The following is a 52,488-nucleotide window of genomic DNA, read 5'->3' as shown; positions in this document are numbered from 1 at the left end:
AGGAAGAAAAGGTTTTTTAACAGAAATAAAGTAGAAGTAATGGGCAGTCTAGTCGCTAATGAGACGAGGTTTAATGACTACAGATTTGAAGCTATTGTACTTGTAATGAATTACGGAGGAAAGCAATCTATTGTATCGGAGATACCTGTTGTTAATTCAGATATATTCGAAAAATTAATTAACAATGAGAACAAGTTGGCTGAAGTTTACGAGACTTGCAGATCGTTAAGCTGGCTTCCTAAAGAAGGGGAAGACTTTGAGTATCAAACGGAATCTTTTGAAGTTGGGGGGGAAACGATTCGTTCACCAGCTTTCACAATGAACATAAATGCAGATGAATATGCGTCAAGACTGCGTCAACCAACTGTCAACCGCGTTGACGCTTAGAGACGGGCATTGACGGTTTCGGTTCTCATAACTGGCTGTTTTTACGGATAAAGACGGCCAGTGATAGGTTTTTTACAGCTCTCATAATCCCTTGGTCGTAGGTTCAAGTCCTACTGGGCCCACCACCCTCAAAGTCTTCTCCGTAATAACGAGTCCTTTGACCAAGAACTGCCAGATTGGTGTTAGCCGCTCGACATGATCCCGAACCTGTTGAGCGCCTAGGTTATGACCTCAACAATGAGATGAAGGTGCATACCCACCATCAGTCCGCATCCAATTGCGCCTCCAAGCCTGCAACGGCAGTGCGTGCCACACCGAGTAACCGGGATTCGTCCATCCCTTCCCGTGCACTGGCTGAAAGCCCGGACATCGTGCTGGCCACTAAGTCGGTAACCGCCGATGCGCGCTCCGAATGGGTGCGGGCGATAAATTTGCGAATTCGATAACGGCGCTGATTTGCCACTCGGCGTGCGTGGATGACGCTGTCATCTCCGTCATTGCCTCGGGCTGCTTCGAGTACAAGGCACCCCCGCTGTTTCGGATCTCGCGCATAGGTTCGCGCGGCGCTCTCCAGCAATTCCGCCAGTGCATCCGCCGGCGCCCGCCCGGACAGCAGGATCTCGTCCAGCGCGAGGGCCGATTGCGCGTAGCGCTCGATGACCTGTGCGAAAAACTCGGACTTGCTACCAAACGCTTTGTAAAACTGGGCAGCTTCACACCGAGTGCGTCGGTCAGTGCCGCCAACCCCACAGTTTCGTAACTGCCAGCATGAAACAGACGCTGGCCCGTATCCAGTGCGGTTTCCATGTCGAAGCCTCGGGGCGGCCTCGAGCCCTCGGCGCTGATTGGGTATTTTCTTGCCAATCCCTCGTGGCCGTGACGATAGGCGGATTCTGTTATTGGCTTTTCAAGGCTACCTACTAGTCGGAGGGCAATCACGCCATCTATTTCCTGATCACGGCAATAGGGTTGTCCGTCAGCGAGCTGCGTCGCTCGGGCCCCTGATCGATCTCAGTGCGACGAGACGTAATCCGATTTGGCAAAGGCCGGCGGTATCGCGAAATTCTCCCGCATGCGCTTCGTTTCGGCGGCTGGCGTCAATCCGAAAAGCCGTTTGAACTCACGATTGAACTGCGAAGGGCTCGCATAACCCACGGCATGGCAGGCGGCCTCGGCGGTCATTCCCTGACGCACCATCAGCAAGCGCGCCTGGTGCAGCCGCGTGGATTTCACGTACTGCATCGGCGAGGTGTGGGTAATGGTCTTGAAGTGGTTGTGGAACGTGGGAACGCTCATGCCGGCTTCACTGGCGAGTTGCGCCAGATCGAGCGGCTGGGCGTAAGTCGCGTGAATGCAGCGTAGCGCCTTGCCGATCTTTCCGAATTGCCCGCGCATGGCCAGCGCCGCTCGCATCGCATCGCCCTGTGCTCCGGTGAGCACGCGAAAATAGAGCTCCCGAACCAGCGCCGGGCCGAGAATCGACGCCTCGAGCGGCTGGTTCATCGCTTCGAGAAAGCGCACCAGAGACGCCCGTAGCGCCGGGTCCATGGGGCTGGACATCAAACTCTGCGGCGCACTTGGCCGGGCTGTCACAGCATCGCGCTCGATCTGGATCATCAGCTCGGCGGCGAGCTGGAAATCCAGGTGCATGTAGATGGCCAGCAGCGGACGCTCCGGCGTCGCCTCGGTTTCCATTGTGAAGGGCACTGGCACCGAGACCGCCAGGTAGTGCTGCTCGTCGTACAGATACACCTGATCACCGAAGAACCCCTGTTTTTGCCCCTGACATACGAGCACGATGCCAGGATCGTACAGAACCGGAGTACGCGACAAGGGGCGATCCGAGCGCAGGATGCGCACGTCGTTCAGCGCGGTCAGATTGTAGCCCTCGTCCGGCGCCAGCGCCCGAAGCAGCTCCACCATGTGCTGCTGTTCAGCCGACGGTGGGGCAGGAATGGTCTTGTTCATGTCGTATCGCGTGAGATGATAAGAATAGGCAATAAAACAAGAACAATAAGCCTGAGAGGGAGAAATTCAAAGGCGTAATGTGCAGCTCTCACTGATTCATTGGAGCTATTGCCATGTCGTCCAGCAAACCGTCTTCCAACAAGCAGTCGTCTAACAAACTCATCCTCATCACCGGCGTCAGCAGCGGCTTCGGCCGGGCGCTGGCTCAGGAAGCGCTGGCTAACGGTCACCGCGTCGTCGGCACGGTGCGCAACGAACAGGCCAGGCAAGCGTTCGAGCAGCTCGACCCGGCGAACGCGGTGGGCCGGGTGCTCGACGTGACCGACTTCGATGCCATCGACGGTATCGTGGCCGACATCGAGGCGAGCGTCGGGCCGATCGACGTTCTCGTCAACAACGCCGGCTACGGCCACGAAGGGATTATGGAGGAGTCCACGCTGGCCGAGATGCGTCGCCAGTTCGATGTGAACGTATTCGGTGCGGTTGCCGTGACGAAGGCCGTGTTGCCCTACATGCGTGCCCGCCGTTGCGGACATATCCTCAACATCACCTCGATGGGCGGCTTCATCACCATGCCGGGCATTGCCTATTACTGCGGCAGCAAGTTTGCGCTGGAAGGGATTTCCGAGGTGCTCGGCAAGGAAGTGAAGCCGTTCAATATCCACGTCACCGCCGTGGCCCCCGGCTCGTTTCGCACCGACTGGGCCGGCCGTTCGATGTCCCGCACACCGCGCTCGATTCCCGATTACGACGCGCTGTTCGATCCGATCCGGCGTGCCCGCGAGGAGAAGAGCGGCCAGCAACTCGGCGATCCGGCAAAGGCTGCCCGCGCCATGCTGGCCATCATCGCCAGCGAGACGCCGCCGGCGCATCTGCTGCTGGGCAGCGACGCGCTCGGACTGGTTCGCGATAAACTGTCAGCGATGAGCGACGAGATCCAAGCATGGGAAACGCTCACGCGTTCGACCGACGGCTGATGGCGAAGGGCTGAAGATAAGGGCCGAAGATGAGGGCCGAAGATGAGGGGCTAGCCTAGCCTAGGCTGGGCTGGGCTGGGCTGGGCTGGGCAGAAGCCCGGGGCATCTTCGCCTTGAGTCATTGCCGAGACGTTGAATGCTCTCTGAGCAAGTAGATCACCAGGATGGAAAGAGCTGCGAGCAGGGCGGCAGCGGTCATCAACAGGATCGAATGGCTGGAGGAGAATGCGGTTTTGCCTGCCGCGATCAGTGCTGTTGCCTGCGGCTCGGCGAGGTCCCGGGCGACCACATAGCTGTCACCGATGGAGCGCGCCGCGCGCTCGGCCTGAGAGGGGATGATGTCGGATGCCAGCACGATGGTGCGACTGTACACGCTGGACAGGAACACACCGAACAGCGTGATTCCCAGTCCGCTGCCGAGTTCGTATGCCGTGGCTTCCAACGAACCCGCCGCTCCGCCCTGGCTGGACGCTACCGAACTCATGATGGCGATGGACGAGGCGGTCAGACCGATGCTGAGGGCCAGGCCTAGGAGCGCTAGCATCAGGGGTACCGTCGGCCCCGGATGCCCAAAGTCGGAACGGGCCAGGCATGCCAAAGCCGCTGCGGCAATCGCCAGTGACAGGCTGGCGACCAGGCGCAGGCCGAACAGGTTGGAAAGGTAGCCGGCGACCGGGCCACCGAGAGCGGCCGCGGCCATGATCGGGATCATGAAGATGCCGGCTTGCAGCGGCGTTCTATCCAAGACGTACTGCAGTTCCTGTGCCAGCGTCAGCTCGACGCCGGCCAGTGCGCCACTCGCGACCACGGCCATGATGATGCCGGCCAGGATCGGCGGGCGCGAGAATAGCGACAGGTCGAGCAAGGGCTCCGGTGCGTGCAACTGCAAACGTACGAAGACCAGCAGCAGGCCAAGGCCGGACAGCGCCACGGAGAGTGCCAAATACAACGGCTGTGTCGCACCGAAGGCCGCCTTGATGCCGTAGACCAGCGAGAGCATGCCGGCGATCAGCAATACCGCCTGCCAGGGCGCCCATTGACCCGATGTCGTTTCCTCGGTGCGTGGCAGCAAAAGATAGACCAGCGGCATGACGGCCAGCATGATCGGGACGTTGATCAGAAAGGCCGAGCCCCACCAGAAATGCTCCAGCAGGGCACCACCGATCAGTGGCCCCAGCGCCGCGCCGGCTGCGCCCACCGTACCCCAGAGCCCTAGCGCCATGGCGCGTTCTTTGTCATCCTCAAAGGTGCGGCGGATGATACCCAGCACGCACGGCATGATCATCGAACCGCCCAGGGCGAGCAGTGCCCGTGTCCCGATCAGCATGGCCGGCGTCGGGGCGAAGGCGGCCAGTAGCGAAGCCGTGCCGAAGATCCCCAGACCCGTCAGCAGGACGCGGCGATTGCCGATACGGTCGGCCAGCGTTCCCATGGGCACCAGCAGGCCTGCCATCAGCAGCGGGTAGATGTCGATGACCCATAATACCTCGGTGACTGAGGCATCCAGCGCCAGGGTCAGCGAGGGCACGGCGATATGCAGGATCGTCATGTCGATGACCACCGGCAGGAAGGCCAGCATGACGGCGAGCAGGATCAACCAGCGGCGTGGAATAGCGGGAAACAGGAACATCGGCTCTCGTCCGGTATCGGGATGAAGACTATGTCAGGGTCTACGGCTGCGACGTTCGCCGCGATGCGCACACCAAGTGGCGAGGCGTTCCTGCGTGCCGATGACAAAAACGAAAAAGGCCGGCACGAAGAACACCGCCAGCAAGGTGCCGCTGAGCATGCCGCCGAACACCCCGGTGCCGATGGCGTGCTGGGTTTCGGCACTGGCGCCGGAGGCCAACATCAGCGGCACCACACCGAGGGTGAAGGCCAGCGAGGTCATCAGGATCGGGCGCAGGCGCAGGCGCGCAGCAGTCACTGCGGCATCGACCAGCGAGCGCCCCTCTGCGTGCAACTGGCGGGCGAACTCGACGATGAGGATGGCGTTCTTCGCCGACAGGCCGATGATGGTGATCATCCCCACCTTGAAGAACAGGTCGTTGGGCATGCCGCGCAGCATCACCGCCGCCACCGCACCGAGCAGGCCCAGGGGCACCACCAGCATCACCGACAGCGGAATCGACCAGCTCTCGTACAATGCCGCCAGCACCAGAAACACCACCAGCGCCGAAAGCAGCATGAGTATCGGTGCCTGAGCTGCCGACTGGCGCTCCTGCAGCGACTGCCCGGTCCAGGCCACGGCGAAGCCTTGCGGCAACTGCGCTGCCAGGCGCTCCATCTCGGCCATCGCCGCGCCACTGGAAACACCCGGCGCAGCGCCCCCGGCAATGCGCACGGCGGGGAAGCCCTGGAAGCGCATCATCTGCTGCGGCGACTCGCTCCATACCGGCGTCACCACTTCACGCAGCGCCACCATGCCGCCACTGGCATTGCGCACGCGCAGGCCGAGCACGTCGTCCAGTTGCATGCGCGCCGGGGCGTCGGCCTGCAGAATGACCTGCTGCATGCGCCCGGCATTGGGGAAGTCGTTGACGTACAGCGAGCCCATGGCCGCCGACAGCGTGCTGCTAACCGCGGCGAAGGACAGGCCCATGGCCTCGGCCTTCTGCCGGTCGATGTGCAGACGGATGCTCTCACCGGGCGGCAGGCCATCGGGGTAGACGTCGCTGACCACCTCGCTCTGCGCCGCCAGCTCCAGCAATTGCGCCTGCGCGGCCAGCAGCGCGGCCTCGCCACGGTTGGCGCGATCCTGCAGGAACAGGGTGAAACCGGAGGACGTACCCAGCTCGTCGATGGCCGGCGGCATCAGGCTCATCACCGTGCCTTTGACATTGTCCGCCATGGCCTGCTGCGCCAGCGCAGCTTCCTCGGCGGCCGTGGCGCCCTGGCGCTGATCCCAGTCCTTGAGCATGGTGAAGGCCATGGCCGCGTTGGGGCCGGAGCCGGCGAAGCTGAAGCCCAGCACCACCATGTTCGCATCCAGCCCCGGGCGCGTGGCCACGTGCTGCTCATAGGCCTTGACCACCTCCAGCGTGCGTTCGCTGGTGGCGCCGGTGGGCAACTGGATGGAGGTCGTGAAGTAGCCCTGATCCTCTTCGGGGAGGAAGGACGAGGGCAACTGCGCGGCCGCGACGACCAGCACCGCGCAGAGCACGGCGAAGGCCGCCATCATCCGCCCGCTACGCCCGACCAGGCGCGCCACCCGCGCGCCATAGCTCGCCGTGAGGCGCTCGAAGGCGCGGTTGAAGGCGCCGAAGAAGCCCCGTTTGGCATGATGATCGGCGCTGACCGGGCGCAGCAGCGTGGCGCACAGGGCCGGCGTCAGGGTCAGGGCGAGGAAGGCCGAGAACAGGATCGACACTGCCATCGACAGGGTGAACTGCTGATAGATCACCCCCACCGAGCCGCTGCCGAAGGCCATGGGTATGAACACGGCAGTGAGCACCAGGGTGATGCCGATGATCGCCCCGGTGATTTCCTGCATCGCCCGCAGGGTCGCCTGCTTCGGCGACAAGCCTTCGGTGGCCATCAGCCGCTCGACGTTCTCCACCACCACGATGGCGTCGTCGACGATGATGCCGATGGCCAGCACCATGCCGAACATGGTCAGTGAGTTGATCGAAAAGCCCGCCAGCAGCATCACCGCGAAGGTGCCGAGCAGCGCGATGGGCGCGACGATGGCCGGGATCAGCGTGTAGCGCAGGTTCTGCAGGAACAGCAGCATCACCAGGAACACCAGCGCCATGGCCTCGAACAGGGTGTAGATCACCTTCTCGATGGACACCTTGACGAAGGGCGCGGTATCGAACGGCACCGAATAGGCCATGCCCGCCGGCATGCTCGGCGCCAGCTCGGCCAGGCGCTCGCGCACGGCCGATGCGGTGCGCACGGCGTTGGCGCCAGGTGACAACTGGATGGCGGCACTGGTCGCGGCCACGCCATTCTCGCGGTTGGAAAAACCATAGGACTGCGCGCCCAACTCGACCCGCGCCACGTCGCCGAGCACCACCCTGGCGCCATCGACCCCAGCGCGCAGCACCACGGCTGCGAACTGCTCCGGCGTGGTCAGTTGCCCTTGCACGGTCAGCGGCACGGTCAGGCGCTGCCCGGGCACGGTGGGCTCGTCACCGACCCGGCCCGGTGCGATCTGCGCGTTCTGTTGTTCGATGGCCTGAGCCAGCTCGCTCATGGTCAGACCATAGGCGGTGAGCTTTTGCGGGTCGACCCAGACGCGCATGGCCTGCTCGGCGCCGAACAATTGCACACGCCCTACCCCGTCGATGCGGCGCAGTTCCTGGACGATATTGCGCGCCAGGTAATCGTTCAGCGCCACTTCGTCGTACTGGCCGTTGGGCGAGGTCATGCCGACCATCATCAGAAAGCCCGAGGCGGCGGATTCCACCTGCAGGCCGTTCTGCCGCACGGCCTGGGGCAGGCGCGGTTCCACTGCCTTGATGCGGTTCTGCACGTCCACCTGGGCCAACTCGGCATCGGTGCCCGGCTTGAAGGTGGCAGTAATCTGCGCGGTACCCGAGGTGTCGACCGAGGACTCGAAGTACAGAAGGTTCTTCACCCCCGATAACTCACGCTCGATCAGGCTCACCACCGAGTCGTTGAGGGTCTGCGGGGTGGCGCCCGGATAGGTGGCGTAGAGGCTCACCGAGGGCGGCGCCACCGAGGGGTAGCGGGCGATGGGCAACTGCGGGATGGCGATGACGCCGACCAGCACGATGAACAGGGCGATGACCCAGGCAAATACCGGGCGGTTGATGAAGAACTGCGGCATGACGATCTCTCCGAACTCAGCGCGCGACGGCGCTGAGGCGTTCGCCGTTGGCGGCGGGCGGCCAGGGGCGCGTAGCGACCTGGGCGTCAGGGCTCAGGCGCTCGATGCCCTCGATCACCACCTGCTGCCCGGCGCTGAGCCCGGACACCACGCGGTAACGGCGCTCGACCAGCTCACCGAGTTCGATGGGCACCGCCTGTACCTGGCCCTGGGCATCCACCACCCACACGCTGGCCTGGCCTGCTGTGCGGGTAACCGCCTGTTGCGGCACGCTCAACGCGGCGGAGTAATGCGCACGGGGAATCCGCGCCTGCACGTAGAGACCGGGCAGCAGACGACGCTGCGGGTTGTCCACCAGCACGCGCAGCAGCACGTCGCCGGTGCCGGCATCCACCTCGATGCCGGAAAACAGGATGCGCCCGCGTATGCCCAGCGGCTTGCCGTCGCTGCCGAGGATTTCCACGCTCAGTTCCGGCGTCGCCGAGCCGGCCTGCTGGCGCAGCGCGTCCAGTATCGAGGCGGATTGGCGCACGTCGACGTACACCTGATCGATCTGCTGGATGCGCGCCATGGGCGTGGCATCGGTGGGCGACACCAGCGCCCCTTCGCTGACCAGGGTCTGGTCGATGCGACCGTCAATCGGCGCCTCGACACTGGCGAACTGCAGATCCAGCTTGCGTCGCGCCAGAGTCGCCCTGGCCTGGGCCACGTCGGCGGTGGCCTGATCGCGGAGGGAAGCTGCATCGTCGTAAGTTTGGCGGCTGACGGCTTCGCTGCGTCTCAACGACCCCAGACGATCGGCCTTGATGCGAGCCTGGGCCAGCATCGCCTCGGCCCGTTGCAACGCCGCTGAGGCAATATCGACCTCGGCCTTGAAGGGGGCCGGATCGATCTGGAACAGCGTCTTGCCGGCCTCGACATCGCGGCCTTCCTCGAACAGGCGGCGTTTCACGATGCCGGTGACCTGCGCGCGCACTTCGGCAGTACGCACGGCCGACACGCGCCCGGGAAGGTCCTCGGTTACCGAAAGGTCGGCGGCTTCCAGCGTCATCACCGAGACCGGAATCGATGACGGCGCCTCGCTCGTGGCATCGGGGGGCGAGGGATCGCAGCCTGCCAGCCCCAACACGGCAAACCCTGCGAGCAGAATGCTCCACTGCCGCTGTCTGATGCGCATACCACACTAACCTCGTTCAAGGGGTTGTCGCGCCAGGCGGCAACCGAAAAGGATCGAGGGTCAGTTTGGCTCGCTGCTATTGCGAATGATTCGAGGCTTTATGGAGAAAGCATGGAGGGCGCGATAAAATTCAGGACCATACTCATCGAGTCCGCTCATGTTCGATCGCCACGCGCGTGTCAGCCCTGCTTCTCCTGCGTCGGCACTAGTACTGATCGCCGAGGATGAAGCCGAGATTGCCGACATTCTCGGCGCCTATTTGCAGCGCAGCGGGTTACGCACCCAGCACGCCGCCGATGGCCTCGCGGCGCTGTCCATGCACCAGTCGCTCAAGCCGGATCTGCTGCTGCTCGACGTGCAGATGCCTCGCGTCGACGGCTGGAAGGTGCTCAGTGAAATCCGCGCCCGTGGAGATACCCCCGTGATCATGCTCACCGCGCTCGATCAGGATCTCGACAAGCTGATGGGACTGCGTCTGGGCGCGGACGATTACGTGGTCAAGCCCTTCAATCCGGCCGAAGTGGTGGCGCGAGTTCAAGCGGTACTGCGGCGCGCCCGGATGAGCGAGCCCGCCCCCACGCAGATGCTGCGCGTCGGCCCGTTCCAGATCGACTTGGAGAACCACGAGGCCAGCATCTGCACTGGTGATCAGCAACAGTTGCTGGATCTGACCCTGACGGAGTTCAAGCTGCTCGCCTGTCTGATGCGGGCGCCCAGGCGGGTGTTCAGCAGGGCGGAGCTACTGGTCCATTGTCTGCCCGAGGGCGATACCCAGGAGCGCACGGTGGACAGCCACGTCAGCAAGCTGCGCAAGAAGCTTGAAGCGCTGGACATCCAGGGCGTGCCAGCCAGCGTCTGGGGCGTGGGCTATCGTTTCGGCAGCGAGCCATGAAACGCATGCCGGGTCTGCGTCGCCAGATTATCCAGTCCCTGGCGGTGATGGCGCTGGGCATCATCTTCATCGCGGTGTTCGGCTCCTACGTGTTCTACGCCATCGCCACGGCCTATTTGCCGGAGAGCATCTCCAACAGCTGGATGCCGTCACGGGTCGAACTGGCGTGGATCGTCTGCACTACGATTGCCGCGCTGGGCATGGCGGTATTCGTTGCTATCCGTTTATCGCGACGTCTGCTCACCCCATTGAATTCGGTGGCACACAGTCTGCGCGAAGTGGCCCAGGGCAAGCTGACCGCGCGGGCGCGGACGGACGAAAGGGCCATGGGCGAGACGGCACAGCTGGTGCGCGATTTCAACGCCATGGCCGAGCGGCTGCAAAGCGTGACCCGGGAACGCGAGTTCTGGAACGCCGCCATCGCGCATGAGCTGCGCACGCCGGTGACCATTTTGCGCGGACGTCTACAGGGCCTTTCGGAAGGCGTGTTCACGCCCAGCAGCGAGCTGTTCGACGGCTTGCTGCGCCAGGTGGAAGGTCTGAACCGGCTGATCGAGGATCTGCGGGTATTGAGTCTCAATGACAGCGGCCATCTGGAGTTGCACCGGGTCGAGGTGGATCTCGCCCAGGAGCTCGGCAGCGTTTTGCAGGCCTTCGCCGCGCCGCTGGCGGCAAAAGGGTTCCATCTGCATAGTGAACTCGCGGCGAATCTGAAGGTGAAGTGCGATCCGGTGCGTATGCGTCAGGCGCTGATGGCGTTACTGGAAAACGCCCAGCAGCATGCCGAGCCGGGCAGTCTGCGGATTCGCCTCTATCAAGCGGACGATTACTGCCATCTCGTCGTCGAGGACGACGGTCCTGGCATCGATAGGGCGCTTGCCTCTGACCTGTTCGAGGCTTTTCACCGTGGCGATCCCTCGCGTTCACGCAAGAGCGGCGGCAGCGGCCTGGGGCTGACTGTGGTCAAGGCCATTGCGGAGGCACACGGCGGCCAGGCGATTTGCCAGCCCACGGGGCGGGGAGGCAGTGCGTTCGTCATCACCTGGCCGCTTTGAGCGGCCGTGATGTCGTCATGCTTGCCGAGTAAAGCGCTACCGCGATGGGCCGCTCCGGCACGACTCAACTCTCCCGCAGCATCTCTTCGAGCATGGCGGCGTTGGGATCGTCCGGCTGGCTGACGACGGCATAGTTGTAATTGCCTTTCGACCAGTACTGCGCCATGAGCTTGCCGTCGATTCGCTTGCCCGGCTCCAGCATGTGATTGCCGGCACCCGGCGGGCGTATGTACATCATCATCTGACGCCCGGTCCGGTCACGATAGACCACCATCGCGGCAGGCCCTTGATCAGTGGCCAGCAGCCGCGCACTCGTCATCTCCAGGCCGGCGGCGCTAAGATCGGGCGGCATGATCCCGTCGCTGAAATGGGCCTGAAACAGTTTGACGATTCCCTCGCGGCTGTTGGCGTCCGGTTCGGAGACGGCGGTATCGCTGGCGTCGACAATACCGTTCCCATCGATAGCAGTGTTGCCGTCGATGGCAGTGTTTCTATCGATAGTCGTGTTCCCGTCGAGCGAGACGTTATCGGTGAACAGGCGATAGGCCTGAACGGCGTCGGCCATCGGCTGCGCCGAAATCGAGGGCGGGGTCATCATGTCGTGCACTTTCCAACCGCCGGTCATGCCGATACCCAGGGCCATGACCAGCATGGCCGCCGTCGCCAGCCAGCGTTGGCTGTTGGCTCGTTGGCGACGCCGAATCGCGGCGGGATCGAGTGCCGGGTTGTCTGGCCACTGTTCGGGGTTGGCGTAACGCGCGCGCAAGCGCCTTGCATCCACGCGCCACTGTTCGAGTTCCGCCGCCTGTTCGGGATTGGCCTGGAGCCAGGATTCGATCCACTGCCGGCGCTCGGCATCCAGCTGATCATCGAGATAGGCGTGCAGGTCCTGCTCGGTGGGGTGACGTGGATTCATTTGAGTCTCCAGAGTGACGGTGACGACGGTTTTTCCCCCGATGTTCCTTCGTCCAGGTCGCGCAGCGATCGGCGTGCCCGGGACAGTCGTGACATTACCGTACCGATCGGAATGTCCAGGGTTTCGCTGACTTCGCGGTAGCTCAGCCCCTCCACCGAAACGAGCACCAGCAGCGCCCGATGTTCCGGAGAAAGTCGGTCGAACGCCTCCCAGGTGGCGTTGGCCACGACGATATCTTCCGTCGAGGCGCTGGTCTGGGGGTCGCTGGTGAACAGCTGCATGAGCCTTGCGTAGCGCCCGGCGCGACGGCGACCGTCGATGAACTGACGATACAGAATCGAAAACAGCCAGGCGCGAAGATCACCATCGGGGCGGCGGCGCTGCCAGTGGCCGATCGCTTTCTCCATCGTCGCCTGTACCAGGTCATCGGCATCGCTGGGATTCTGGCTCAGCGACAGGGCAAAGCGCCGCAGACGCGGCAGTATTTCACGCAGTTGATCGTCATCGGGTGGGCTCATGGGGATTCCAGCGTGTCGAAGGAGGTCGCTGTAGGACGAATCGGTTGAAATTCTATTCCCTTCTGGCGTCGATGAAATTGCCAATATTTCTGCGACGCGATCCAGCGGGCGGGAATAAAGCGTCGACAGCGTCGTCCTACTGCCTCCATTCGGACAACGTTCCCCGGAGCGAACATGACCCTGAAAACTCCACCACCGTTGAATACGATATTTCGGTTCACGGTCATCGGACTCGTTATCGCCATCCTGGCGACGGCCTTCGCCTACGTGGGCGGTTGGCTGGACCCCGGCCGGCTGACCCCGGATCGGATGATCAATACGCTGGAAGACAACGCCGGTGTTCACGAAGGCTATCGCCGCAATCACGCCAAGGGGTACTGCGTGGTGGGCCGCTTCGAGAGCAATGGCAATGCGGCCAGCCTGTCCCGCGCCAGCGTTTTCGAAGCGGGACAGCAGAGTCCGCTCATCGGCCGGTTCGCGATTCCCGGGGGTAATCCGAATGCCAATGATGGCATGCCACCGATACGCAGTTTCGCGCTGCAATTCCAGTTGTCGAACGACGAGCAGTGGCGGACCGCAATGAACGCGATGCCTGTATTTCCGGTATCGACGCCGCAGGCATTCTGGGAACTGTTGAAAGCCTCCCGGCCGGATTCGAAGAGCGGCAAGCCGGATGCCGCGAAAATGTCGGCCTTCTTTGCCGACCATCCGGAAACCAAGCCATTCCTGGCATGGGCGAAAACCGCCCAGCGCTCCTCGAGCTTCGTCAACGTCGATTACAACAGCCTCGATGCCTTCCGCTTCATCGATGCCGCCGGGACTACCCACTTCGTACGCTGGGGGCTGGTACCGGAAGCGCCGTTCACGGCGATGACCGACGCCCAGAAGCAGGATCCCGATTTCCTGTCCAAAGACCTGCGTGAACGCCTGGAGCAAGGGCCGCAGCGTTGGCATCTGATCGTGACCGTGGCGAATCCGGGTGACCCGACCAATGATGCCACCCTGGTCTGGCCCGAGGATCGTCGCCAGATCGATGCCGGCGTCGTCACCATCGAGAGCGCCCAGGCTCAGGCCGACGGCCCCTGTCGGGATATCAACTACGACCCGCTGGTGCTGCCCGATGGCATCGCCGGCTCCGATGATCCGCTGCTGAGCGCGCGCTCCGCGGCCTATTCGGAATCCTATAACCGACGTACCCGCGAGGAGGCCGAATCGGCCACACCCTCCACCCAGGAGCCGCAATCATGAACTCACGGACCGCTACCTTTTCCGTTCCCGCTCGGCTGTTGCACTGGTCGATGGCTATCATGGTCATGTCGATGCTGTTCATCGGTATCGGCATGGTGGCCACGGTTTCCGAGCGTCACGTGTGGCTCGTTCAGCTCCACAAACCCCTGGGGATCGCGATTCTCGCCCTGGTCATCGTGCGTCTTCTGGTGCGCTGGCGTCACGGTACTCCGGCATTGCCTGCGGATTTACCCCCATGGCAGCGCGCCGCTGCGCATCTGTCTCATTGGGTGCTATACGCGCTGATGCTGGCGATGCCGCTGATCGGCTGGACCATGCTCTCGGCCGGCGGTTATCCGGTGACCCTGTATTCCGGTATCACGCTGCCGGATCTGGTGTCGCCTTCTGCCACGCTGTATAGCGCGTTGCGGTTTGCCCATACGTGGCTGGCGCTGAGTCTTTTCGCCGTCATTCTCATTCACCTAACGGCGGCCTTGTACCACGGCTTGATTCGTCGGGATGGCGTACTGGCAAGCATGACGAAAGGTCAAAAGCATCCGTGAACCGCATACCCTTTTCCTGAAAAGGCGAACGGGTTACCTATGAAAAAAGCGATCGGATCGGCGGCTTGTTGATCCTGATCGCTTTAACGTTTCTGCATCAAACTCATGGCGGTAAGTGACCGGTTTTGCACCGGTCGGATCTCATCGGAAAACAATCGCGCCAACGATCGAGCGCGGGACAAACGGATAAAAGCCGAGGTGATCAGCCTCGGCTTCGGGAGTTTTCTACCGCTTTCGATCAGTCGACTTTCAGGCGGGGTCGGTGTTGTAGAGCCGTTTCACGACGCCCATTTGCGCAGCACTCTGACCCTCCGCTATCAAGCTCTGCTGCTCCCTGCCCAGCGCTTTCATGGTTTCCATTCCGGTGCGGTTCTGTTCGGCGCGAAGTGCATTGGCACTGGCTTCACTGTGACCCGCGCCGATATCCAGGCGCCAGGCGCCGAACTGGTTGGCCGTCATCATGGCCGGCTGCAGATTCAGTGGCTGGTGCAGTCTCTGCATGGCTTCCTGCTGGGCGATACTATCGTTGGCCTGCGCCAGTACCGGCATGATGCCGGCGAGGGCCACGGCGGCAGCGATCTGGGCCAGGCGGGGCATTATCTTGGTTTTCATCATCGACTCCTGTCATGGAAATAGCTACGACCTACGGTGTCGGTCGCTGTCGACAGAGAAATCATGTCACTGTCGGCTAAAGGTAAGACGCTCAATGACTGAATTTATTCCACTGCTTTTGTGACAATATCGCCTCACCTGAGACCATCCGAAGTTCTGCTGCTGCATATCTAGAATATAGAGCTGTGGCCAGAATTTCTGCGTTCTCTCGAGGTGGGATATCATGACACGGAGATGGGGGAATTGAGAAAATCATTAACCAATCTGTGACAGAGACAATTTCTTAAGTTTATGCAGGCCCGCTGGCCGCTCTTGGTTCACTGGACTCGGTGGCAACGGTCCCGACGTCGCGTCAGCTAGCAATGGGTTGCTTCAGTTCTGATACCTATTTTGGAGTTGCCCTGACGGTAGCTCTACGAGCGCCTGCTCAAGTGGGGCTTGGTTGCAGTTTGGTTGCTGATTCAGCGCTCTCGGGGCTCTAAGTGTGATGTGTGGAAAATCTTAAGTGACTGAGTTTTCCTGGAAACCGCATGGCAGGCGCGGTCTGGATTTATCCATTCGCTGCATTCATAATCCCTTGGTCGTAGGTTCAAGTCCTACTGGGCCCACCACTTTTAGACTTTACGTCTGCCTTCAACCCCTGCGCGCTCCAGAGACATGGGATCTGATTTCGTGTTGCGCCTGAAGGATCGCCTGTCCCTAGTTTTTACGCTTCAACCGAAAACCCTCCCGACAGAAGTTTTGCCGCTCGCTCCCGTCGAGTTCGGGGAGGAGTCTGGCCGAGGGTAGGGCAATCGGGCTGGAGCGTCGGCGACCACCCAGATCGCGATAGATCTGGAATGAAGAGCAAAAAAATGGCCCACCTGGCGTCATCGGGGATGATGTAGCGCCTGGGGGCCAGAAAGATCGCTTTCAAAGGCGACCATGAACACGTTGGCAAACATGTGCGACGCTCACCGCACATGTAATGCATAGGCTGCATTGTCGCCGTTTTGCGTCAGGACGGGAAAGTAAAATGTGCAAAAATGCGGGCAATTTTATTGCTCTTTGGAAACATAGGCGGCTTCACGTCATTTTATGGTAATTATTCATTGGGTTTTGTAAAAAAAAGAATGCTTCATGTTGTGTAAACGTAGCGTTGTATAAAAAAACCCGCGGCTGTCGGATGGAACAATATCCGATGGCACCGCGGGTTTGGCTGCTTCGGATAACCGAAGCGGGGCGCTGTTATTCAATTGCTGGGTTCATGGCCGCTCTATGTGATTGCTGCCCTGGGTCATTTGTCGAGAGACAATTGACACCGGTAGCAGAGCCTGTAGCTGAGCTTTTTCGGGAGCGCCCCGTTTCGAAAGTATGGCTAAAGTAGGGGGCTGTCAACCAGGGAATGCATTGAGGCAGTGGGCGGCGCATGGGTGAATTTGACGATGTCGGCCGCCAGGCGACGGCCTGTCCAGGAAGACGAAGGGTTCGGCGGCGCTGGGGCTGATCTGTCGTGACAAGTGGACTCCCAAGATTATCGACACATTTTGAAACAAATTTGATCGGCATACTTGATGCGGATCAAATCATCTAATGCAGGTTGGGTCCACAGTGAGTCATGAAGCACGGAAGGCTTCTTGAAAAGGACAGGCGTCGCAGGACGCGGCGACACAGGGATGCACGGCAGGATGCCGTGGTGAATCAGCAGGGATACGCAGCGCTTGGGGGAGTCGGCCAACCGACTCCCTTTCTTCGTTATGCATTTTTTTCTTCGCCGTGCGCTTTTTGGCAGCTTCATGGTGGGTAGTGATCGCAGTCGCTGCTAGGCTTTCCTTCACGGTGGAACCGATGTGGATGCCTTGGCGGTGTTAGCCGCTTGACCGTCACGGGATATTGTCGGTCATTGTGTATGTCGCCAAGATGTCACCCGAGATTACCCTTCGTTTGCGGTTCCTGTCAGGAACTGCCCTGATTTGTCGGCAGTGAGCATTACGATGATGGATTGGCTTTCTCAAAACAGCGCCGCCATTTCAGCCCTGACGGGTTTGTGCACGTTGCTGGTCTGGCTCTTCTATGCCCAGTTGCTGTATCTCAACTTCAGACGCCAACGCCAGCCCAAGATCATCATCAACCGCGGCTTCGGTCGTACGCTGCAGGCCCGTTGTGTCATCAGTAACATGAGCCCAGAGCCGATCTTCATCGAGCACATCGTGGCGATTCTTCACACGGACCAAGGGACAATTTCCCAGGATCTGATCGACTTCGAGGAATCGACCGCCAAGGACGATGGAGCAGATCGTCTCATCGAAACCACCCGGCAGGGGCCGATGCTCTCCGGCAGCTATAACCATATTGGTACCTTCCACGACATCATCGGTCGGGTGCTTCGTTTTCACGGGCTTCCCTCTGAAGACTTTCAGGCGACCGACGGTCGCACGCTGCAGGCGATAGAACTACGGGTCATCGCCATTTATGGTAGTGAAGACTCGCCAATAGGCGCTGCCAGAACTTTCGATCTGACCATGACCTCGTCAGGGGAAACCCTCGTACCGACCCGTCTTACCACCAAGCGCTATGCATCGCACCTGAGACGCCGCGTGGTTCGCCGATGGATTCGCGCGCTGGACGGTTAGGCGAGATGGCGGCAAGTCGACGCGGGCGGACAAACGTCATGTAGAGATTTCAGGCTGCACGGCGACATCTTCATTTGGGGGGCGGCGATGGCGGGGCATTTCTGTTTCCGCCATATCCCCCACTGCGCTGATCAGCATGATTCTCTTGAAAGACTTGCTCTCGACGAGCATTTGCAGTGGCATCTCTGCGGGTTCTGCGCCACATTGAGCGGTGCGCCAAGGAGGGCGCGGGGTCCACATATTTCAACATGCGCTCAGGGACGCTTGGCAGGGAGCCTTGGAGGGTCTGGTGTGGATGCGGCCGGCTGGTGACAGCCGGATCTTGTTGGTCAGCCTCGGTTTTATTTTGCCTTAAGTAATCTGTATCAAATTATTCGGTGACCAACGGGTCCACTGTGGTCGCCTGCGCCAAGGAGGTGCTGGAAGGAGCGAGACCGCAGGATGCGGCTATCACATGGATGCACGGCAGGATGCCGTGGTGCAATGTGGCATGGAATAGCAGCGTATTGGAGACTTAGAAATGCCGAGTCTCTTATCCGCTGTGCCTTTGATGTTATCGCTTTTTCAAGATGTTCTGTCCCCTTTTTTCCATTCACGGTCGTGCGTCGGCTGTCTCAACTCCAGTTTGCTTCCGCCCCGTCAAACCTTATGTTGCAGGAATCATCGAATCCAATCGTGTAGCGTGAAAACGCATCGGCTGTCTTTCGGCTAAGCATTGGCCAAAGCTCAGGGATGGCGGCACGTGGATTGCCTTTGTGCTTCCAGCAATTTCAGCAGTTCGCCCGCCGGCAGATCGACTGCTCGAGCTGCACCGGAACCCGCCCACTGTGCGCCGAACCCCGTTTCGCCTTTGGCCTTCGCCGCAGCGTTCAAAGCCTTGCCCAGATCGTAGGCGCATGGATAGGCCGGAATCTCGCTGATCGCAACACCCTCTGCCCATGCCGTGTAACGATTGATCAAGCAGCGCGCCGGTCGACCGGAAATAGAGCGCACCATCACGGTTTCCACGCCGGAAACGACGCGAGCGCGGTAAGCCTCGTCGGCCAGGCTCTCCGGGCAACGAAGGAATGCCGTGCCCAGTTGTGCCGCCACCGCGCCTCCGTCGATGGCGCGCTGAATATCGGCGCCATCCATCAGTCCGCCGGCGGCAATGATAGGAAGTGGAACCTCGCTGACGAACTGGCGGACCAGCGTCTGCGTCGATCGTCGTTCATCCGGCGCCGCAGGATCGAACATGCCGCGGTGACCGCCCGCCGCCCAGCCCTGGGCGATAATGGCATCGAGCCCGCCGTCCGCGATCCGGCGCGCTTCCGCCAGTGAAGTTGCGGTGGCTATCAGGCGACATCCGGCCAGACGCAAGGCCTCGATCTGATCCGGCCTTGGCAGGCCGAAATGAAAGCTGACGACGGCGGGACGAGTCTCGAGCAGCACTCCGAGCATGGCGTCATTGGTCTGAAAGGGCGTGTAAATCTCTCTCAGACTCTCCGGTGGTGTGGCGTCGAACGCCTCGAACAGCGGGCGGGTGCGCTTGATCCACTGCCGTTCTCGAATGCTGTCGCGTACCGCGGATGCATGGCAGAAGACATTGACGTTGAACGGCCGAGAGGTCAGTGCCCGAGTTTCCTGAATGGCCTGCAGCGCGGCATCCGGCGTCGAGGCCCCCAACCCCAGCCCGCCCAAGCCGCCCGCGTTGGAGACCGCCGCTGCCATGGCAGGGGTCGAAACGCCCGCCATGGGCGCCTGAAAAATGGGAGCCTCCAGGCCGAGATCATCAATGAATTTGCCAGGCATGGCCGCTACCTCCGGCGTGGGTTGAGGCTCGAAAGTCCAGGACTCGATGGATAGAGACCCGACAGGCTAAGTCCAGATCGGGTCGAAACTCTCTCGACGGGATTCAGGCGCACTATTAGCAGTAGATCAGGCCGCCAATGGCTGCAAGGGGCCGAAACATTCATAGCGGCGGTCATCGGCCGCCACGCCATTGGTGTCCAGCATCTTATCGATCCTTTGCATCATGGGCAGCGGGCCGCAGAAATAGTAGGTCGCGTCCCAGCCGCCGACCCAACGTTCCAGATCGTTTGCTTCCAGCTCGCCGTCTTTTACCTGATGATCGCCGTTGCGATCCGTTTGTCGGGGTTCGCTGAAGCAAGTGTATAGCGCGAAGTTGGGGTGATCCTGGGCCAGCGTCTCCAGCTCGCTCGTGAAGGCGCGCACTCCACCGTGGCGTGCGGCTTGAATGAAGATTACCTGCCTCGATGCGGAAGCCTTCAACGCGGCATGGGCCATGGAGATCAGCGGTGTGATACCGACACCTCCGGCGATGAAGACCAGCTTCTTGTCCGCCGATGCCGACAGATCGAGCGTGAAGGCGCCGCATGGCGGGGAAAGCTCGATCCGGTCGCCCTGGGCCAGCCTGTCGTGAATGCGGTTCGAGACATCGCCGCCCGGGACGTCGCGATTTCCAACCTCACGTTTGACGCTGATTCGATAGGCTGCCGCCCCCGGCGCATTGGAGAGACTGTAGTTGCGCATGGCGGTGTTGCCGTCGGCGTCCTGCAAGCGAACCGAGACATACTGCCCCGGCAGATGGGCGGGCGGTGTGCTGCCGTCTGTCGGCACGAGTGTGAGCGAGACGATATTGTCGCTCTCGACCTGGCGTCGTTCGACCGTGAACGACTTGAAGCCCGCCCAACCCTGCCGTTCACGCTGCCCGGCGTAGATCGCCTGCTCGCGGTCGATGAAAACCTGAGCCAGTTCCCCGTAGGCGGCGGCCCAGGCATCGAGAATATCGTCGGTGGCTGCGTCGCCCAGCACTTCCTGGATCGAAGCCAGCAGGTTCTCGCCGACGATCGGGTAGTGCTCCGGCTGGATCGTCAACGACGCGTGCTTCTGGGCGATCACCTCGATGGCGCCGGCCAGCGCCGAGGGGTCTTCGATGTGCCGGGCATAGGCCAGTATGGCGCCAGCCAGGGCGCGCTGTTGGCCTCCGGAGCGCTGATGTGCGGGGTTGAAGTAACGCCTGACCTCCGGATTGTGCTCGAACATCCGGGCATAGAAGTGGCGAGTCAGTGCCTCGCCATGCTGCTGGAGCACCGGAACGGTCCGTTTGATGGCATCGATCTGCGCGGCGGTTGGCATAGTGTCTCCTCAGATGATTTTAATGAGTATTTTATATACCTATTTAAATAAGAGTATTATTTACCAAATTATGGCTGTCAAGCGCTAATGAAACTGACGACACATACCGACTACGCCTTGAGATTATTGATCTATCTGGCGGTGAGAAACGAAGAGATGCCGGCCACAGTGCAGTCGGCGGCGAGTCATTATGGTATTTCCGCGCACCATCTGGCCAAGGTCGCCCAGACGCTGGTGCAACTGGGCTACGTGATCAGCCTGCGCGGCCGGGGAGGCGGTTTGCGGCTCCAGCGACCCGCCGAGGAGATCAGCATCGGGGCGCTGGTAAGACAGACCGAGAACCTGGAGTTGCTGGAGTGCTTCGGGCCGGAGTCTACCTGCCCGATCGAGCCGGGCTGCCGGTTGAAGGGCGTGCTATGGAAAGCCCAGCAGGCGTTCCTGGCGGTGCTGGACGGCTACGTGCTGGCCGATCTCGCCGAGAATCGCCAGGAGCTGCGCATGCTGCTGGGCAGCCCCGGCTGAGCCGCGCATCCATGCGGCAAGGGCGATAGCGTCCGCCTACCGATTGACATCCACCACCAGCCGGCCGCGAACCTGGCCGGAGAGCAGATCGCCCGCCGCGGCGATCGCTCCCGAGAGGCCGATATCGGTAGTCGTCTGTTCGAGCCTATCCAGATCGAGCTCCGCCGCCAGTCGGGACCAGGCCTCCGTCCGTTCCGCATGGGGGCGGAACACGCTGTTGATGCCGAGCAGGCTCACGCCTCTCAGGATGAAGGGCGCGACGGTGGCCGGGAAATCCATGCCCTGAGCCAGCCCGCAGGCCGCCACCAGTCCGTCCATCTGGGTCTGGGCGCAGGCGTTGACCAGCGTGTGGCTGCCGACCGAATCGATGACGCCGGCCCAGCGCGCCTTGTCGAGCGGGCGGCCCGGTTTGTCCAGTTCGGCACGTGGCAGAATCTCCGACGCGCCGAGACGTTCCAGATAGGCCCGCTCTTCGACGCGCCCGGTCGAGGCGACGACGCGATAGCCCCGCCGCGCCAACAGCATCACGGCGAAACTCCCCACGCCGCCGCTGGCGCCGGTAACGAGTACATCACCGCTATCTGGCGTAAGGCCGTGGCGCTCCAGCGCGACGAGACTGAGCATGGCCGTATAGCCTGCGGTGCCGATCGCCATGGTCTGGCGTAGATCGAGGCCATCGGGCAGGGCGGTCAGCCACGCCGAGCGTACCCGCGCCATCTGCGTCAGCCCGCCCCAGTGCGCTTCACCGATGCCCCAGCCATTGATCAGCACGCGGTCGCCCGGTTGCCAGTCCGGGCTGTCGCTCTCTGCCACCGTGCCGGCCAGATCGATGCCGGGTACCATCGGGAATTGCCGAATTACGGCTCCTTTGCCGGTGATCGCCAGGGCGTCCTTGTAGTTGAGCGTGCTCCATTCCACCCGGACGAGAACGTCGCCCGGCGGGAGATCGTCCGCTTCCAGTCGACATAGCGCCGCCTCGGAAGACTGGTCTTCCCGCTGTCTGATCAGAATGGCGTCGAACATGGCTATCTCCTCGGTTGAGATCGGGCGTCTGGGGAAGGGCGAACGGTAACACGGGGGCGATTACCGCCGATCCAGCGCCGGGGCGCACAGGATGATGAAGAACGCCAGGATCCCCAATAGGCAAAAAGCATAGTGCAGGGTGATGAAGTGAGCCGTGAAGCCGATCGCCGGGGGGCCGAACAGCATCGCGCCATAGCCCAGCGTGGCGACGCTGGCGATCGCCACGCCCGGTGATGTCTGCGGATCATTGGCAGCACGGGTGATCGCCAGCGGCATGATGAGTGCGTAGCCCACGCCAAGCAGCACGAACCCCGCCAACGCCGTGTAGAGATGGGCAAACAGAACGGCCAGCAATACGCCGGCCAGCGCCGAGGCTCCGGCGAACCGTGCCGCCTGCGTCGGGCCGAGGATCGATATCACGCGGTCGCCGAGCAGACGCATGATCACCATCGCCGCAGAAAAGACCGTATAGCCAAGCGCGCCCTGGGCTTCGCTGGCCGCGGTGACGGCGACCAGAAAGAGCGCGCTCCAGTCCGCCATGGCGCCTTCGCCGATCGACGCACACATGGCGATGACCCCCACCCACAGCAGCGGCCCCTTGGGCAGGGGAAAGAGACTGCCGCCGGGCGCACGGGGCCGGGTTTCCGACTGCCAGCCGATATGGGCGAACCAACTGGTGACGGCGTAGAGCAGGACGGCGAAGCTCGTGAAATGCACGACCAGGCCCAGATCGAGCTTGACCGCCACGTAGCCGGCGGCGGCACCGAGGCCGGCGCCCAGGCTCCACATCGCGTGGAGCGACGACATCACCCGCCGGCCGATGTAGCGCTCGGCCTCGCCGGCCCAGCTGTTCATGGCCACATCCATGGAGCCGTGAGCGCTGCCGAACAGGAACAGCGCGGGGGCCAGCAGCCACAAGTTGGGCGCCAGTGCGATCAACACCAGCGCTACCGAGTAGAAGAGCGCGATGGCGAGTGTCGTGCGTGCCGCACCGAACGCATCCGAAGCACGCCCGGCGAGCGGGAACGAGACGATGGCGCCCAGCGCGAGCAGCAGCAGCAGCAGGCCCAACTGACCGCCATCGATATCGTTGTGCTGCACGACGGTGGGAATTCGCGAGGCCCAGGCGCCGAAGAGTCCGCCGTTCAGCACGAAGGCGGCCGCCACGGCGAGCCAGGTTTTACGAGCGCTAGGCATGAACGGGCTCCACTCTCTGATCATCCGATCCAATTCAGGGAGACATCATTGTAGTGCTTGAAGGGAAACATCCGCTGCGGACGAAAAAAAGCCGCTCGGGGAGAGCGGCACTCAGGGAACAGACCACGAGAAAAGCTTGAGCTGGAGAGACCTGACGCTCGTCTCGAATGCGACCGTCAGATCCGGCGAATATCAGGCCGCTTTCGCTGCGGGCAGCAAATCGCCCTGATGCGCCATCTCGATCACCATGCCCAGCGACAGGCTCAAGGCATGCAGACGGTAATTCTGGGAATGGAATCCGCTGAGATAGTCCCGGGTGCCGATGAACTCATTGCATATCCGGCAGGTAATCTCGTCCCATGCCTGGTCGCTATCACTGGAGTGGGCTTCGGAACATCCGCATCGCGGGCAGGAAATGTCGTGCTTCATTGATAGCCATCCTTGGCTTGTAACTACCCGATCGTCCTGATCGGCCTATGTGGGGGCAACTACCCAGGGCCAGGCGACCGATACCTCACCCCGTGTCAGCGATCCTTGCCGACGAAGGAATAATGGCACGCCTCAAAAAGTTGTACAAGAATATTGTCGTGTATAGCAAAAGGTGACGTATGGCGGATTTCAAACAGCGTGAATGGGTCAAGTGGAAGTGGGGCGATCACTGGGCGCAAGGCCAGGTCACTCGGAAATTCCAGGAAAAGGTGACGAGGAAGCTGCAGGGCAGCGAGGTCACGCGAAAGGGTAGTGATAAGAACCCGGCCTACCTCATCAAGCAGGAGGATGGCGCCAGGGTGTTGAAGCTCCACAGTGAAGTGGAAAAAGCGTAGTCGAGGAGAGGGCGATGACATACGGTGAATTTGTACAACTTGCTCGGGAGGGTCGCGTGGCCGAACTGGATGTCGAGCCCTCGACGAGTCAAAGCTTCCAGTACCGCGCACATATCGATGGTCAGGACGTGATGCTGACGAATGACGATGGAACGCCGATATGCGACAACTCGTTGGGCCACGCCCGTCAGCGGCTGCGAAGCGCCGTCGAATCGCGATCCATACCGCTCTATCTGGTACAGCAGAGCCCTGGCACGCTCATGGTGGGCGATCGAATGTACTCGACCACGAACAAGACCCGGCTTGAATGATGTCGGGCCAGACTATTGATACGACGCGTCAGCGTTGCCCATCAATAATATTGGCGTCCTCGGTCATCTGCAGCTAGGTGGCACTTGGCCGCATTTCGGGCTTCTCAGCAATTGCCCTTCTGTTCTATCGGGCGTTAAGTCGCTTCATCTACGCGCGACTCTATTGATACGAAGACACGAAACCCGATAAATCCAGATAAAATCTCGCCATCGGCCAGGTGTACGCTGCGCCAGCAATGGCGCGGTTTCTGTCACTCTGATCAGGTGCATAGTCTTCGCCACATCTAGCGTGTAGGCAGGGCGATAGTGTTTTGGGGCATCGAAAAAGCAGGTCTGGTGCCCCATCAGGACTCTACTTTGGATTATAAGCATATGATTAGGAAGGAAAAGTATGAATTTCAAAAAATTCGGTATACCTATAGATATACCAGCTGCCCCCTTCGGTAGCTTCTAAGTTTGCGCGTAATCAGTCAGAGAGACCTCCTTGTAGGCACACGGTCAGCCCCTGGCTATTGGTCGTGTGCAGGGCGAATGCCAACGTCTCTGAAAGTCGAGAGCTCGCTTCAATAATTTGCCAAAGATTGCAGCTAAAATTGTTCAAACCTCAGCCATACGCGGCTGGCTGAACAGTGAAGGTTTATGGGACGGCATCGCCGTCTCCACCATCTCAAAAAAACCTCCTTAAATAGCAAAGCGCTATAGACGAGCTGTCAGTCTTATTGAAGACAGGGCTTGTGTAACAAGCCCCGGTAAAAAATAATTATGATTCAAGTGATTTTTTATTAAGAGTAGTTGTTAGATATATTCCAGTAGCCGGTTGTGGCTAATTTTAATAGCTTTTGCTTGCAAGAAGCAAGACGGCTATCATACCGCTTTCTCAAGCGGTCCGATATTCGAGATTCATATTCTTTTGCTTTTATTTTTGCAGCGCTAGTTTTGTCTAGTGATATTAGCGCAGAGATATGGCCCTCCGCCAAGGTGACTAATGGATATGTATCGTCACTCTCCAAGGTATCGTCTAGCGACTCAAGCATTTTTGTCGCCTTAAATATATAGTCTAGAGAGGTTTGTACGCTTGTCTTTTTCGCTGCAACTAAAATTAGCATTTGTTGAGCATACGCATGCGCAGTGTGATCGTGAGGATAAGCATTAAAAGCTGTGTTCAGTATTTCGTAAGCTTTTGCTTGGTCACCAAAGTGACGTTTACATAATCCATATTGTAACCAAAAAAGGCCGTCCGCTTCGAAATATTTCTCATGATCTTGATATATAGAGGTGATGAGAGTCTCATCTTCTCTAAGCACGTCTATGAGAAAATGATGATTCAATATTGCTTTAAATAAGTCGGCGTCGTTTTTAGTCAAGCTTTTGATTACCGGGTGAGTATAAACACTGAAAGCTTGAAGTAGCGCTGATATCGCTCGTTTTATTAAGCCGGTATCGACTATTGATTCGATACTTTTCCTTGCGTAAAGCGGGTGTCTTACGGCAAAGAAGTCGTTTTGTGCAACAATAATTCCTTGTAACTTCCTTGCAAGAGAAATAGGAGGCTCAGCTATACCATCTTTGCTAAGTGATCTACTAGCGATAGTGTTAGATAGCTGGCACTTGTGCATTGATGCAAGGCAAGCTAACACGAAAAAAAACCTGTCTTCTTCAGAAGCGATTTTTTCGTAGTCATTTTGAATTATTTGCTCAAAGCCAATGCCGGTGGTTGCTTCCATAAGACCAATAAGCAGCTGGCGCCTCGATTTTCCATATATTTCTCGTTTTCTAGCATTTACGTCTAGTTTGGCAAGTCTAGTCCAAGGTCCGAAATTCTTAAGTTTTGTAAGAATTGGGTCTACGTCATCTTCATTTATATCTTCAACTTTATGTACGTTAATAACATCAGGGGGCAGCTTAGCCTCAACTCGGTTGTGCCAAATATTTTGGCCTTCTGCCGATATATAAACAGCATTATTGCCTTTTCCAAAAAGCTTTGGCAGCTCATTTTTTACAGCGTCAACTCGCTCAATGACAACATAAAAGCGCTTATCGTTATAGTTATTTAAAGTATGAATTAGCTTGCCTAGGTTTTCTACCTCATTAGGAAGAAAATATACTTTCTCGCCTTGGTCTGATAGCTCTATGGCAATCATTTTCAGCAAGGTCGACTTGCCACTTCCCGCCGGCCCGACCAGTATATGAGCTTCAATGCTATGGTCGTTGCACTCCGCAATTGCACGCGAGATGTTCTCGAACTGTTTGAGCGGAGCGGGAACTGATTCGATAACATCGAGCCAAGTTGGTTTGAAACCTTTGTAAAAATCGCGGATAGTGCCAGGGTTGGAGCGATGATATGAACTTGAGAGAGAGGCTCTCGATACCGGAATTACTCCGTTCAGCAGTTTAGCTGCTTCTAACGATTCGACCTCGTTGTCACCAAACATCACTTTTAACTCGGGATTTCTAGCTTGCGCAACGTCCTTTACAGTGAGTTGTGTCTTGAAAGTTGAATCCAACCATTTGACAAAGTCTGAAAGGGTGGCTTTGACGTAGTTAATTCCGTAGCTCTGCAGGTCTAATACTTCAATGTCTGTTGCATCAGGTGTTAGAACCCAGCTTTTTGGCGCTGCCGAAGCAGTCCTGTGCTTTAACCGCTCAACTTGATGATAGAATACAGGCTCATCTAGCTTTGTGCCAATAAAAATAAAAGGCAATTGCATAAAGTCCGAAGCCAGTTCTTCATACCATGGATACGATTTAGCGCTCGCTTTTCCATAGTCTTCTGGTGTGAAGACGTAACCATCTTCATGCCTACTCACAGAGCCATTGAGATAGATATAATCTAGCTTGGCTAGCAATTGATCCTTGTCAGATACTCTACTCAACATTCCTTTGATGTTGATTTTTTGCTTTGAATTAATACTTAAAGCTTTTTCAAAAGCGTCATCAATATTGGTTGTGTAAACTCTAGGCCAAGGATAACTAGCCAACGTTAAATATTCTCGAGATGGAGTGCAATGCTTGTATTGACTTTCAAGATAGTTATACAGTCCATTACCTAGGCGAGGTTTTGCAGCCGAGAAAACGGTTTTTAGAGATTCTCCTTTATACTCCCAACCTAGTTCTTTAGCGATTGTTTCTGCGAGTTCGCCGCCCAAGGGAGGATTTTTCCGCAGCGAATTTATACTGTTTATGGATGCTCCTGCGCCTAAAAATAGGACTAGGTTCCCTTTTCTTATATGCTGTTCCAGTTCGCTATTCATCTTTTTTCCTTAATTTTTTAAATCATGTAGCAATGCAAAACTCGAATTTAAAGTGATATTTTGCAACTGGCTAGAGTTGATGAGATTGTCAGGCGCAAAATTAAAACTGTTTAATCTGTATAGTTTCAGTCTTCGATCCGTGGGCTGAACGTCAGCGAGATTTTAACCGCTTTGACGACTATACAGCTCAGCGCCACTCGCACAGATGCAAAATGTCTATCCCATTGAATCGTGAGGTGGACGGAACGCTTGTCGCGAGTAGCCGTCGGAATCGAACACTCATTCATTAGCGAAAAGCAAAAGTGATGTAATTTTGATCTCCAGGCGCTTTGGTTGGCTCGAAGAGCAGATAAACCCAAACCAGATCGCCTCCATGGCATCACTACAAAATGAATCATTTCTAACCATGTCTCTCCCCTAACAGCTCCAGTCTCTTTCCGGCAACTGCGCGGCTTTTACCTAGGTAACACTGCATCAAAACTGATCCATTTCGCACAGGCGGGGAGGGGAGACGACAGCGCGCCGTCGGTTAACGCCGCACCTAGGGGTGTCCCGGCTCTACGAATGGCCATAGCCGCCTATCTCGTTACCATTTGGTAACACTCTGGCTTACTCAGGCTCTTTCAGGAATGCACCTTTTGTCTATCGGAAGACATATGGATGGACTTGAGCGTTTTCTCCTCTCTCCTAATCGCGGGGAGTGGGTAAAACTGCATAACTCCGCATAATTTTTCTGCGCCCTTCCCCCCTCATCCACGCCAGCAGGGGCGCGGCCTGAGGCCGTTTGTGCACCTGCGTAATTTTCGACCCATTTAGCGCGCGGGCGGGGCGGGGAGTCGACAGCGCGGCGGCGGTGGCGGCGTAAATCGCGCCGAGCCAAGCTCTTGTAGTGGCCACAGCCACTCCACTCGTTACCATGTGGTAACACATTGGCTTACTCTGGCTCTCTCAGGAATGCGCCTTTTGTCTATCTGTTGGCTGCGCCAGCATCGCTGGTTTGTGGCTATCGGGCCCGAAGTCGAGCCGGGGAAGGGGAGAGCTAGGTGGCTCGATAAGGTCGAGACGAATCAAGGCCCGCTAAGATAAGCTCGAACGGGTCATCAGGTATGACCCCCCTCCATCTTAGATGGCATCACGCTCCACACGAGGACTCGAAACGATGGATTTTGCCGTATGGCTGACGTACCTCGGTGTTATCACCGCTCTTATCCTGTTTCCGGGCCCTGTCGCTTTGCTTTGCATGCACCACGGATTGCGTCACGGCCGGCGACGCGCCTTGGCGACGGTGGTGGGGGGCGCCCTGGCATCGCTTGCCTTGATGGCGCTGTCGTCTCTGGGCCTGGGGGCGATTCTCGCGACATCGGAAACCGCCTTCGTCGTGTTGAAAGCGGTAGGTGCGGCCTACCTTGTCTATCTCGGCATCCAGGCGTGGCGTGCGCCCGCCGAGCCAATGGCATCGCCCGAAGCCAATGTGGACGTTACGAACGGCATTCGCTCCAGGCGGCGGCTGTTTGGCAAGGGCTTCACCGTGGGGATCAGCAATCCCAAGGATCTGTTGTTCTTCGGCGCGCTCTTTCCCAACTTCATCGACCTGGGTCAGCCGCAGTGGTCACAGTTCGTGATCCTCGCGCTGACGTGGCTCGCGGTCGATCTGGCGACGATGACCGCCTACGCCTCGGTAGGCTCGACGGTCAGCCGCTGGTTTGGCACGCCGCGCCGCGTGCGCCTGTTCAACCGCACCACCGGCGGGCTTTTCATGGCAGCGGGTGGCGCCCTGGCCACTTCACACCGCTAAGCCTTCACGGAGATCAGGAATTTCATGGAATCGACAGCCCTGCACCGGCCCATAGCGGTCTTCGATGCCGGAATCGGCAGCTACGCCATCGTGGCGGAGATACAGCGGCGCTTACCTGGACAGGATGTGATCTACTTCGCGGATCGTGCCAGTTTTCCCTACGGGAGCAAGGCGCCCGACGAGTTGGCCCGAGTCATGGAGCGGACGTTGCGCTTTCTGGAGAGTTTCGCCCCCTCGGCCATCGTCATCGCTTCCAACGCGCCATCGATCACCGTACTCGAATCGGTGCGCCCCCTGACGCGGTTGCCGGTCTTCGGCGTCTTTCCACCCCTGGAGGCGGCGCTGGCAAGCTCGGCCAATCATGCGGTGGGCATCATGGGCGTCGAGTCGCTGGTCGAAAGCGAGATGCTGGAGAGCTTCGTGGCCTCCCATGACCTCGCCGGTGCCAGTGTCGAGCTGATCAACGCCTCGAGCATGGTGGAGCTGGTCGAAAGCGGGGCGTTTCTGTTCGACCCGCAAGGCACACAGGCGAGCGTCGACGATTTCGTGGAGACCCTCTTTCGGCGGAAGCCCGATATCGACGTGCTGACACTATCGAGCACGCATTTGCCATGGCTGAAGGCGTTTTTCGAGCGTGCGCGCGCCCAATGCCGGTTTCTGGACCCTGCCGAGAGTGTGGTGGCGAATCTTGGCTCCGGGACTGTGGGTACGGGGAGGATCAGGACACTGGTCACGGAAGACGCGCGTTATTCCGTTAGCGATTTCCGGCGCATGCTGGATCGACTAGGCGTCGATCTCGTGCTCGAGGTTGTCGAGGCGCCGCGGTGATTGACCGCCTCATCGATGGCATTCGCTTACCCCATCCGCTCGCCAAGGGGCGAATGATCGACCGCACGATTGTGCAATTCGGCGCTCTCTCAAAGTCGATAATGGTTCTCATCTCCCCAATGCGTTATGACACACGTGATTTTTTAGTGGGAACGGTGTTCCCACACTTTTTCAGGTTTCTGTGAGAAATAGCCTGAGACTCCTTGGCCATGGCTCGGACGGTATGAGTGTCGGCGAGCTCCTTCTCCAGCTTTTTCTCCTTGCGCTGTTCGACCGGATCGATGCCTTTAGCGATGAGGCGTCGTGCGTCCGTTCGCTTCTCTCTGGCTTCGGCGAGCGTGATCTCGGGGTACGGGCCAAGGCTCATCATATTGCGCTTGCCGTTGGGGCGGGTGTAACGCAAACGCCAGCCCCGGTGACCATTGGGCGAAATCCTGAGTTCCAATCCCAAGCCGTCTGATAGGGCGATGGTTTTGGGGCCTGGCTTGGTTGTTGCGATCTTGCGGGAGGTTAGCGGCATAGTGGCATACGAGTGAAAATCGAACAGAGGGTTACTCCGATGAGTATGCCATCTGTATACCGGATTTGGGAGGAAGAACTGGGAACGCTGAGGACTGAATTGTAGTGTAACGCTATGAATTATCTTTGTTTTTTGGAGCTTCTTGGAGCGTTAAGGAATGTAATTTGGTGCCCCCATCAGGATTCGAACCTGAGACCTTCCCCTTAGGAGGGGGACGCTCTATCCAGCTGAGCTATGGGGGCGGAAGGCGGAACAGCACAACGGCTGTTCGTCGAGCGAAGCATGTGTCTCGAGCGGCGCATAGTATAAGCGCCGGATTCGTCGAGATAAACCCGTGGGGGCCATTGCGTCGGGACGCTCTGCGCTGGCGTTGGTACAATGCCGCCTTTCCGATTCGAGCCTTCGCTATCTCATGCCGTGTTCTCATGCCTAGTTCTGATGACGCTTCCGAGCTGCCCACCGCGAGCCCGCGACACGGCAACGATATCCCCGTGGGGCAGGATCGGATCTTCGACGGCCTGGCCGACAAGTTCGCCAATAGCCTCTACGCCACGGCGCGCGGCCAGATCCGGCTGGCAGTGCTCGATCAGTTGCTGTCCTGTTCCCTGCCGCAGGACGGTGCGGCCGCGCTGGATGTAGGCGGCGGCCTCGGCCAGATGAGCGTTTGGCTTGCCGAGCGGGGGCATGATGTCACTCTGGCGGAGCCTTCCGCGGAGATGCTGGCGCGTGCGCAGGCAGAATTCGGCGAGTTGCCCATCCGGGCGCTGAAGGCCTCGATCCAGGCGTTGCCGGAGCTGGCACCGGGCCCATGGCCGCTGGTCGTATGCCACGCGGTGCTGGAATGGCTGGCCCAGCCGCGTCAGGCGGTTGTCACGTTGAAGTCCCTGCTGGCACCGGGCGGTCGTTTGTCGCTGATGGTGTTCAACCGCGATGCGTTGCGTTTTTCCAACGTGGTCAAGGGCAACCTCGACAAGGCGTTGGAGGACCGGCTTTCGGGCACCGGCCAGCGGCAGCGGTTGACGCCGATCTCGCCGCTGACGCATGCCGATCTCGAGCGCTGGTGTCGGGAAGAGGGGCTGGTGATCGAAAGCGTCGCCGGCATTCGGATCTTTCACGATTACCTGCGGGAACGTTCACCGGACGAAGCCCAGCTTGCGACGATCATCGAGCTCGAAAAGCGCTACTGCCAGACCGAGCCGCACTGGCGCCTGGGGCGCTACCTTCACTACATCATTCGGCACGCCGACAGCGCGGGCCCAGAGGAGACGTTCTGATGTCGACGCAGCCACCGGCGTGTCAACTGCTCGCCCGCCAGGATGCGGACTATCGCGGCTGGCTATGGGTCGCGCCGCCCCGCGATGGCTGGCTCGAGTCCGGCGAGGGCAGCGTCTGGAGTGCGGAGCTGGACGTCTGCGATGCCTGGCGCCAGGCCGGGCGGCCGGCCTACGGCGCCCTCACCGCACCGTCTGCCGAGGTACCGGGCGCGGTGCTGTTCTGGCCCAAGAGCCATGCCCTGGGTGAATGGTGGCTGGCGGCGCTCAATGCGTCCTTGCCGGTTGGCACGCCGCTGCAGGTCGTCGGCGAGAATCAGGGCGGCATCAAACGGGTGCCGAAGATGTTGGAAGGCTTTCAGCAGGTGTGCCGCAAGCTGGATACGGCACGTCGCTGCACGCTGTTCGCGAGCCGGACGGTCGAATCCGTTCGCAACCCGGAGGCCGTCTGGCAGAGTTTCACGGCAGAGGGGCTGACGCTTGAGACACACCCCGGCGTCTTCGGTCACGGCAAGCTCGACGAGGGCACGCGGCTGTTGATGGAGGCATTGACGCAGTCGCCGTTGCCGGCGCTTGGCAACGCGCCGCTACACGCGCTGGATGTCGGCTGTGGAGACGGCATTCTGGCGGCGTGGCTGGCACTGCAGGGCTGTGAAGTCACCGCGGTGGACATCAATGAATTCGCGGTCGAGGCGACACGCCGTACGCTGGCGGCCAATCAGTTGGCCGGAACGGTTCTCCAGAGCGACGTCTATCGCCAGTTGGAAGGTAGCTTCGACGCCATCGTCAGCAACCCGCCGTTTCATCAGCAGCGCTCGATCGATTATGGCCCCGCCGAGCGCTTGATCCGCGAGGCGCCGGCGCATCTCGTCGAAGGCGGCAGTCTGACGCTGGTCGCCAACGCCTTTCTGCCGTACCCGGACTGGCTCGAAGCCGCATTCGGGAGTTTCGAGATCCTGGCCGACAATCGCCGTTTTCGGGTCTATCGAGCGGTCAAGACCCGGCGTTAGTCTGAAGCTCACGCACGGTCTGGATCGCTCGCCGGTTGGCCGCGCTGACGTCCGTGGCCTGAATGCCGATTTCTTTCAGGGGAGCCCAGGGGATCTCGTTCCATTCACCGCTTTCCAGCCGGATGGCGGTCTCGAGCAACGTGCCGACCGGGCCGACATGATTCAACAGCGCCTCGGTGATCGAGGGATGCAGGGGCAGCGAGTCGACGAGCTCCGCCAGCGGGCGATTGAAGAATGCTTCCAGGTAGGAAAACAGACCCGCGATGAAGGCTTTTTCGGCCAGCTCCGCCTCGCTGCCGGCGAGCTCACGGCACAGGCAGGCGCGGGAGAGCGCCAACTGCAGTAGCGATTCCGGCTTGTCTTCCATCTCCGTCAGCGCCAGCAAGGTTGCCAGGCTGCGGATGCGCTGCGTGCCGATCAAGGCGACGGCTTGCGTGAGAGAGGTGATGTCGGCCTGACGCCGATATTTCGCGGTATTGACCAGCTTGAGCAGGCGCACGCCCAGGGTGGGATCGCACTCGATGGCGTTGGATATCTCGCGCACGCTCACTTTGGGTTTGTTGAGCGTGGCTATGAGCTTGAGCGTGGCGATACGATCGGTGGCGACCGCGGCGCCATGCATGATCTGAGGGCGAGCCAGGAAATAGCCCTGGAACAGATCGCAGCCGACGTGCCGACAGCATCTGAGGTCGTCTTCCGTCTCCAGCTTCTCGGCCAGTATCCGGATATGCGGGTGTCGCTGGCGTAGCGCGCCGACGATCTGTTCGAAGCCTTCGTTGCAGTAATGGGGATATTCGAGTTTGACAATATCCACGAGAGGCAGGTAAGGGTTCTCGGCATCTGCATCGGTGTAGTCGTCCAGCGCAAGCGTGAATCCGCGCTGTCGGAGCCGAACCAGTTGGTCATGCATGACATCGTCGAACGGAATGTCCTCGAGTATCTCGACGATCAGACGGGCCGGGTCGAACGGCAAGTCGTTGCTCAGCGTCTCCGCGGTAAAATTGACGTATAGCGGCTTGCCCTGGCTGACCGTCTGCAGATCGCCCTGGGTGAAAGCGTTCAGCAGAACCGTGCTGGTTGCGCGATTGCCATCGAAGGGCATCGGCATCGGCCCGCCATCGGTCGGGCGGAACAGCAGCTCGAAGGCGACGATCTCGAGAGCGGCGTCGAAGATAGGTTGTCGCGCGAACAGTACCGATGCTGCTGGGGTTTCGGAGGCCTGCGACATGGGCTGTCCTCGATGAGCTCGTTCGTTGCGGCCCGGTGGCTGGTTGAACCTCAGTGGCTATGGTTCGATTTGCCTATCGAGCTAGCCATTCTGATCCGCGTAGGTGATATCGGTGATGATATAGTGCGTCTCGCCGCCGGGGGCCGCGACGATGACATCATCATCGAGCGCTTTCCCCAGCATCGCCCGGGCCAGCGGCGCGTCGACACTGATCCAGTGCCTGGCGGTATCGGTTTCGTCATGGCCGACCAGGCGCACCGATAGCGTTTCGCCATCATCGTCTTCCAGCACGACACAAGCGCCGAAGTAGACTCGCCCCAGATCCGACGGCAGACGATCGACGACCTGCAGCTCGTCGAGTCGCTTGCGCAGGTATCGGATCCGCGCGATGACCCGATTGAGCTCTTTCTTGTTATAGGTGTAGTCCGCATTTTCGCTGCGGTCACCCAATGCGGCGGCTTCACCGACTTTCGTCGATAACTGCGGCCGTTTGATACGCGATAGATGATCATGAATACCCTGCAGTCGATCGAACCCCTGAGGCGTGATCAGATTGCTTTTCTTCTCCTGGCGCGGATCTGTCTTGGGATCGCGCCAGCGCGTCATGTTTCGACCTTGCATGTAAAATCTCTCGAGTCTTGAGGATCGAGATAGCCTAACGCGAATTCGCCGATCACCACTATGGGCATATCGAATACGCTCGCCCCATATGTGTTGGCCGGGCAGGTTTGTGGCATTAATCGAGGTCAAAGAGGGGGAGGGTGGGGCCGCTATACTCGGCAGTGAAATGGCGAGGAGAGCGAAGAATGCAGAATTCCATTCTGATTCCCATGGGGAAAAATCCGGCCTCCATGGCAGCGTTGCGTAAAGCGAGAGGGATCGCCCAGCACGAACACTCCCGACTCTACCTGCTGCATGTCGTCGAACCTCGGGAGAAGGGCGATGTGCTTGGCGCCGCGACCGGCGCTCCCACGCACGGACTGGATCGCGAGGATCTGGCACGGGGCCAAGCGTTGCTGGAAGCGTGGTGGGAGCGGCTGAACGAACCCATGGCCGCGGTGAACTTCCTGGTCAGGGATGGAAAACTGTCCGAGACCATCGCTGAAGAAGCCCGACGACTCGCGGTCGATGCGATCATCATGGGGACCTCAAGGCGATCACCGGGATGGAAAGGGACGATCGGCGAGATCAAACAGTCGACGTCCTGTCACCTGATCGTCGTCAACGAGGAAGAGAAATCGGTTCTGGAGCATGCGCCATGAACGGCAGAAAATCGGGACGATGCGGCAGGCGTCAGTGCATCACAGTATGACGGAACATGCTCTACGCGCCGCTACTCGATTTTCATGGGTTCGCTATCGCTGAAATTTATCCATTGACTCAATGTGGATTCAAAGGACGGCTGGCTCTAGGGTTATCAACACGGCAAGAGTATAGGTAGGACGTGTTGAATTCGGCTAACGTCAACAAGGCTGCATAATCGAGAATTCGAATGTTGCGCGACTCCTTGTCGCGCGTCAGCAGCCCCTGGAACTCGAGCTGACTGAGACAGCGACAGACGTGCACATTGGTCATTCCCAGTAAATCGCCGATGACCTGTTGGGAAACGGGAAGCGTCAGTTCCTGGATTTCGCCACGCGCCAGATTGAGACGTGCATGCAGCTCCAGAATGAAATAGGCGATCCGGGTCGTGGCGTCGTGGCTGATCAGATTGTTGAGCCGATCCGCCATGATGTTGCATTGATGCATGGAGGTCGCCAGCACGGCATTCACCAGGCTGTGATCTTTCTGCATCCCCAGGTCGAGTTGGGATTTATGCATGGGGATGACCAGACCCTCGGTGAGCATGATGACTTCATCGAAGCGCCCGCCTGCGTGATAGTCGCGCAGGCCCACGATGTCACCCGGTAGATAGAGATCGATGATCTGACGTTTGCCCTCTTCCGTGACGCGACAGGAACACGCCCAGCCATTCTGAATGGCCAGCACATACTTGGTGTTCAATTCGTGATTCTTGATCACGCTGCCTTTTTTGAACCGGCGTGGCGCTTGCTGGAGTTCGGTCAAGGTTTCACGATTGGTGATCGACAGCGGCGAGTGACGCGAAAGAATCTCGAAATAAAGTGAATAACCTTGCCACGGCTGTGAGTTCGCCGCGGGGCGCTGGGAAATGTTGAGCGATGGCGCGGCGGCTTCGACTAACGAAGACATGGAAATCTACCTCGATGAATACCCGGTCATATTGCTCGCCGGGTTTGACTTGAAATTCTTTCTATGCAGGTTGATCGACCTGATTGGCCGTCCTTGTATCAGCCGGACCCGGTGTGTCCGGGCGATAGTCATGAAATTTACGCGGGTTGAAATAACTCATACGAAACTCTCCCTATCCTTGGGTTCATGTCGTGGTTTGGCGTTGCCACTGCTTATGAATCTAGTGGATATCCAATTCCCGTCGAGTGGATCGTGTTCTTAAATGTTATTCATTGTAGTTAAGAAATGACGTTTTTTATTTCCTTTTGGTAAGGCTAGTTTTAGTTAGGTGCAACCTGCTGTATTCCACCAGTAATTGTCCAATCCTTTTCAAACTTGATCTGTGTCAATTGTTGTTGGATTTTTAGCTTGTTTTAGAGTGCGGCTAACGCTAAGCGTTGTTATAGACGGAAAAGTCGATGTGAAAATTAACTTATGTGCAACTCGGTTGATTACAAAAAAATCCCTCTTTTTGGATCGTTGATTGGAATCTTTTTACTGCTCCTGAAAGAAAGGTCGCGAGAGTTGGTGCGGCCCACGGCTGTCACGCCGCACGTATTCGCTAGCTGCGGCACTGAGAAGAGAAGCTACGCTCTGTCTGAAAAATGCCTGCGCTCGCCCATCCGGCGTTAAAAATTGACTCAAAATGCTCATTTACACCTCGTAAACTCCGCTTTTTCGTCAATTTTTGCCTAGTCTGGCCATCGCTCGCCGATTTTTCAGACAGAGCTTAAAAGACTTGGGAGGGATGAAACGCTGATGACGCATCGGTGGAATCGGTTTCGGCTCAAGGAGTGGGCGCGCAGGATCATTGTGGCGCACACGGTCACTGTGCGTTCTTCATCCAATACCGGCATCATTTCTTTCCAGCGACCGTAGCAGGGCGCCCATGCCTTCAGGGGCTCTGGCGTCGCGTCGCGAGCTGGTCTTGACGCGCATGGTCTGCAACCAGTCGATGGTAAATCCGTGTTGTTGCAAGGTGCCGACGAGCTTGACGTCTTCGTGGGCGACCAGGGGCGCGAATCCACCCACGGCGAGATAGGCGGCAACGCTGACGCCCAGGTTGGCGCCATGAATATGGCGTCCATCGGCGACTGAACGACGATGAGCCAGATAGCGGCGACGGATCTCCTGGGACAGATTCGCCCAATCGAGCAGGTGGACACCACCACAGACGGCGTCGGCGCGACTGGTGAGTTGGTGCACCAGCCAGTCCGCTTCGACGACGGTATCGGCGTCGGTGAACGCCAGCCAGCGCGCGCCCTGGTCTATCAGCCAGTTCGCGCCGCGATGGCGAGCCAGCCCAACGTTGGTAAAGGCGACTTCCAGTACATCGACCCCTGCCCGCCGGGCGATCGCCGCCGAGTCGTCGGTGCAGGCATCCAGCACGATCACGATCCGAACGGCCTCACCGTCCAATTGCGGATGGCAGGCGGCGAGCCTGAGCGAGGCAATACAGGCGTCGAGCGTTTCCTCCTCGTCATGAGCCGGTACCACGATCCCGATCAAGGCGCGGTGCTCTGGCGAGGCAATCGGTTCACTGCCGTGGCGAACGTCATTTCAATGCCTCCCAGCGTCCCACATCGAGCGCATCCCGAGACCACAGGTCGATGCGAAAATCACGTTCCACCAGGCTCGATACGGCATGAAGTTCGAGGCAGTCATGCAAGCGTTCATGCACGTCATCGCCGGAGCGATAGCCGTCCTGGAGAGGGTGACGCCAATGACAGGCGATCAGATCGCCGGAGGGTCGTAGCGCTCGCTGCAAGTTGTAGATCGTGGCGACCAATGCTGGCTCCTGCAGGTAATAGCCCACCTCGCTGAAAACGATGAGATCGAAGGTGGACGCGGGCAAGGCGGTGGGTAACGTTCGCTGTTCGAAGCGGGCGTTATCGAGATGGCCGAGGCGTCTTCTGGCGCTGGCCACGGCGCTGGGGCTGGCATCCCAACCGGTAAAGGCGTCGCAACGCTGAATCAGTTCCGCGCTCAGGGCGCCGATGGAACAGCCAGGCTCGAAGCCGTGGCGATAGCGCTGGCGAGGCAGCATCGCCAGGGTCAGCGCGCGCTTGCGGGCCTCGTACCAGCGGGTGTCGTACCCCCAGGGATCGATGGAATCGGCATGCAGCCGCTCGAAGTGTGCCAACAGTCGCGGGTCACTCATAGCAGCACGACTTCGTGGTCCTGCATCAGCCGAGCGAGCGTGTGACTCGAGAGGACCGCCGGCCGGCCGGTCGAGGGATCGGCTTCGCACTGGCTGGCATGCTCGATCATCGCCGTTCGTTTGCGCGCCAGCTCGGGCGTACCGACCGCAATGCGTCTGGCCCGGTGCCAGGGAACACGGCTGTCGCCCGGCTCGGCCCAATGCCACATCCAGATGGGCAGTTCGATCAGCGCCAGCTTGCGATCCTCCGCCAACCGGGCACAGACCCGTCCCGTCGCCTCGTGATCCGGGTGGCCGTCACCCCGCCAGGTGGTGACGATCACGTCATCGGCTCGCAGCAGCTGATGCAGACGATAGGCCAGTTCATGGGTCTCTTCGCCGACCCGGGTGTCGGTGAGATGCAGCCGAATGACATCCAGGCGCTGGATACCGAGTCGCGATAACGCTCGCCGACTCTCTTCCGCCCTTATTTGGCCCAATCGTTCTTCTGGCCACGCGCTGGAGCCTGGATGGCTGCCGGTGCCATCGGTGACCGAAACCACCAGCAGTTCGCGGCCAAGTGCCGACCACTGTTGCAGCAGCGCACCGCAGCCAAGAATCTCGTCGTCTGGGTGTGGGGCGACGACGACGATGCGGGCTCCCGCGGGAGCCACTGTCTCGGCGTCGACCCTGGGGAGGGCGGCAAGCCCGGGCCACTGATTCCACTCGTCGAGCGCCGTGCCCGTGCCGAGTATCCGGCGATCATCGGCGGCCAGCGCTGCATCGGGATTGATGCCATCAGCACTCATCACGTCAATCTCCATCCCTGGCGCGCGCAATGTTTGGGGCCGCTATCATCGGGCGCGCAGGCCTTTTCGGTGCCGGTGGCGCTATTTTGCCGGGCGCGTTGCTGCAGGCTTCGTCCTATCGCCTCGAGGTCCCGCTCCGCGTGTGCCTGACGCACGAACACCGGCAGGTCCGCGACCATTCTGGCGAACGCTGCGTCACGACAGTAGGGGCCAGCGCCAAGCGCCCGCCCGGCGTGCTCGATGACCGTCGAGACGATGTCATCGATAGCGGCGCGCACCGACAGCGCAAGATGCCGGGCATTCTGGTGAGGATGGCAGTCGATCCAGGCTGCAGCATCACGCAGCCTCGAAGCGCCATTGTCGAGAACCACGTCCACCATGCCGAGGTGGGCCAATCGATGTGGCTCCTCGGAGGTCGTTGCGGCCAGCAGGGTGTCGCCGATGCGCACGGCGCCGCCCCACCAGCAGGCGGCGACGCCGATACCGCCATGCCAGAAGCCGGGCCGTTGCAGATATGCCTCCGCGCCGCCGACGAGGGTCGCTTCGACGTCAGCGAACTCAACCTCGATGCTTGCGGTCGCGGCCATACCGACGGCGGACCAGCCCGACTGCATCAGCCTGACGCCCGGCTGCGCCAAGTCGACGGCCGCGAGATAGGGAACTGTCTCGTACCAGGTCGTCACCAGTGCATGGGTCACCGCATGGGCCCCGGAACACCACGCCTTCTTGCCGTTGAGCACGACGCGGTCACCGTCGGCCATTGGCAGCGGTCCTCGTGGCGCGAGCGTCAGTCGGGCGAACGGTGGCTCGGCAGCCCAGACGGCCCAGCGCGCGGTCGCCGGGTAGCGTCGAGGACGGGAAATCTCTTCGAGGATAGCCATGGCATCGGTATGGCCTTCGAACAGCTTGGCCAGGCCGAGGTCGAGGCTGGCGACGTTCGACAGGCGCTGCCACCGCTCCAGCGTTCGACCGCCTGCGGGTAACGGGAGCTGATCAAGCTGCAACGTCAGCAAATGCGCGAATCGGTTTGCCAGGACTTCGGGCTCGTCAGCCGGTGAGGGCCATTCCTTGGCCAGTTGAATCAACGTCTCGACCTCGTCGGGAGAGGGCATGTCGAGTTCGTTCGACACCGGGGTATGCATCACGGCTAGCAATCCTGTCGGGCGGCGCGCCCATTCATCCATGAGAATAGTCGTTATTGAACGCTCACCGGATATTTCCAGATCGGCAACATCCCTCCACAAGAGGCTACGACCGTCTCAGCGAAAAACCAGCAAGTTCCGATGAGCGTGCTGGAACCGGCGCTGCCTGTCGTCACGGAAAAAGGGCGGCGTTCCCTGGCACTCTGTGAGGCTAACCGACGATCAGAAACAAGTTGGCAACGCAGATTAAGGACGCTGCCTTAATATCGAATCTATTTATCCAGATTAATGCTTTGAACGGGGAATGGGCCGGGAAATTAATGATTTTGTTTGGCATTTTCCAAGAAAGAGATGTGCCTCGGGCTTTATCGGCGGCATGTTACTGATGGAGGGTGTCGATTGAGATGCTCCCTTTATTCCTGGTGTTCGACAGATCACGGAGATAAGCGCGTTGGGATAAGCGCGTTGGGATAAGCGCGTTGGGATAAGCACGTCAGGGTAAAGTGCGATGTGAAAAGCGTGACGACGACAGATTTCCCGCTGCAGCGGCTACACTGAACTTCGCATCGTCATCAATGCATGAAATGTGTCGTGAAAAAAGCATCAGCTTTTTCGTCCATCGACGGTCCGCGCGCGACCTCGGTGACCAATTGCCGCACCTCCCTGCATGGCTTGCGGTGACGCCCACTTGCTATGATGAGCGTTATCGTGAGAAGGCCTTGGGGAGTAGACAAGCATGCTGAGCGTATTGATGTTCCTGCTGATTTTCGTAGGCGTCGCGATTTCCGTCTATCAGGTCTATGACATCTATTACGCCCAGAACTTCGAGGATGACGAGCGCCAGACCCATCGCGATAGCCCGCTCGGTCAGCTGTCACGACAGGCCGAGCAGTATGCGGCGACCGGCGAGTCCCAGAGTTTTCTCGATCTTGTCAGCCGGCTGTTTGGCGCGCGCTTTGACCAGGGCCTTGTGCTCTCCGCAGCCTCCCGCCCGAACGCCTCGCAGTATCTGGCGGCGCTGCTGCGACGTCAGCGCCAGATCGTCTCCAACGGACGCGTTCGGGTTCGTCACCCGCTGTCCTGGAAGACCAATCCTCCCACCAGCGATAGTCGGCCGGTGCTGTTGTCGCTGGTGTTGATCAATTGCCTGGTGGTGATGTTCTTCGGAGGGCTCAGTCTCTACACGATCGCTTACCAGCTCTCCGTGGAGTCACTGGCGTGGATGAACAGCGAGTGGGTTCTGATGCTGCTCATCTACGTCGTGATCGCGATCACGCATGGCATTTCCCGGCTCGACGCCTACCTGCACGATCTCTATCTGATCGGCACCCTGAGTCGCCCGACCATCTGAGCAGCTGTTACCGCGTCATGGGCTCCATCGGCGTCTCGGGCCCGTCTCCCGCTACTCCTCGAGAGAGGTGTCCCGAGCGGGGCGGTTCCAGATGCCGGGGCCGCTCGTCTCCAGTTCATTGAGTTCTTTGACGCGTTGCCTTGCATTGCACTCGCGATGGTACACGCCCACGGTCCAGTTGCGGTGATGGGTATCGGAAATGATGAAGTGTTCGTGAGGCGTACCGGCCTGCTTGGTCTTCACAATGTAGCGGCTGAACATTTCGAGTCCCTGTCTCGCTTCTTATAATTAGGCAATTCTAATATAAAATATCGGTCATTCGGAGTCGGGTCGAGCGGGGTTGGCGCGACCCGTTGCTGCTGTCGTCGATGTCAGTCGTGGGCTCTTCAAGCCCCTGAGTTCTACAGCGCTTGAGGATCAAGCCCCGAGCACCGGCGCGAGCCCAGTATAAGTCCTCACTGAATCAGCCGTTGGCGGGTTGCCAGTCGACGCCGGATGGCGGCTGCTCCAGTGATCCTGGCGGCGGTTTTCCCCTGTCTACCTAACCGATGTTATGTAATTGATCCAGCTAACATGCTGTCATGCTTGAAAAATTCAAGAAGGCAAGCGTGCATGGGTCAGCAGGAAGGATGTATTGCCCACCATTTCAGTCACTATGCAAAACTCTCCGACAATGACCGGCGACAGCTCGATGCTCTGGAGGGGCCTGCGACTGACGTTATCAAGGGACAGGTACTGTGGCATGAAGGAGATATGGCGCGGGATTTTTATATCTTGCGCAAGGGTTGGGCCTACGCGTCCCGTTATCTGGAAAGTGGTACCCGCCATATTCTCGAGATCTATTTACCCGGCGATGTCATCGGGCTGAGTGATTTTGCATTCAAGCAGCGCCCGTCTAGCGTCGCCATGCTGGAGGACGGCGCCATCGTGCCGGTCGCGACCCGACAGCTACTGAACCTGTTCCGTGAGTCATCGAGTCTCATGTCGGTCTGCTTCGCCGCCTGCTCCTATCAGCAGGCCGTGTTGAGTGAGCGCCTGGTGCATCTGTCTCGTCGCAGTGCCCGTCAACGCGTGGCCTATCTGCTGTTCGAAATTGCCTGCCGTCTGCGACGTAACCGTCATACCCCGGGGGAGTGCTTTCGCTTGCCGTTGTCTCAACAGCAGCTCGCCGATGCGTTGGGGCTGTCGCCGGTCCACGTCAGTCGTACGCTGACGGCGTTTCGACAGGAAGGGCTGCTCAAGCTTTCGCGGGGTTGGGTGCATATGCTGGATATGCAGGCGTTGGCCAACGAGGGCAGTATCGTGGGCTGTCTGCATCACCACGTCGAGCTGACGGTCTGAACGAGGTTCTCCTGGATCTCTACGACGCATGAACCCATCGGCATGCAAGGGCGGTTTTCGAAGTGGCGATCCGGGTTTGCCAACAGTGGTTATACCGGCGGGGCCTGGCGGTAGTGGCGAAAAGATAGCTATCTGAGGCCGAATGCCAGACACGAAAAACTCGCCCTCGTCAGTCACGAGAGCGAGCCGAGATGACACCTGGCAACGGTGCCTGCTAGACCGCTGCGCGTCGCGAAGCGCGGCTCAGCGCACTGGTCATTTCGATCGCCATGGTCAGATCTGCCAGCTCCCGCGGGGAGAACGCATTCAGCGCCAGCTTGCGAGTCGTCGGGTTGGCAGGACGGAAGTGGGTGAAAGATTCACACCACGCCAGCGCCGCTTTTTCGCGCTCATCGAATTCGTCGGACTCTGCCCAGGCGGTCAGTGCCTGCAGCTTGCTGGAAGAGATACCCAGGGCTTCTGCCTGCTCGCGACGAAAATGCGTGCAGCTCAGGCAACCATTGATCTGGGAGGCGCGTAATTCCGCCAGGCAGCGAATGGACGGATCCAGTGAGCAGGCGTGCAGGGATCTTGCAGATTTATCGATGTTTTTGACATCGATCGTTTGCCACTTGTCAGCGTTCATCTCGGTCTCCTGAATTCAGGTGTAATGCGATTAAACGACTATCGTTCTCAAGTTTCCACAGCTTTGATTGGAAAGTTCAATCACGGTTAAAGAGTGAAACTATGGTTTAGATGTCATCAGGAAACCAAACGCCCCGCGGAGCGGGGCGTCGAAAGCGTGTCAACGGCGACCGATCAACAAGCCGATCACGGCCCCTGCCAGCGTGGCGGCGCCGATGCTGGGCCATGGATTTTCATGCACGTAGCGATCGCACTCGTTGAGGGACTGGTTCGCCGAGCGCTTGAAACGGCGGTTGCGGCGACGCGCTTCTGCCGCCATGCGAGCGTACTGTTCCTCGCTCTGCAGGCGTGCCTCTTCGATCGCGTCCTGGGCGTCGTCTCGCAAGTCACGTCCCAACGCCTGGCCCTGGTCACCGATGTCATGCAGATCGTCTCGAATGCGATCGGTACGGGCTTCGCGGTCTTCACGTTTGAATAGGCTCATGTTTCACCTCCCTGATGGATGGGCCTGAATGCGTATGACAGCGTAGTCGCTGTGAAGTGCCCGTGCCGCCGGAATTGTCCGCGTTTCCGGATCCGATTCTCGCCCGGCGGTCGAATCGGCGAGCGTCAGGTATAGTCGGCGTGCGATTTGGATGGGGTAGACGGGGAGCGAAACGTGTCGTTGCAACTCTGGTTGCCTCTTTTGGCGATCTGCGCGCTTGGCGCCATGTCGCCCGGCCCCAGCCTGGCCATGGTGATGCAGAACACCGTCGGCGGGGGGCGACTTTGCGGTGTCATCGCCGGCATGACCCACGCGCTGGGCGTCGGGCTGTACGCGGGGCTGACGGTGCTGGGGTTGGCGGCAGTCATCGTCCATCAGCCGTGGCTGTACCGCGTGGTGACCTGGGGTGGCGCGCTCTATCTGGCGTGGATGGGCATTCAGGCGCTCAGGGCCAGCGGCGGCGACGGTTTCAGCTTTACCGATCAGGCCAGCGATTGGCGCCGTGCCATGCGCGACGGCCTGCTGGTGGCACTGGGCAATCCCAAGCTGATCGTGTTCTTCGTCGCGCTGTTGAGTCAGTTCGTCAGCGCCGACTTGAGCGCGGCCGGACGCTGGTCGATCGTCGCCACCGCGACGCTGGTGGACGGCGGCTGGTACGTGCTGGTGGCGCTGTTGCTGTCCCACTCCCGCGTGCTGCCGTGGTTGCAGCGACACGCCGCGTGGATACATCGATTGACGGGCATCGTGCTGCTGGGACTGGCGGCTCGAGTGGCAATGGGCTGAACGGTCGCTGCCTTACGGCGGCTCATTCGCCCAGGCGCTCGAGAATTGCTGGCAAGGGCGCGCCGGCCGGAAGCACGCCAAAAATGGGCGAGACGTTTGCCAGCCTCGTGGCACAGAACGTGTCCGCGATGGCACGGGGCGCATGGCGAATCAGCAGGGCGGCCTGCAGTGTTTGGGCCATGCATTGGGTCAGCCAGCGCGCCTCTGCCTGCAGCCGTTCGGGGCTGGCCGTCAAACGCGCCTCGAGCGAGTCGATGGCAGCGTCGAAGGCCGGATGATGGCCGCGCGACAGACTCAGCTCCTGTCGAAAGGCCTCGATGCTGGCCGGGTGGCGGTCCAGAATTCTCAGCACGTCCAGACAGATGACGTTGCCGGAGCCTTCCCAGATCGAGTTGACCGGTGCCTCGCGATAGAGCCGTGCCAGCGGGGTCTCTTCGACGTAGCCGATGCCGCCCAGGCACTCCATCGCCTCGGCCATGAACGCCGGGCCGCGCTTGTTGTGCCAGAACTTGGCCAGCGCAGGAAGCAGGCGCGCCAGAGCGGCTTCCCCTTCGTCGTCGAGGAATCGATCCATGGCGCGGGCGCCTCGCATCGCCAGCAGCAGGCTGGCCTCGGCCTCGATCGCCAGATCGGCGACGACACGCTGCATCAGCGGCTGATCGGCCAACCGTCGATCGAAGACCTGCCGCGCCTGCACGTGGCTCCAGACCTCTCTCACCGCCTGACGCATCATGCCCGCCGGTGCCGTGGCGGCATCCAGCCGGGTCTGTTGCACCATCTCCAGTATCGCCGGCACGCCGCGGCCTGGCTCGCCGACGAGCTGCGCCCAGGCGCCGACGTATTCGATCTCTGCCGACGCATTGGCGCGGTTGCCGCACTTGTCCTTGAGCCGTTGAATCTCGATGGCATTACGCTGGCCTTCCGGGGTGAATCGCGGGGCCAGAAAGCAGGAGAGACCGTCGTCGGTCTGGGCCAGCGTCAGGAAGGCATCCGACATCGGCGCGCTGCAGAACCACTTGTGACCGTCGAGCCGATACCATTCGCCCGGACCCGCCGACGCGATCGGTTGGGCCCGAGTGCTGTTGCGGCGCACGTCGCTGCCACCCTGCTTTTCGGTCATGGCCATGCCGAAGGTGTTGGTCGTCTTGTGCCAGGCGGGAATGGCCGAGGCGTCGTACTCTCGCCCCAGAAGACGCGTCTGCCACGCCTGGCCGTCTCGCAGCTGGCGCAGTACCGGCATCGCCGCGTGCGTCATGGTGATCGGGCAGCAGAAGCCGGGTTCGGCCTGGGTCAACAGATAGAGTGCGGCGACGTGGGCCTGATGCCCGCCGTGATGTTCGTGTTCCCAGGCGACGGCGTGCCAGCCGCCGGCGATCGCGAGATCCATCAGGGCATGGTAGCTGGGGTGGTAGTCGACCTCGTCCAGGCGCCGACCGTGGCGGTCGAAGGCGTGAAGCTGGGGCGGAAAACGATTGGCCTGTTCGCCCCAGCGGGCGACATCCGAGGAGGCCAGCCGCTGGCCCAGCGTTGCGAGACGCTCCCCCACCCAGGCCGGCGCGAACTGCACGACGGCATCACACAGCGCCCGGTCCGAGCGCCACAGGTCGCCTGCGCTGTTGGGGCCCGGCTGGTTTTCGACCCGATGCGTGGTCAGTTCGGTGCGGGGCGCGTAGTCGGCCATGGGATGACTCCGAGTTGGCTGGCTCAAGCATAAACCGGACACTTACCGCTGTGCGGTCTATTCGACCAAAGCGGTGCGACTATCGGGGCTCTAGCGATGCGACTCGAGCTGAACGCCAGCCAGAGGACATCACTCAGATACCAGGGACCCGGATTGCGGGGATCACGTGATACGCTGCTAACCCGTTTTCCGACCGGTAAGTCTTCATGAGCGAGACCGTCATCGCCGACGAGCAGGTTCAGCTCGTCGATCCGTACAATCGACCCTGTGGCAGTGCCTCGCGAGTCATGATGCGGCGTCTGAACTGCTGGCATCGGGCAACGTACATCGTCGTGCGCAACGTGAAGGGGGAGATCTGCGTGCAGCAGCGAACCTCGATCAAGGAAACGCACCCGGGCTGGTTCGATCTGGCCGCCGGTGGGGTGGTGGCGGCAGGGGAGGCCTCTCGGCCGGCGGCAAGGCGGGAGCTGTTCGAGGAGCTCGGCGTTCGTGGCGTCGAGCTGATAAGTGGGGGAGAATTCGTGTTCCGGGAAGCCGGGCTGAATCTCTACGGCAGCCTCTACTGGGTGAACTACGGCGGGCCACTCTGCCTGCAGCTGGAGGAGGTGGCTGCCGTACGCTGGCTGTCGATACCCGAGGCGCTGGCGCTGGAAAAGGCGACGCCGGATACGCGAATGGCACTGTCGAAAGCCATCGATTTCGATCACTGGTGAAACGATGTCGTTCTATACGCAAGACTGCCGGACCCACACCGGCGAAGCCTTCAATCTGCGCGCGCTGCGGGGTCAGGTGCTGCTGGTCGTCAACGTCGCCAGCCGCTGCGGCTTCACTCCGCAGATGGAAGGGCTGGAAAAACTCTACCGCGAATATCGCGACCAGGGGTTCACCGTGCTGGCATTCCCGTGCAATCAGTTTGCCCGCCAGTCACCGGAGTCCTCGGCCATGTTCGGGGCATTCTGTGAACAGCGCTACGCGGTGACATTTCCGCTGATGGAGAAGGTCAAGGTCAACGGCCGTGACGCACATCCGCTGTTCAGACATCTGCGACGCCAGGCGCCCGGGGTGCTGGGAAGTACGCCCATCAAGTGGAATTTCACCAAGTTTCTGGTGGGTCGTGACGGCCAGATCATTCGTCGCTTCGGCCCGCGAGACGTGCCGCGAGCACTGCGCCCTGCCATCGAAGCGGCGCTGGAGACGCCATTCTCGGCCTGAGTCGGCGTCATCTCCGCGGCGGATGCTCGCCGCGGGCGACCATGACCCGCATGGCCAGTTCGTTGAAGCGCGGGCGGCTCATCATCGTCGTCAAGCCGGAGAACAGCGACCAGGTGGCCTTGCGCCAGCCGGCGAGCTTGCGATTGTGGCGAACCAGGCGCGTCAGCAGCACGGTTTCGTCGAAAGCGCGCCATTCCCCCGCCATCGATAGCTGGTAGCGCGCCATGACCGGCGACATCTCCAGCCGATAGATCCACTCCAGCTGTTGCAGCGTCAGCTCGCTGGCGTCGACCTCCCGAATCATGCGAGCGTATTCGGACTCGCGGGGGTCGCGCTCGAGCCACAGCGGTGACAGTGCCAGCCATAGCGCACCGCGCTTGACGACCAGATCTTCGATCTCTTGCTCGTGATGCATGGGGCTTTCTCTGCTCTCTGGGCTGGCTCGGCTTGCGGCCGGTCATCTTCGAATACGCGGGGTGACGTGACAAGCCCGATGCGCGCCACCGTCGGGGGCGCGCTATTGAACTATGATCGACGAGGCGTCGGCGACGATCAACTGACAGCCGCATGTCACGAGTTCGCCCCCGGTTTTGCCACCCTGTTAGAATGCGCCCGGACAGCATTCGACCTGATAGAATTCGATCCATGCCAGCTCCCGGTGAATGTCGCCGGGGCTTCCGTTTCGGCTCAAGAAGACGAGGTTAGACGTGATCATCAAGCCCAAGGTTCGCGGTTTCATCTGTACCACGACGCATCCGCTCGGCTGCGAGCGCAACGTACTCGAACAGATCGAGACCACTCGCGCCAACCTGAGCGGTGAAAAGGCCGGCCCGCGCAACGTGCTGGTCATCGGCGCTTCCAGCGGATATGGCCTGGCGGCTCGCATCACGGCGGCTTTCGGTTACGGCGCCGATACGCTGGGCGTGTTCTTCGAAAAGCCCGCGACCGAGACCAAGCCCGGCACGGCCGGCTGGTACAACTCGGCGGCGTTCGACAAGTTCGCCAAGGCCGAAGGTCTCTACAGCAAGTCGATCAACGGCGACGCGTTTTCCCATGAGGTTCGCGACAAGGCGATCGAGCTGATCCGGGAAGACATGGGGCAGATCGATCTGGTGATCTACTCGCTGGCCTCGCCGGTGCGCAAGCTGCCGGACAGCGGCGAGCTCAAGCGCTCCAGCCTCAAGCCGATCGGCGAGACCTACACGGCGACCGCCATCGACACCAACAAGGATACGATTACCCAGGCCTCCGTGGAGCCGGCGACCGAGCAGGAAGTGGCCGATACCATCGAGGTGATGGGTGGCCAGGACTGGGAGCTGTGGATGGACGCGCTGGACAAGGCGGGCGTGCTGGCGCCGGGTGCCAGGTCCGTGGCGTTCAGCTACATCGGCACCGACATTACCTGGCCGATCTACTGGCATGGGGCGTTGGGCAAGGCGAAAGAGGATCTCGACCGCGCGGCGAGCGAAATCGATCAACGCCTCAAGGCGACCGGTGGCGGCGCCAACGTGGCCGTGCTCAAGTCCGTGGTGACCCAGGCCAGTGCCGCGATACCGGTGATGCCGCTCTACATTTCCATGGTCTACAAGGTCATGAAAGAGCAGGGCGTCCACGAAGGCACCATCGACCAGCTCAACCGCCTGTTCGGCGAGCGTCTGTATGCCGACGGCGAGCCCGAGCTGGACGAAGCCGGACGCGTGCGTCTGGATGACTGGGAGCTCCGCGACGATATCCAGCAGGCATGCAAGGATCTTTGGCCGCAGGTGACCAGCGACAACCTGTTCGCGCTGACCGACTACGCCGGCTACAAGCATGAATTTCTCAAGCTGTTCGGCTTCGAGCGCGATGATGTGGATTACGACGCCGATGTCGATCCGCTGGTGACATTCGACGTCGTTCAGGTTTGATCGCGCCGCGCTCTGCTGCATGACACATCAACCATGAACGCACAGGACACCCCGCGCCAGGTGGGGTTCGTCATGCTCCCCGGCTTTTCCCTGCTGGCGCAGGCCTGTGCCATCGAGCCGCTGATCATCGCCAACACGCTGTCGGAGCGGCGGCTCTACACCACGACCACCTTCGGTATCGATGGTCGATCGGTGAAAAGCGTGGCGGAGCTGGCGCTTTCGCCGGAGAGCGTCGCCGGCAGCGATGCGCGCCATCTCGACATGCTGTTCGTCTGCGCTCCCACGCCGGGTTGGCCGGTTGCCGCAGGGGAGGAGAGCGGACCGCTGATCCACTGGCTTCATCGTCTGGCGAGTCGGGGCGTGATGCTGGGCGGTATTGCCGGCGGCACGCACTGGCTGGCGAGAGCCGGCGTGCTGGATGGCTACCGGGCCTCGATTCCCTACGCCAGTGCCGATGCGTTCGCGCGGACATTTCCGACGATTCACGTATCGCATCAGCTGTTCGAGATCGACCGCAACCGCCTCACCTGTGGGGGCGGCACCGCGGCGATGGACATGTTGATGACGCTGATCGGCCAGCAGCAAGGTGCCGGACTGGCCCAGAAGATCTCCGAGCATTTCGTCTGCGAGCGGATCCGCATGGCCGACGAGCCGCAGCAGATCCCGCTGCGCTCACGGCTGGGGCATGCGCCGCAGAGCCTGATCGATGCGGTGGCCTTGATGGAAGCCAATATCGAGGAGCCGCTGACGACCCATGAGCTGTCGGCGCACCTGGGTATCTCCCGGCGCCAGCTGGAAAGATTGTTCAAGAAACATCTGCAGGCCGTGCCCAGTCGCTACTACTTGAATCTGCGCTTGCAGCAGGCGCGCAGGTTGCTGAGAGAGAGCGATCAGGCGGTGGGAGAGATCGCGCTGGCTCACGGTTTTTCGTCGGGCGCGCATTTTTCCACGGCCTATCGTCATCATTTCGGCATCAGTCCGCGGGATGAGCGACTGGGCCATGGGGGAGTCGAAACGTGATGTCGCAACAGCGTGGAATCGACGGCCAGTCCGGGATCGACGACCCGTCCGGAATCGACGATCACTGGCTGAGCTCGGCGCGACGGGTGGTGTCACCCAACGCCAACGATAGGCCGGCGGGGGAGGTCTCTGCGGTCGTTCTGCACGGTATCAGTCTGCCGCCAGGCAAGTTCGGCGGTGACGCCATCGAACGGCTTTTCACCAATACCCTAGATCCCGCCGGGCATCCGGCGTTCGCGACGATCGCGTCGCTGCGAGTGTCGGCTCATCTGCTGATTCGACGCGACGGCGAGTGTGTCCAGTTCGTGGCGTTCGACCGTCGTGCCTGGCACGCCGGCAAGTCGCGCTGGCGGGATGTCGATCGGGCAGGCAAGGCACGATGGCGCCAGGGTCTCAATGATTTCACCATCGGCATCGAACTCGAGGGGGCCGACGAGACCCCCTATCGGGAGGCGCAGTATCGTGTGCTGGCAGATGTGTTGCGGGCATTGATTCAGCACTACCCTGCGATCACCACGTCGCGGTTGACCGGTCATGCGCACATCGCGCCGCTGCGCAAGACGGATCCGGGCCCCGCCTTCGATTGGGCCTACCTGCGTCGCTGCCTGACAGAGAGCGTTTGAAAGCTATGCTTGTGCGTGGCGTGATACATCCGGATCGCTGCGACATTCGTGGCGTCGGTAAATTGGCGACATGAAGCGCAGACTCATTTCTGTCTGGGTGATTGTTCGCTAAGCGACTGATGTCGCGGTATTTCGGCGCATTCTCCAGCACAATCGATGCGTCCGTGAATTGGCAGATGCGGGCGTTTGCGGTATCTTCTTCGCCTGATTTCTCGCGTCACGCACGCCCGCTGTAGTTCAATTACAGCCAATAAATCTCGGAAAGCGGCCCTACAAGAGCTGCGCCGGCACCGAAGAGCGCATATTCCCAAGCCCCGCTGCGGCTACCCGCCATGGCCGGGCGAATGGCAAACCTTTTCCCATTCGGAGAGTTGTCTATGAGTCTGGAGACACGAGAAGATCTCGATCCGGTCGAAACCACGGAATGGTTGGATTCCCTGGCCTCGGTCGTCGAGCATGAGGGCGAAGAGCGCGCTCGGTATATCTTGAGCCGGCTGGCGGATC

The 52,488-nt window shown here is 60.1% G+C and carries 51 protein-coding genes and 1 tRNA gene (1 of these 52 running past the window's edge); 25 read left to right on the top strand and 27 right to left on the bottom strand.

Translation table 11 applies throughout. The annotated features are described in order from the left end of the window. Together BTW07_RS19850 and BTW07_RS20035 are read left to right on the top strand one after the other, a co-directional pair. A partial coding sequence (locus BTW07_RS19850) for a hypothetical protein (RefSeq protein ID WP_158025879.1) occupies window positions 1–387 on the top strand: 387 nt, incomplete at its 5' end. Window positions 388–799: 412 nt separating this feature from the next. Continuing rightward, on the top strand, window positions 800–1,147 hold the full coding sequence (locus BTW07_RS20035) for a hypothetical protein (protein ID WP_083941818.1): 348 nt from the start codon (window positions 800–802) through the stop codon (window positions 1,145–1,147). Between the two features lie 251 nt (window positions 1,148–1,398). On the opposite strand, the gene BTW07_RS12360 is transcribed toward BTW07_RS20035, so the two are convergent. Then, a complete protein-coding gene (locus tag BTW07_RS12360; RefSeq protein WP_244158360.1) occupies window positions 1,399–2,355 on the bottom strand; it encodes an AraC family transcriptional regulator in 957 nt (318 codons plus the stop codon). Between the two features lie 113 nt (window positions 2,356–2,468). Between BTW07_RS12360 and BTW07_RS12355 the strand changes: the two genes are divergently transcribed. Then, window positions 2,469–3,332 carry an oxidoreductase gene (locus BTW07_RS12355; RefSeq protein ID WP_075570469.1) on the top strand — a complete coding sequence of 288 codons (864 nt, stop codon included), beginning with the start codon at window positions 2,469–2,471 and terminating at the stop codon, window positions 3,330–3,332. A gap of 118 nt (window positions 3,333–3,450) precedes the next feature. On the opposite strand, the gene BTW07_RS12350 is transcribed toward BTW07_RS12355, so the two are convergent. From BTW07_RS12350 to BTW07_RS12340, 3 genes are read right to left on the bottom strand one after another with little or no spacing between them, the layout of a single operon-like run. Next, the gene (locus BTW07_RS12350) at window positions 3,451–4,962 is read right to left on the bottom strand and encodes an MFS transporter (RefSeq protein ID WP_075570468.1); all 1,512 of its coding nucleotides are present in this window, start codon (window positions 4,960–4,962) and stop codon (window positions 3,451–3,453) included. Window positions 4,963–4,995: 33 nt separating this feature from the next. Beyond that, on the bottom strand, window positions 4,996–8,127 hold the full coding sequence (locus tag BTW07_RS12345; RefSeq protein ID WP_075570467.1) for a multidrug efflux RND transporter permease subunit: 3,132 nt from the start codon (window positions 8,125–8,127) through the stop codon (window positions 4,996–4,998). A 16-nt stretch (window positions 8,128–8,143) separates the two neighbouring features. Further along, window positions 8,144–9,304, bottom strand: a complete 1,161-nt coding sequence (locus tag BTW07_RS12340) for an efflux RND transporter periplasmic adaptor subunit (RefSeq protein ID WP_075570466.1) — start codon at window positions 9,302–9,304, stop codon at window positions 8,144–8,146. 157 nt (window positions 9,305–9,461) lie between these two features. On the opposite strand from BTW07_RS12340, the gene BTW07_RS12335 reads away from it, so the two are divergent. Together BTW07_RS12335 and BTW07_RS12330 are read left to right on the top strand one after the other, a co-directional pair. Beyond that, window positions 9,462–10,196, top strand: a complete 735-nt coding sequence (locus tag BTW07_RS12335; protein WP_075570465.1) for a response regulator — start codon at window positions 9,462–9,464, stop codon at window positions 10,194–10,196. Then, window positions 10,193–11,251, top strand: a complete 1,059-nt coding sequence (locus BTW07_RS12330) for an ATP-binding protein (RefSeq protein WP_075570464.1) — start codon at window positions 10,193–10,195, stop codon at window positions 11,249–11,251. The genes BTW07_RS12335 and BTW07_RS12330 overlap by 4 nt, the downstream gene beginning before the upstream one ends. 64 nt (window positions 11,252–11,315) lie before the next feature. On the opposite strand, the gene BTW07_RS12325 is transcribed toward BTW07_RS12330, so the two are convergent. Then, window positions 11,316–12,167: an anti-sigma factor family protein gene (locus BTW07_RS12325; protein ID WP_075570463.1), complete on the bottom strand. Its 852-nt coding sequence runs from the start codon at window positions 12,165–12,167 to the stop codon at window positions 11,316–11,318. Beyond that, window positions 12,164–12,685 carry an RNA polymerase sigma factor gene (locus tag BTW07_RS12320; RefSeq protein WP_075570462.1) on the bottom strand — a complete coding sequence of 174 codons (522 nt, stop codon included), beginning with the start codon at window positions 12,683–12,685 and terminating at the stop codon, window positions 12,164–12,166. The genes BTW07_RS12325 and BTW07_RS12320 overlap by 4 nt, the downstream gene beginning before the upstream one ends. Before the next feature lie 174 nt (window positions 12,686–12,859). On the opposite strand from BTW07_RS12320, the gene BTW07_RS12315 reads away from it, so the two are divergent. Further along, window positions 12,860–13,933, top strand: a complete 1,074-nt coding sequence (locus BTW07_RS12315) for a catalase family peroxidase (RefSeq protein ID WP_075570461.1) — start codon at window positions 12,860–12,862, stop codon at window positions 13,931–13,933. Then, window positions 13,930–14,475 (top strand): cytochrome b, encoded by a 546-nt coding sequence (locus tag BTW07_RS12310; protein ID WP_075570460.1) that lies wholly within the window; start codon window positions 13,930–13,932, stop codon window positions 14,473–14,475. The genes BTW07_RS12315 and BTW07_RS12310 overlap by 4 nt, the downstream gene beginning before the upstream one ends. Before the next feature lie 249 nt (window positions 14,476–14,724). On the opposite strand, the gene BTW07_RS12305 is transcribed toward BTW07_RS12310, so the two are convergent. Next, window positions 14,725–15,087: a hypothetical protein gene (locus BTW07_RS12305; protein ID WP_075570459.1), complete on the bottom strand. Its 363-nt coding sequence runs from the start codon at window positions 15,085–15,087 to the stop codon at window positions 14,725–14,727. A gap of 1,973 nt (window positions 15,088–17,060) precedes the next feature. Between BTW07_RS12305 and BTW07_RS12300 the strand changes: the two genes are divergently transcribed. Then, window positions 17,061–17,699, top strand: coding sequence for a hypothetical protein (locus tag BTW07_RS12300; protein ID WP_083941816.1), 639 nt, complete (start codon window positions 17,061–17,063; stop codon window positions 17,697–17,699). 726 nt (window positions 17,700–18,425) lie between these two features. Here BTW07_RS12300 and BTW07_RS12295 read toward each other — a convergent pair. Continuing rightward, complete coding sequence (locus BTW07_RS12295) at window positions 18,426–19,490, bottom strand: NAD(P)H-dependent flavin oxidoreductase (protein ID WP_075570458.1); 1,065 nt, start codon at window positions 19,488–19,490, stop codon at window positions 18,426–18,428. A 126-nt stretch (window positions 19,491–19,616) separates the two neighbouring features. Further along, the gene (hmpA, locus tag BTW07_RS12290) at window positions 19,617–20,837 is read right to left on the bottom strand and encodes an NO-inducible flavohemoprotein (protein ID WP_075570457.1); all 1,221 of its coding nucleotides are present in this window, start codon (window positions 20,835–20,837) and stop codon (window positions 19,617–19,619) included. 87 nt (window positions 20,838–20,924) lie between these two features. Here hmpA and BTW07_RS12285 point away from each other — a divergent pair, with 87 nt between their 5' ends. Next, entirely contained in the window at window positions 20,925–21,359 is a 435-nt protein-coding gene (locus tag BTW07_RS12285) for an RrF2 family transcriptional regulator (protein ID WP_075570456.1), read from the top strand. A gap of 36 nt (window positions 21,360–21,395) precedes the next feature. Here the strand turns inward: BTW07_RS12285 and acuI are convergent, their stop codons facing one another. From acuI to BTW07_RS12270, 3 genes are all read right to left on the bottom strand, one after another. After that, window positions 21,396–22,382, bottom strand: coding sequence for an acrylyl-CoA reductase (NADPH) (acuI, locus tag BTW07_RS12280; RefSeq protein WP_075570455.1), 987 nt, complete (start codon window positions 22,380–22,382; stop codon window positions 21,396–21,398). 60 nt (window positions 22,383–22,442) lie between these two features. Then, window positions 22,443–23,579 (bottom strand): MFS transporter, encoded by a 1,137-nt coding sequence (locus BTW07_RS12275; protein ID WP_075570454.1) that lies wholly within the window; start codon window positions 23,577–23,579, stop codon window positions 22,443–22,445. A gap of 192 nt (window positions 23,580–23,771) precedes the next feature. Beyond that, on the bottom strand, window positions 23,772–24,008 hold the full coding sequence (locus BTW07_RS12270; RefSeq protein WP_075570453.1) for a hypothetical protein: 237 nt from the start codon (window positions 24,006–24,008) through the stop codon (window positions 23,772–23,774). Window positions 24,009–24,187: 179 nt separating this feature from the next. On the opposite strand from BTW07_RS12270, the gene BTW07_RS12265 reads away from it, so the two are divergent. Both BTW07_RS12265 and BTW07_RS12260 read left to right on the top strand, forming a co-directional pair. Next, window positions 24,188–24,403 (top strand): hypervirulence associated TUDOR domain-containing protein, encoded by a 216-nt coding sequence (locus BTW07_RS12265; protein ID WP_075570452.1) that lies wholly within the window; start codon window positions 24,188–24,190, stop codon window positions 24,401–24,403. Window positions 24,404–24,417: 14 nt separating this feature from the next. After that, window positions 24,418–24,714, top strand: coding sequence for a DUF6482 family protein (locus BTW07_RS12260; RefSeq protein WP_279626535.1), 297 nt, complete (start codon window positions 24,418–24,420; stop codon window positions 24,712–24,714). Between the two features lie 782 nt (window positions 24,715–25,496). Here BTW07_RS12260 and BTW07_RS12255 read toward each other — a convergent pair. After that, window positions 25,497–27,965, bottom strand: a complete 2,469-nt coding sequence (locus BTW07_RS12255; protein ID WP_083941814.1) for a P-loop NTPase — start codon at window positions 27,963–27,965, stop codon at window positions 25,497–25,499. A 1,159-nt stretch (window positions 27,966–29,124) separates the two neighbouring features. On the opposite strand from BTW07_RS12255, the gene BTW07_RS12250 reads away from it, so the two are divergent. Both BTW07_RS12250 and BTW07_RS12245 read left to right on the top strand, forming a co-directional pair. Further along, window positions 29,125–29,760: a LysE family transporter gene (locus tag BTW07_RS12250; protein WP_075570449.1), complete on the top strand. Its 636-nt coding sequence runs from the start codon at window positions 29,125–29,127 to the stop codon at window positions 29,758–29,760. 24 nt (window positions 29,761–29,784) lie between these two features. After that, window positions 29,785–30,588, top strand: coding sequence for a glutamate racemase (locus BTW07_RS12245; protein WP_075570448.1), 804 nt, complete (start codon window positions 29,785–29,787; stop codon window positions 30,586–30,588). 124 nt (window positions 30,589–30,712) lie between these two features. Here BTW07_RS12245 and BTW07_RS12240 read toward each other — a convergent pair whose 3' ends face one another. Together BTW07_RS12240 and BTW07_RS12235 are read right to left on the bottom strand one after the other, a co-directional pair. Further along, complete coding sequence (locus tag BTW07_RS12240) at window positions 30,713–31,108, bottom strand: Arm DNA-binding domain-containing protein (RefSeq protein WP_075570447.1); 396 nt, start codon at window positions 31,106–31,108, stop codon at window positions 30,713–30,715. 165 nt (window positions 31,109–31,273) lie between these two features. Then, window positions 31,274–31,350: transfer RNA gene (locus BTW07_RS12235), tRNA-Arg, on the bottom strand. Between the two features lie 183 nt (window positions 31,351–31,533). On the opposite strand from BTW07_RS12235, the gene BTW07_RS12230 reads away from it, so the two are divergent. Next, a complete protein-coding gene (locus BTW07_RS12230; protein WP_083941813.1) occupies window positions 31,534–32,382 on the top strand; it encodes a methyltransferase domain-containing protein in 849 nt (282 codons plus the stop codon). Continuing rightward, entirely contained in the window at window positions 32,382–33,389 is a 1,008-nt protein-coding gene (locus BTW07_RS12225) for a methyltransferase (protein WP_075570446.1), read from the top strand. The genes BTW07_RS12230 and BTW07_RS12225 overlap by 1 nt, the downstream gene beginning before the upstream one ends. Here BTW07_RS12225 and BTW07_RS12220 read toward each other — a convergent pair. After that, window positions 33,373–34,617 (bottom strand): EAL and HDOD domain-containing protein, encoded by a 1,245-nt coding sequence (locus tag BTW07_RS12220; protein ID WP_075570445.1) that lies wholly within the window; start codon window positions 34,615–34,617, stop codon window positions 33,373–33,375. The two genes, BTW07_RS12225 and BTW07_RS12220, sit on opposite strands and share 17 nt — an antisense overlap. Before the next feature lie 81 nt (window positions 34,618–34,698). Then, window positions 34,699–35,238 carry a transcription elongation factor GreB gene (gene greB / locus BTW07_RS12215; protein ID WP_075570444.1) on the bottom strand — a complete coding sequence of 180 codons (540 nt, stop codon included), beginning with the start codon at window positions 35,236–35,238 and terminating at the stop codon, window positions 34,699–34,701. Between the two features lie 185 nt (window positions 35,239–35,423). Here greB and BTW07_RS12210 point away from each other — a divergent pair, with 185 nt between their 5' ends. Next, entirely contained in the window at window positions 35,424–35,879 is a 456-nt protein-coding gene (locus tag BTW07_RS12210; protein WP_075570443.1) for a universal stress protein, read from the top strand. Between the two features lie 118 nt (window positions 35,880–35,997). Here BTW07_RS12210 and BTW07_RS12205 read toward each other — a convergent pair whose 3' ends face one another. The 5 genes from BTW07_RS12205 to BTW07_RS12180 form a co-directional block, all read right to left on the bottom strand. Next, on the bottom strand, window positions 35,998–36,828 hold the full coding sequence (locus BTW07_RS12205; protein ID WP_075570442.1) for a Crp/Fnr family transcriptional regulator: 831 nt from the start codon (window positions 36,826–36,828) through the stop codon (window positions 35,998–36,000). Window positions 36,829–37,707: 879 nt separating this feature from the next. Continuing rightward, on the bottom strand, window positions 37,708–38,376 hold the full coding sequence (locus BTW07_RS12195) for a glycosyltransferase family 2 protein (RefSeq protein WP_075570440.1): 669 nt from the start codon (window positions 38,374–38,376) through the stop codon (window positions 37,708–37,710). Between the two features lie 46 nt (window positions 38,377–38,422). Beyond that, entirely contained in the window at window positions 38,423–39,028 is a 606-nt protein-coding gene (locus BTW07_RS12190) for a class I SAM-dependent methyltransferase (protein WP_075570439.1), read from the bottom strand. Further along, window positions 39,025–39,816, bottom strand: coding sequence for a PIG-L deacetylase family protein (locus BTW07_RS12185; RefSeq protein ID WP_075570438.1), 792 nt, complete (start codon window positions 39,814–39,816; stop codon window positions 39,025–39,027). The genes BTW07_RS12190 and BTW07_RS12185 overlap by 4 nt, the downstream gene beginning before the upstream one ends. Next, window positions 39,816–41,000 (bottom strand): acyl-CoA dehydrogenase family protein, encoded by a 1,185-nt coding sequence (locus tag BTW07_RS12180; protein WP_144076902.1) that lies wholly within the window; start codon window positions 40,998–41,000, stop codon window positions 39,816–39,818. Before BTW07_RS12180 ends, BTW07_RS12185 begins: the two co-directional genes overlap by 1 nt. Before the next feature lie 694 nt (window positions 41,001–41,694). Between BTW07_RS12180 and BTW07_RS12175 the strand changes: the two genes are divergently transcribed. After that, entirely contained in the window at window positions 41,695–42,309 is a 615-nt protein-coding gene (locus BTW07_RS12175; protein WP_075570436.1) for a hypothetical protein, read from the top strand. A 51-nt stretch (window positions 42,310–42,360) separates the two neighbouring features. Here the strand turns inward: BTW07_RS12175 and BTW07_RS12170 are convergent, their stop codons facing one another. Next, window positions 42,361–42,570, bottom strand: a complete 210-nt coding sequence (locus BTW07_RS12170) for a hypothetical protein (protein ID WP_075570435.1) — start codon at window positions 42,568–42,570, stop codon at window positions 42,361–42,363. 351 nt (window positions 42,571–42,921) lie between these two features. Between BTW07_RS12170 and BTW07_RS12165 the strand changes: the two genes are divergently transcribed. Further along, on the top strand, window positions 42,922–43,650 hold the full coding sequence (locus BTW07_RS12165; protein ID WP_075570434.1) for a Crp/Fnr family transcriptional regulator: 729 nt from the start codon (window positions 42,922–42,924) through the stop codon (window positions 43,648–43,650). Window positions 43,651–43,864: 214 nt separating this feature from the next. Here BTW07_RS12165 and BTW07_RS12160 read toward each other — a convergent pair whose 3' ends face one another. Both BTW07_RS12160 and BTW07_RS12155 read right to left on the bottom strand, forming a co-directional pair. Beyond that, complete coding sequence (locus tag BTW07_RS12160) at window positions 43,865–44,275, bottom strand: carboxymuconolactone decarboxylase family protein (RefSeq protein WP_075570433.1); 411 nt, start codon at window positions 44,273–44,275, stop codon at window positions 43,865–43,867. Between the two features lie 159 nt (window positions 44,276–44,434). After that, window positions 44,435–44,758: an ElaB/YgaM/YqjD family protein gene (locus tag BTW07_RS12155; protein WP_075570432.1), complete on the bottom strand. Its 324-nt coding sequence runs from the start codon at window positions 44,756–44,758 to the stop codon at window positions 44,435–44,437. A gap of 174 nt (window positions 44,759–44,932) precedes the next feature. Here BTW07_RS12155 and BTW07_RS12150 point away from each other — a divergent pair, with 174 nt between their 5' ends. Beyond that, a complete protein-coding gene (locus tag BTW07_RS12150) occupies window positions 44,933–45,541 on the top strand; it encodes a LysE family translocator (protein ID WP_075570431.1) in 609 nt (202 codons plus the stop codon). Between the two features lie 22 nt (window positions 45,542–45,563). Here the strand turns inward: BTW07_RS12150 and BTW07_RS12145 are convergent, their stop codons facing one another. Next, on the bottom strand, window positions 45,564–47,222 hold the full coding sequence (locus tag BTW07_RS12145; protein ID WP_075570430.1) for an acyl-CoA dehydrogenase family protein: 1,659 nt from the start codon (window positions 47,220–47,222) through the stop codon (window positions 45,564–45,566). Window positions 47,223–47,428: 206 nt separating this feature from the next. Here BTW07_RS12145 and BTW07_RS12140 point away from each other — a divergent pair, with 206 nt between their 5' ends. Beyond that, a complete protein-coding gene (locus BTW07_RS12140; RefSeq protein WP_075570429.1) occupies window positions 47,429–47,935 on the top strand; it encodes an NUDIX hydrolase in 507 nt (168 codons plus the stop codon). Between the two features lie 4 nt (window positions 47,936–47,939). Next, window positions 47,940–48,434 carry a glutathione peroxidase gene (locus BTW07_RS12135; protein WP_075570428.1) on the top strand — a complete coding sequence of 165 codons (495 nt, stop codon included), beginning with the start codon at window positions 47,940–47,942 and terminating at the stop codon, window positions 48,432–48,434. A 7-nt stretch (window positions 48,435–48,441) separates the two neighbouring features. Here the strand turns inward: BTW07_RS12135 and BTW07_RS12130 are convergent, their stop codons facing one another. Beyond that, entirely contained in the window at window positions 48,442–48,849 is a 408-nt protein-coding gene (locus BTW07_RS12130) for a DUF7079 family protein (RefSeq protein ID WP_075570427.1), read from the bottom strand. A 292-nt stretch (window positions 48,850–49,141) separates the two neighbouring features. Between BTW07_RS12130 and fabV the strand changes: the two genes are divergently transcribed. From fabV to aceE, 4 genes are all read left to right on the top strand, one after another. Beyond that, window positions 49,142–50,341, top strand: coding sequence for an enoyl-ACP reductase FabV (fabV, locus tag BTW07_RS12125; RefSeq protein ID WP_075570426.1), 1,200 nt, complete (start codon window positions 49,142–49,144; stop codon window positions 50,339–50,341). 33 nt (window positions 50,342–50,374) lie between these two features. Beyond that, window positions 50,375–51,361 carry a GlxA family transcriptional regulator gene (locus BTW07_RS12120; protein WP_075570425.1) on the top strand — a complete coding sequence of 329 codons (987 nt, stop codon included), beginning with the start codon at window positions 50,375–50,377 and terminating at the stop codon, window positions 51,359–51,361. Further along, a complete protein-coding gene (gene ampD / locus BTW07_RS12115; protein ID WP_075570424.1) occupies window positions 51,361–51,984 on the top strand; it encodes a 1,6-anhydro-N-acetylmuramyl-L-alanine amidase AmpD in 624 nt (207 codons plus the stop codon). Before BTW07_RS12120 ends, ampD begins: the two co-directional genes overlap by 1 nt. Before the next feature lie 377 nt (window positions 51,985–52,361). Further along, a protein-coding gene (aceE, locus tag BTW07_RS12110) for a pyruvate dehydrogenase (acetyl-transferring), homodimeric type (protein ID WP_075570423.1) crosses the window boundary here: on the top strand, window positions 52,362–52,488 show its 5' end (the start). It continues 2,564 nt past the right edge of the window; 127 of the gene's 2,691 nt are visible here — the first part of the coding sequence; its start codon is at window positions 52,362–52,364; its stop codon lies beyond the right edge, outside the window.

This window comes from Salinicola socius, assembly GCF_001937195.1.
Taxonomy (GTDB): Bacteria; Pseudomonadota; Gammaproteobacteria; order Pseudomonadales; family Halomonadaceae; genus Salinicola; species Salinicola socius.
Note: the sequence above shows the minus strand (reverse complement) of the source record. Positions and strands in the feature narration are given on the sequence as shown.

What these genes read in the sequence shown, in the direction of transcription:
- BTW07_RS20035 (WP_083941818.1), top strand. Translation starts at nt 800, where the DNA reads ATGGGTGCGGGCGATAAATTTGCGAATTCGATAACGGCGCTGATTTGC.
- BTW07_RS12360 (WP_244158360.1), bottom strand. Translation starts at nt 2,355, where the DNA reads ATGAACAAGACCATTCCTGCCCCACCGTCGGCTGAACAGCAGCACATG.
- BTW07_RS12355 (WP_075570469.1), top strand. Translation starts at nt 2,469, where the DNA reads ATGTCGTCCAGCAAACCGTCTTCCAACAAGCAGTCGTCTAACAAACTC.
- BTW07_RS12350 (WP_075570468.1), bottom strand. Translation starts at nt 4,962, where the DNA reads ATGTTCCTGTTTCCCGCTATTCCACGCCGCTGGTTGATCCTGCTCGCC.
- BTW07_RS12345 (WP_075570467.1), bottom strand. Translation starts at nt 8,127, where the DNA reads ATGCCGCAGTTCTTCATCAACCGCCCGGTATTTGCCTGGGTCATCGCC.
- BTW07_RS12340 (WP_075570466.1), bottom strand. Translation starts at nt 9,304, where the DNA reads ATGCGCATCAGACAGCGGCAGTGGAGCATTCTGCTCGCAGGGTTTGCC.
- BTW07_RS12335 (WP_075570465.1), top strand. Translation starts at nt 9,462, where the DNA reads ATGTTCGATCGCCACGCGCGTGTCAGCCCTGCTTCTCCTGCGTCGGCA.
- BTW07_RS12330 (WP_075570464.1), top strand. Translation starts at nt 10,193, where the DNA reads ATGAAACGCATGCCGGGTCTGCGTCGCCAGATTATCCAGTCCCTGGCG.
- BTW07_RS12325 (WP_075570463.1), bottom strand. Translation starts at nt 12,167, where the DNA reads ATGAATCCACGTCACCCCACCGAGCAGGACCTGCACGCCTATCTCGAT.
- BTW07_RS12320 (WP_075570462.1), bottom strand. Translation starts at nt 12,685, where the DNA reads ATGAGCCCACCCGATGACGATCAACTGCGTGAAATACTGCCGCGTCTG.
- BTW07_RS12315 (WP_075570461.1), top strand. Translation starts at nt 12,860, where the DNA reads ATGACCCTGAAAACTCCACCACCGTTGAATACGATATTTCGGTTCACG.
- BTW07_RS12310 (WP_075570460.1), top strand. Translation starts at nt 13,930, where the DNA reads ATGAACTCACGGACCGCTACCTTTTCCGTTCCCGCTCGGCTGTTGCAC.
- BTW07_RS12305 (WP_075570459.1), bottom strand. Translation starts at nt 15,087, where the DNA reads ATGAAAACCAAGATAATGCCCCGCCTGGCCCAGATCGCTGCCGCCGTG.
- BTW07_RS12300 (WP_083941816.1), top strand. Translation starts at nt 17,061, where the DNA reads ATGATGGATTGGCTTTCTCAAAACAGCGCCGCCATTTCAGCCCTGACG.
- BTW07_RS12295 (WP_075570458.1), bottom strand. Translation starts at nt 19,490, where the DNA reads ATGCCTGGCAAATTCATTGATGATCTCGGCCTGGAGGCTCCCATTTTT.
- hmpA (WP_075570457.1), bottom strand. Translation starts at nt 20,837, where the DNA reads ATGCCAACCGCCGCGCAGATCGATGCCATCAAACGGACCGTTCCGGTG.
- BTW07_RS12285 (WP_075570456.1), top strand. Translation starts at nt 20,925, where the DNA reads ATGAAACTGACGACACATACCGACTACGCCTTGAGATTATTGATCTAT.
- acuI (WP_075570455.1), bottom strand. Translation starts at nt 22,382, where the DNA reads ATGTTCGACGCCATTCTGATCAGACAGCGGGAAGACCAGTCTTCCGAG.
- BTW07_RS12275 (WP_075570454.1), bottom strand. Translation starts at nt 23,579, where the DNA reads ATGCCTAGCGCTCGTAAAACCTGGCTCGCCGTGGCGGCCGCCTTCGTG.
- BTW07_RS12270 (WP_075570453.1), bottom strand. Translation starts at nt 24,008, where the DNA reads ATGAAGCACGACATTTCCTGCCCGCGATGCGGATGTTCCGAAGCCCAC.
- BTW07_RS12265 (WP_075570452.1), top strand. Translation starts at nt 24,188, where the DNA reads ATGGCGGATTTCAAACAGCGTGAATGGGTCAAGTGGAAGTGGGGCGAT.
- BTW07_RS12260 (WP_279626535.1), top strand. Translation starts at nt 24,418, where the DNA reads ATGACATACGGTGAATTTGTACAACTTGCTCGGGAGGGTCGCGTGGCC.
- BTW07_RS12255 (WP_083941814.1), bottom strand. Translation starts at nt 27,965, where the DNA reads ATGAATAGCGAACTGGAACAGCATATAAGAAAAGGGAACCTAGTCCTA.
- BTW07_RS12250 (WP_075570449.1), top strand. Translation starts at nt 29,125, where the DNA reads ATGGATTTTGCCGTATGGCTGACGTACCTCGGTGTTATCACCGCTCTT.
- BTW07_RS12245 (WP_075570448.1), top strand. Translation starts at nt 29,785, where the DNA reads ATGGAATCGACAGCCCTGCACCGGCCCATAGCGGTCTTCGATGCCGGA.
- BTW07_RS12240 (WP_075570447.1), bottom strand. Translation starts at nt 31,108, where the DNA reads ATGCCGCTAACCTCCCGCAAGATCGCAACAACCAAGCCAGGCCCCAAA.
- BTW07_RS12230 (WP_083941813.1), top strand. Translation starts at nt 31,534, where the DNA reads ATGCCTAGTTCTGATGACGCTTCCGAGCTGCCCACCGCGAGCCCGCGA.
- BTW07_RS12225 (WP_075570446.1), top strand. Translation starts at nt 32,382, where the DNA reads ATGTCGACGCAGCCACCGGCGTGTCAACTGCTCGCCCGCCAGGATGCG.
- BTW07_RS12220 (WP_075570445.1), bottom strand. Translation starts at nt 34,617, where the DNA reads ATGTCGCAGGCCTCCGAAACCCCAGCAGCATCGGTACTGTTCGCGCGA.
- greB (WP_075570444.1), bottom strand. Translation starts at nt 35,238, where the DNA reads ATGCAAGGTCGAAACATGACGCGCTGGCGCGATCCCAAGACAGATCCG.
- BTW07_RS12210 (WP_075570443.1), top strand. Translation starts at nt 35,424, where the DNA reads ATGCAGAATTCCATTCTGATTCCCATGGGGAAAAATCCGGCCTCCATG.
- BTW07_RS12205 (WP_075570442.1), bottom strand. Translation starts at nt 36,828, where the DNA reads ATGTCTTCGTTAGTCGAAGCCGCCGCGCCATCGCTCAACATTTCCCAG.
- BTW07_RS12190 (WP_075570439.1), bottom strand. Translation starts at nt 39,028, where the DNA reads ATGAGTGACCCGCGACTGTTGGCACACTTCGAGCGGCTGCATGCCGAT.
- BTW07_RS12185 (WP_075570438.1), bottom strand. Translation starts at nt 39,816, where the DNA reads ATGAGTGCTGATGGCATCAATCCCGATGCAGCGCTGGCCGCCGATGAT.
- BTW07_RS12180 (WP_144076902.1), bottom strand. Translation starts at nt 41,000, where the DNA reads ATGGATGAATGGGCGCGCCGCCCGACAGGATTGCTAGCCGTGATGCAT.
- BTW07_RS12175 (WP_075570436.1), top strand. Translation starts at nt 41,695, where the DNA reads ATGCTGAGCGTATTGATGTTCCTGCTGATTTTCGTAGGCGTCGCGATT.
- BTW07_RS12170 (WP_075570435.1), bottom strand. Translation starts at nt 42,570, where the DNA reads ATGTTCAGCCGCTACATTGTGAAGACCAAGCAGGCCGGTACGCCTCAC.
- BTW07_RS12165 (WP_075570434.1), top strand. Translation starts at nt 42,922, where the DNA reads ATGGGTCAGCAGGAAGGATGTATTGCCCACCATTTCAGTCACTATGCA.
- BTW07_RS12160 (WP_075570433.1), bottom strand. Translation starts at nt 44,275, where the DNA reads ATGAACGCTGACAAGTGGCAAACGATCGATGTCAAAAACATCGATAAA.
- BTW07_RS12155 (WP_075570432.1), bottom strand. Translation starts at nt 44,758, where the DNA reads ATGAGCCTATTCAAACGTGAAGACCGCGAAGCCCGTACCGATCGCATT.
- BTW07_RS12145 (WP_075570430.1), bottom strand. Translation starts at nt 47,222, where the DNA reads ATGGCCGACTACGCGCCCCGCACCGAACTGACCACGCATCGGGTCGAA.
- BTW07_RS12140 (WP_075570429.1), top strand. Translation starts at nt 47,429, where the DNA reads ATGAGCGAGACCGTCATCGCCGACGAGCAGGTTCAGCTCGTCGATCCG.
- BTW07_RS12135 (WP_075570428.1), top strand. Translation starts at nt 47,940, where the DNA reads ATGTCGTTCTATACGCAAGACTGCCGGACCCACACCGGCGAAGCCTTC.
- BTW07_RS12130 (WP_075570427.1), bottom strand. Translation starts at nt 48,849, where the DNA reads ATGCATCACGAGCAAGAGATCGAAGATCTGGTCGTCAAGCGCGGTGCG.
- BTW07_RS12120 (WP_075570425.1), top strand. Translation starts at nt 50,375, where the DNA reads ATGAACGCACAGGACACCCCGCGCCAGGTGGGGTTCGTCATGCTCCCC.
- ampD (WP_075570424.1), top strand. Translation starts at nt 51,361, where the DNA reads ATGTCGCAACAGCGTGGAATCGACGGCCAGTCCGGGATCGACGACCCG.